Consider the following 42,661-nt stretch of genomic DNA (forward strand, 5'->3'; position numbering starts at 1 on the left):
TGTAAGTATGATATGTGCATTTATACGACTATTTATCGTTTAAATATAAAATCGAAATAAAATTCAGAAAATTGTCAAAAAAGTATTCCTTTTTTAAAAAACTTGTGTTAAACTAGCTAACATAACAATTTTTAGAAAATTTTGTCTGTTTTATAGTGAGATAGACGAATGATAGGAGTTATGAGTATGGCATTAGTTAAGCAAGCTACTTGGAAGCGTTTAGGATATGGAGCTATTGCTTTTGCCTCTGTTGCTGTTTTAGCAGCATGTGGTAATGGTGGTTCTTCAAAGTCAGCTGAAGGTGACAAGGATACGATTAATTGGTATGTTCCAACGGATATTTCAACTTTGGATATTTCTAAAAATACAGACCAATATTCAAATGTCGCTATTGGGAACTCTGGTGGAAACTTGTTGCGTTTTGATGGTAAAAATGGAACTCGTCCTGACCTAGCTAAAAAAGTGGATGTTTCTGAAGATGGCTTGACCTATACAGCAACCCTTCGTGATGGTCTTAAGTGGTCAGACGGTAGTGACTTGACTGCGGAAGATTTCGTTTATTCATGGCAACGTATTGTTGATCCTAAGACGGCATCAGAGTATGCTTATTTAGCAGTTGAGGCTCACTTGGAAAATGCTGATAAGATTAACAGTGGTGAGGAAAAAGATCTCAATAAACTTGGTGTCAAAGCTGAAGGTAACAAGGTTATCTTTACCTTGACCAATCCTGCACCGCAATTTATGAACTACCTTGCCTTCTCTAACTTCTTGCCACAGAAAAAGGAATTTGTGGAAAAAGCTGGTGAGGAGTATGCAACAACATCAGAGGACATGCTTTATTCTGGTCCTTATAAGGTTGAGGGCTGGAATGGATCTAACGGTGGTTTTAAACTCGTTAAGAATAAAGAATATTGGGATGCCAAAAATGTAGAAACTGAAACAGTCAACGTTGAGGTGATTAAAAAACCTGATACAGCTGTTCAAATGTATAAACAGGGTGATCTGGACTTTGCTGATATTTCAGGAACATCAGCTATCTACAATGCCAACAAGAAAAACAAAGATGTGGTTGATGTACCAGCAGCCCGTACGACTTACATGGTTTACAATCAAACAGGTGACGTTAAACCATTGATGAATGATAAGGTCCGTCAAGCTCTTAACCTAGCGACAGATCGTGAGGGAATTGTGGAAGCAGCAGTGGATACGGGATCAATTCCAGCGACGGCACTTGTACCAACTGGTCTGCAAACTTTAGAAAATGGTGATGATTTAACGGAATTTGTAGCACCTGGTTATCAATACGATGCTAAAGAAGCAACTAAACTCTTTGAAGAAGGCTTAAAAGAGTTGGGACAAGATTCCTTAACATTGACAGTTACAGCAGATTCAGATTCACCAGCAGCTAAAAATGCAGTTGATTATCTCAAGAGTACATGGGAAGAAGCTTTACCTGGATTGACTGTTGAAGAAAAATTTGTAACCTTTAAACAACGTTTAGAAGATACTAAGAATCAAAACTTTGAAGTTGCTCTTGTTTCATGGGGTGGTGACTATCCAGAAGGATCAACTTTCTACGGGCTCTTCACATCAGATGCTGCTTATAACTATGGTAAATCATCAAATGCTGATTATGACAAGGCTTATACATCAGCTATTACTGAAAATGCTATGGATCCACAAAAAGCAGCTGAGAACTACAAAGCAGCTGAAAAAGCTTTGTATGACAATGCACTTTATAACCCAATTTACTACCTCAATTCACAAGGACTTCAAAATCCAGACGTGAAAGAATTGGTACGTAATTCAACTGGTTTAACGGTAGATTTCGTTCACGCGCATAAATAAAGTTAGATTTCATCCCTTGAAGATTCAAGGGGTGATTTTTTGAGGGCATCAAGTGTGATGTGGCAATGCAAAGAAGGTGGATAGACATTTTAGAACATAGAAAAAGACATAGAATGATGTTATTAAAAACATTGAATCTATACCTTTTTAATTTAAAAGAAGTCAGTCAGGTCTTCTTGATTTTGATGAGTTGCTTGTAGCTACTTAGACTAAATTAACTGATTAAATCAATTGGTATCTGAACAGAAGACTGGTCTAAATCTAGGGTCAGTTGATAATCTGAATTATCTCGAATAGTGTGTTCAAAGTCTGTGGTGTATAAAATGACACGCAGTTTTGCCCCAGCTTTGATGTCATAGATGGTTGGTTGTAGCTCCAGTGAGAAGGTCATCCACTGATTGGGACTGATTTCTTCAATACTTAGTAAATCATAGCGATTTTGAAGGTTAAGATGCCCCTTGGTAATAACGCGCGAGCTAGCTTCTTTGAAAGGTAATTCTCTTAGAGCTTCCATTTGGAAGAAACGACCATTATCAACACTATTTCCTTTAGGTGTAGGGATCGCTTGCAGGTATTTCTGACTACCAAGTTCTAAGATTTGAGCGGAAAGAAGCCCTTTATCAGTGCTTGATTTGACTGTAAGGTTAAGCTTGATGCGGCCATTGATACGGAGGTGTTTAGGAATTTCTAAATCAAGTGTTAAGGCATTAGCTTTACCATCGAATAAATCAGCTTTAAAGGCATTGAAATCTTTGCCATAGCGAGTAAACTCTTCTTCATTATAGCAGTTTTCAATAATCTTTTGACCCGAACCAAGCGCTAAGCTTTCTTTTTGGTTACTGCCAAATGTATCAAGAGTTTGCCATGTTTGCTCTACCGTATTATCTTGCCAGATAACCTTTGGTAAATCGAATTGGCTATCTTGTTTCAAAATAAGTTGACTTAAAAGAGCATTCATCGATTCTCTAAAATCAATGGATTGCCAAGCATTCATATAAACATGGGCGCCATGATGTAGAAAGAGATGTTTAGAAATATGGTCTGGAAGAGCGTTAAACATATTGTAAACATTGATTGGTTTAACATTCCAATCTTGTGTTCCATGGGTAAAGACGACACGGGCTTTTACTTTGTCAGCGTGAATGACGTAGTTACGATTGTGCCAGAATTGGCTGTAGTCGCCAGTTTCACGAGAAATGGCTGCGCTTTGTTCTTTGAGAAACTCTTGATACTTATCATTTTGACGAAGGTAGTCTCCAGCAGCCAGGTTACGTGAGTAGGTAAACTCCGTTAGTGTATCTAGATCCTCTCCTGGATAGCCTCCTGGGCTTGTAACCAAACCATTTTCACGATAGTAGTTATACCATGAAGAAATACCTGCTTCGGCAATGACTACTTCGAGCCCTTGGACCCCTGTTGTTGCTAAAGCATTTGACATGGTTCCTAAGTAAGAAAGTCCTGTTGTTGCTACCTTACCAGTTGTCCAAGCGGCTTTGATGCTGCGTTTTCGGTCACGACTGGTAAAGGCACGTGCTCGTCCATTTAACCAGTCTATAACAGCTTTGTAGGCCTGCACTTGACAGTAATCGCCAGTCGTCATAAAGCCATCAGACTGGATGGTACCGATTCCTGATACATAAACATTGGCAAAACCACGTGCTAACATATAGTCATTGAGAGTGTAACTATTTGGATACAAGAAGGTTTCTTCGGTTTCTTTTACTTCTTGGGCATCGCTGTCTGATGTTAGAAGGGTGATGTCTTGTTTTTCGACAGAAATGTTCCCCTTCTCTTTTTTAAGAAGTTCCCCTTCCATTTTGTGTGTTAAACGATCGCTAGCTGGTTCATTCACACCTTGATGATAGGGACTAGCTGTCATCATAACAGGTAGTTTCCTACTCGTTTTCGGTCGGATAATAGAGACTTTAACGAGATCGATTTGACCATCGTTATCGGTATCAACCCCTGATTCTACGTAGACAATTTCCCGAATGACATCATGTGTATCGAAGGTTGCCAGACTTTTTCCGTTAAAATAGTGATAGTCATTGGTAATAGGGATCAAATTTTTAGCAACTAGGCTATCGATCAACGTATTACCAGACTGAGTGCGAGTGGCTAAGAGGTGGTATAGGGCTCGGTCGCCTTCGGCGAATGACACTGGAAAAGCAATTTCCTCAACAAACTTAGCTACATCTGTAAAGTCAACGTTTGGGACAAATCCAAGCAATTGAAGGGCGATGGTATTGAAATGCTTCTCAGTCAAGTCTTGCCGACTATGAAAAAATGATAGGAGGTCACAGTCAAAATCTGCAATCATAGTCGATAAGGCATAATCGGTATCTTGGAACTGTAAGGATAGGATTTGACGTGTGAAGGCTTCTAGATTGGATTTTAAAGACTTTTCTTGAGAGATAGAAAAGCCTAGCTCAGTCATTTCTTGGTAGACTTGATTTAATGGGGTTGGAATATAGCTATATTGGTTGTATTTCATAGACAATCTCCTTAAGTAAACGTTTTAATTTTGAGATTAGCTTTACTTTATCCATTATACTTGATAAAATGGTGAATGTCGAAAAATAAAAAATTCACTAATTCGAAAGGATATTTAAAATCATGGATGTTACATGGACTGTAAAATATATTACAGAATTTCTTGGAACAGCCTTCCTTATTATTTTAGGTAATGGTGCTGTTGCAAACGTTGAGCTTAAAGGAACAAAAGGTCATGCTAGTGGCTGGTTAACCATTGCAGTTGGTTACGGTATGGGGGTTATGATCCCTGCTCTTATGTTTGGTAATGTTTCGGGTAACCACATCAATCCAGCTTTCACGCTTGGTTTAGCTGTTTCTGGTTACTTCCCATGGGCACAAGTAGCGCCTTATATCATTGCTCAAATTCTTGGTGCTATGGCAGGTCAAGCAGTTGTTGTGGCAGCTTACCGTCCTTACTATCAAGCTACTGAAAATGCTGGTCATATCTTGGGATCTTTCTCAACAATTTCAGCTCTTGACACCGATGTTGTTGACACTCGTAAAGGTGCACAAATTAACGGTTTCATTAATGAATTTTTTGGTTCATTCGTCCTCTTTATGGGAGCTATGGCAATGACTAAAAATTATTTTGGTGCAGAAGTAGCTCAATTTGCAGCAACACAAGGTTTAAATGCTTCAGATATTACAGCTAAAGTACAACTTGGTGCACACCTTAACGCTGGACAAGCAGTGGCTCACATGGCTCTTGGTTTCCTTGTGATGGCTCTTGTTGCTAGTCTGGGTGGTCCTACTGGACCTGGACTTAACCCAGCGCGTGACTTTGGTCCACGCTTGTTGCACCACATTTTGCCAAAATCAGTTCTTGGCGAGCACAAAGGTGGTTCAAGATGGTGGTACGCATGGGTTCCCGTGGCAGCTCCAATCCTTGCAAGTATCGTAGCAGTAGCACTTTTCAAATTACTTTACGCATAATCTAAATAAAAAATCCTTGAAACTGTTGGCACTGCACCCATAAAATGAGACATAAGAAAAACACTCCTGTTGAAAACTAGTAAACTAGAAACAGGAGTGTTTTGTTATGATCAAAAAAGCGTATTCGGTAGAAACTAAGTTAGCCTGTATCGAAATGAAAAAGGCTGGAAAGTCTAACAAAGTTATCAAAGAGACTTTGTGAATACAGGTTCTAACAGATATTGTCAAAAAGTACATCACATTTTATCATGAAACTAGAATTCAACAGCGATTAGACGACTTATCTCCTGTTCAATACAGAAAATCGATCGTATAAAAGTGTTTTTCTTGTGTCCTATTATTGGGGTTCAGTGCCACTGTTTCAGGGATTTTTTTATTTATCGGATGAAAAGGACAACTACTTTTGAGGAAAATTTATCAAGGTTGGTCGTTCTTTATATCGTTTAATGGTGTCTTGTTTGTTTATCTTTGAGTTGAGGTTTTAAGGATGAACGGATTAGCATACTTCCTGTAAAGAGGACAATGACGATGACAAGCACTTTCAAACTATTAAGGTTGAGATTTGACAGGAAAGCAACAGCGATTAAAACACCAACAATCCCCCCAACAACCATACCTGCATAGCCATTCCAACTAACACGATTATTTTTTACAAACTGGGTTGTGGATGCGGTCATAATCATAGCAGCATCAAGCATCATAACTGGCATTGCGACAGCAGGGCTTAATCCCATAAGTGAGAAAAAAATCAACTCAGGAGCATAATTACCAAGCCCCATAGTCATTAAGATACCGATGATGAGATTAAAAACGATACCAACGACTAACCAAATGCCTTCTAGACCGTGGGCGCTGTCAACAATATCGGCACCAGGATTAGTCCACATACGGTAGATGCTGATAAATGCAGCAATGATAAGAAGAGTACCTAGTATAGCTTGGACGGTTGGTGTGTGCCAGTTTTTAGTGAGTTTTGTCCCAAAGAGAGCACCGACGAAGGAAGCGGCAGCCATACTAACAAGTGTTAGAGGCTCGACGTTAACGACTAGGATAAAACAGAGTGATTGAATGAGAACGGGGATAACATGAACGGCATTCATAGTTCCTGGTAGTTGACTATCATTGTCAATCATCTTAGTTGCTTTGAATAAAGTTGTTGTCGTGGCAAATGACCCAATTCCCAGTGTATCGAGAAGATCGGTGATTAAACCAATCCCAAAACCAGTCCAAAAGCGCTTGAAAGGGTTAATACGATGTTTTTTTATATGAAAAATAAGGTAACTTGCGATGGTAATAATGGCTACTACCAAGAAAACTTGTATGAGATATAAGATAATATTTTCAGCCATTCTATCAGTTTACTGAAAAAATATTGAAATGTAAATGACCCTTATTAAAATCTTTAACTTACATATAATTTCTTGTCAAAAAACATTTTTTTGACTACAATAGGTAAGAATGAGGAGGATAATATGTCATTATTTAAAGATGTTACCTTTATATCGCCGGTCATAAGGGTTGAAGAAAGAGATTTAAATTTAGAATTCTTGCAAAAAAATCTTGGCATGAAGCTAGTTAGTGAAGAAAATGCCTTGGCATTTTTATCTGGTCATGCATCTAAAGAAATCCGCTTCACTATAGAAGAATCTCCAACTTATCGGACAAGGGCAGTTGAAGGTACTAAGAAGTTAAATTGTTTAGTGATTAAAGCGCAAGCTTCTGAAATTGCACAATTGTTAGCGCGTGGTGCTGAAGCTCGTCACCTTTTTAAAGGTAAAGAAGGTTATGCTTTTGAGACTGTATCTCCGCAGGGAGATGCCATTTTAATTCATTCTGAAGAAGCTATTGAAGATTTGGAACAAGTGACTTCTGTGGAAGTTGACCTTGATCCGGAATTTAAAGGTTTATCGGATTTCCATGTGGAAGAAGTTGTTTTGAACGTTCCCGATTCAAGTGCTAGTCAAGCATTCTACCAAGACGTCTTTGAGGGAAACCTTCCTTTTAAATTGACTTTTGAGACAGCAGAAGGTCCAGATTTGACTATCGAACCTCAAATTACTTGGGATATTGAATTCTTTGAATTCCAAGTACCAGAAGAGTATGATTTGGTTGCCTTATATGATTATTTGGTTGACAAAGGTTTGTCTCCTTACATTGATAAGAAGGCTCGCGTAGTCGTTGTTTCAGATCCAAGTAATATTGAAATTTGGTTTACGAAATAAAAGTGTATGAAAAAAATCCTCGAAAAAATCAATCAACAAATGGCTCAAGACCTCTATCATGGTGCTAGTCTGGCTATTTTTGATAGTGGACAGTGGCAGGAGTTTTATATAGGAACGATTGATGGGGACCATCCTGTCGAACCTGATTTGGTTTATGATTTGGCGAGTGTCTCTAAAGTTGTAGGTGTTGCTACCATAATCGCTTTCTTAGTTGATCAAGACAAGCTAATGATTGATAAGGCTTTGTCTTATTACTATCCAGCTTTTCAACATGATGAACTCACTATCCGTCAACTCTTAACACATACATCAGGAATTGATCCTTTTATTCCAAATCGTGATCAGTTAAATGCTGTAGCATTAAAAGAGGCAATCAATCAGATTACAGTGACGGATAAGAAAGATTTTCTTTACACTGATATCAACTTTCTTTTATTAGGGTTTATGCTAGAAAAGATGACTGGTTTAACGCTAGCTCAGCTATTTGATCAGGAAATTTTTGCACCATGGGGATTGAAACAGACTAGTTTTGGTCCAAGATTAGGTGCTGTTCCTACTGTAAAAGGTGTGACTGATGGTCTGGTCCATGACCCTAAAGCTAAAGTTTTAAAGGAGAATGCTGGGTCTGCAGGTCTCTTTTCAACTGTTCAGGACTTAGAGCAGTTTTTGGAACATTATTTAAAAGATAATTTTGCTAAAAATTTATGGGAAAATGTCAGTCCATCTGATAGTAAAGCCCGTGCCTTGGGTTGGAATCTAGAAGGCGAGTGGATTGACCATACGGGTTATACAGGTCCCTTTATTATGGCTAATCGTCAAAAACAACAAGCGGTCATTTTCCTAACTAATCGAACTTATGAAAAGGATGATCGTCCAGAATGGATTGCCAAACGAAAAGAGTTAATGGCTGTCATGAAAGCGACATTAGCTCGCCTTGATTAAGGATTTTAAGACTATCATAAAAGTCAGTTCTGAGTGAACTGACTTTTTGGGTTCTATAAGACTGTAATGGGTAAATTCTTTGCGGCTATTATAGGGATTTTAAAGGCACAGAGAAACCTTACCCTAAGGCAAGGTTTTTTGTTATTAAGCTTGGATAGCATCATCCATTGAAAGAACTTCGTGGAAGACACGTTGTGTCAATTCTGTTTTTTGTTCTGGTGTGAGGTATTTAGTGTTTACACAGTATCCAGAGATACGAACGATAACATCTTCACCAGCCATGATTTTTTCGTAAACGTCGTTGAGATCCATAACGTTCAAGTTAACGTGTTGTCCACCGTTTTCGAAGTAACCATCAAGAACGGTTACTAAGTTTGTGACTTGTTCGTCGAATGATTTACCAAGAGCACGTGGTGATACTTGAGTTGTTAATGAGATACCATCAGCAGCATATGAGAAGTCAAGACTTGCTAGTGAGTTAAGGTTTTGCAACCAACCACCATTGGCTTTGTTAGATGGGTTAGCACCTGGTGAGAAGAATTCAACTTTAGATGTATTGACAGTACCATCCTCGTTGAGGTAGACACCGCGGTGAACAGGTGAGTTACCTGTTTGTTTAGAGTAGGCAACGTTTGAAGTGATGGTAAGAAGTGATACAGTTGCTTCAGCATCTTTGTAGAGTTTGTGGCTACGTAGACGAGTGGTGTATGCTTCAATCAACCATTCTGCCAATTCGTTTGAGCGAGGATCATCTTCACCCCAGCGTGGGAATTCTCCAATAGTTTCGTAGTCGTAGATGTAGCCATCTTCATTACGGATTGGTTTAACAGTAGCGTATTTGATAGCTGATAATGTGTCAACTGTGTTGGCAAATCCACAGATACCGAATCCCATGTTAGCACGTTGGTGACTTGGCAAGAAGGCCATTTGAACAGCTTCGTAGTTGTATTTATCAGTCATGTAGTGAATGATGTTAAGAGCATCTACATATGTATCTGTCAACCAGTCAAGTGATTTTTCAAAGTTAGCTTTAACAGTGTCAAAGTCAAGAACATCATCTGTTACTGGGTCAATTTCAAATACTTTATAGTCTTTGTGAACATCATCGTATCCACCGTTAAGACCTGTAAGAAGCGCTTTAAGAACATTAACGCGAGCACCGAAGTATTGGATGTTGTGGCGTTGTTCTTCGTTTTCAGGATCAAGTGGTGATACACAACATGAGATACATGACATTTCACCGTAACCATCTTTTTCCATGGTTGAGACCCCTTCGTATTGGATTGAAGAGTGTTTGTGGCTCATTGCCATACAGTATTTACGGAATGCGTATGGCAACTTGTCAGTCCAAAGAACAGTCAAGTTTGGTTCTGGTGAGTTACCGATGTTATCAAGTGTGTTCAAGAAACGGTAGTCCATTTTTGTCACACGGTGACGACCGTCGTTACCCATACCAGCCATTGATGTTGTGATGAATGTTGGGTCACCTGAGTAAAGGGCATCATAAGCTTTTGTACGACCGAATTTTACAGTACGTAGTTTAAGCACGAAGTCATCAACGAATTCTTGGATTTCTGATTCTGTAAACGTTCCACGAGCAAGGTCACGTTCTGCAAAGATGTCAAGAACGATTGGTACACGTCCAAGAGATGTCGCAGCACCGTTGATCACACGGCAGACAGCCATGAAGGCGATGTTAACCCATTGGATAGCTTCTTTAACGTTTTCAGCAGGACGACGAACATCAACTCCGTAAAGATCACCAAGTTTAACCACTTCACCAAGAGCTTGGTATTGAAGATTAATTTCTTCACGAAGACGGATTGATTCTTCATCGATTTCTGTGATAGCATTCCAGTCGTTAACTTTTTCTTGCATCAAGAAGTCAGCACCGTAAACAGCAAGACGCGCGTAAACCCCAATAATCCGTCCACGTGAGTATGCATCTGGAAGACCAGTAACTGTATGAGCATGACGAGCACGACGGATGTTTGATGTGTAAGCACGGAAGATACCATCGTTAACGGTTGTTACGTATTTTGTGAAGATTTCATGCACGGCTGGATCTGGTTCATAACCATTCTCTTTAAGAGTAGTTTCCGCCATACGGATACCACCTTTTGGCATGAAGTTAAGCTTGAAGAGTTCATCGTTTTGAATACCAAAAATGACTTCATTCTCTTTATCGATGAATCCAGCTGGGATATCAGCAATTGAAGTTGGACGTGTGTCCATTGGGAAACGAGTTGATTCGTATCCTGCTTTCGTATCTTCGATGATTTTTTTGATATGAAGTGAGCGTTCAGTAACTCCAGCTAAGAAACTTTCGTCTCCATCATAAGGAGTATAGTTTGCTTGTACGAAACGAGCAACGCTTGCTTTTTCTTTCCAATCAGTTCCTTTAAAGCCTTCCCAAGCTTTTTCGAAAACATCTGTATTCGTTTTGACAGTTGCCATTTGAATTTCTCCTTTAATTCTAGTAACAAAATAAGCTGTTACACCTTACACATACTATTATAGCGACTAGAAAACGATTTCACAAGCATATTTCTTGACAAGGTCATTTTTCTTTTCTAGTACAGATTGTGAAGTATCCCTTTAACTGTATTATAAATTTGTAAATTTAGCAGAAATTATCAGAAAAAGGTATAATTTAGGATAAGAATGTCTCAAGTTTATTATAGAAAGGTTGTCTGATGCTGATTTTTCCGCTTGTCAATGATACCAGTCGAAAAATTATCCATATTGATATGGATGCCTTTTTTGCTGCGGTGGAAGTGCGAGACAATCCTACTTTAAAAGGAAAACCTGTGGTCATTGCTAAAGATCCTAGGGAAACTGGGGGGCGTGGTGTAGTGTCGACTTGTTCATATGAGGCTAGGAAGTTTGGGATTCATTCGGCGATGAGTTCTAAAGAAGCCTATGAACGTTGTCCACAGGCTGTTTTTATATCGGGGAATTATGCCAAATACCGCGAGGTTGGTATGCAGGTTAGACAGATCTTTAAACGTTATACTGACTTAGTCGAGCCTATGTCTATTGATGAGGCTTACTTGGATGTCACTGTTAATAAGCTTGATCTTAAATCTGCTGTGAAGGTTGCCAAGCTTATCCAATATGATATCTGGAATGAATTGCACCTAACCTGTTCCGCAGGTGTGTCCTATAATAAATTTTTAGCTAAACTGGCATCTGATTTTCAGAAACCGGCTGGTTTAACCTTGATTTTACCAGAGGATGCGCAAAGTTTCTTAGAAGCATTACCTATCGAAAAATTTCACGGTGTCGGCAAAAAAACTGTGGAAAAGCTGCATGCTTTAGGCGTTGAAAAGGGTAAAGACTTACTTAAATTGTCGGAGATGACCTTGATTGATCATTTTGGACGTTTTGGTTATGATTTGTATCGAAAGGCGCGTGGCATATCGGATTCTCCAGTGAAGCCTAATCGTATCCGTAAGTCCATTGGGAGTGAGCGAACCTATGGTAAGCTTCTTTACAATGACGAAGATATCAAGGCAGAACTTTCAAAAAATGCTAGGCGAGTGGCGGACACTTTGGTTAAACATGAAAAGTTAGGGAAGACTGTTGTTATCAAGGTTCGTTATGCTGATTTTACCACCTTAACCAAGCGACATACTTTACCTGAAGCTAGTCAAGGTTTTGAGGTTATTGAACAAGAAGCGCATCGTATCTATGATGAATTGGCAAGTCAATCTTCTGGAATTAGGCTCCTGGGAGTTACTGTCACTGGTTTATTAGATGGGATGAGTATTGAAGAGAGTTTGTTTTAAATAAAAGGGCTAATCATCAGTAAATGGTTAGGCCTTGTTAGTATAGTCTTTTGAATAAATCTTGTTACTCTTGACTTTTTGATTTCTAGGCTTAGATAGCCAAAATCTTATCAGGAGTCTTTAGGTGTTCGACTTGCTCTACTCTATGTGATAAGTTTTGCTTGTGATAGCCAAGAGGCTAGACGAAAGTTCTTGCTTTTTTAGATTACTCAGACAACTAAGCGAGCTGCAGTGTTTAAGATGTCTGTATTTTAGTTCCGACAATTAGATTGGCAAACTAATGCTTTTGATAAGCTAATGTAGTGTGGACTCTAGTAAAATCTTATAGGATTTGACTTTGTATGAAAATTAATTCATTTGGCTATATTTGTCTTAAAAAATTGATTGAGATCTTCTTCTGTAATCCCAATCATGGGATCGATACTTAGGATATTATCGACTGTTAAGCGATAGTTTTCTGCCTTATCCATAGGGTTATGAACATTTTTATCCACAGCTTGTTGACAAGTTGTGGATTTTTCAACAAACTCAGTATTATCAAGGGATTTCTTAGTTTTTTTAAGGGGAATTGAGGGGAGGTTATCCCCAGTGGTGGTAGTTGTTTCTACCAGATCTGTGGATAAGTTGTGCACAGTTTGGTTTAGCTGTTCTTCTTGTTCAAAGCGTTGGATCAACCAGGTTTGGCGAACGGCTCCTGCCGTGTGGATAGCCTTATCAAAAGCGGCGACTTCTCCTAGCAAGATAAGCTTGCTCTTGGAGCGGGTGATGGCTGTGTAAACTAAGTTACGTTGGAGCATTCGTCCGCTCTGACGTGTGATTGGAAGGATGACGACCTGAAATTCACTCCCTTGAGACTTATGGATAGACATGGCATACGCGAGAGTGATCTTTCCCCATTCATTACGAGGATAAACGACTTCATTGCCATCAAATTGCATGGTGATTTCATCTTGTTTACTATCGGTGTATTTGGCGGGAAGTAGATCGGTAATGTAGCCGATGTCACCATTGAAGACGTTGTTTTCAGCGTCATTAACAAGATGCAAAACTTTATCATCTTGTCTAAATGTTTGGTCGTTGAAGCTAAATTCTAAACCATCATCAAGGGGATTGAGTAGATTTTGTAACAGGTTATTAAGGTTGTTGATCCCGGCGTCTCCCTTATACATGGGAGCTAGAATCTGGATTTCTTGTGGATCAATCCCACTTTTAACAGCTGAGGCAACAATTTTAGTCACCATTTGTGGAATGTGAAAAGCCTGTGCTTCGAAGTAGGAGCGGTCGGCTTTTTTTTCGGTAAAATCGCTTGGCAGTTGTCCTTGCCGTATCTGACTGGCTAAGGTAATAATAGTAGAATCATCCGATTGACGAAAAATCTTTTCCAAACGTACTTGGGGTAATGCCTTAACATTTAATAAATCAGCTAGAACTTGTCCTGGACCAACAGATGGTAATTGGTCACTATCTCCGACGATAATGAGCTGACTGCGTGCTGAGATGGCGCTTAAGAGCTGATTAGCTAACCAGGTATCCACCATAGAAAATTCATCCACGATGATTAAATCAGCATCCAAATAATCATCTAAAGCTTGATAATCATCGCCATCCCCAGTCAAACCAAGATGTCTGTGGATAGTGGCAGAAGGGAGTCCAGTTAATTCATTCATGCGACGAGCAGCTCGACCGGTAGGAGCCGCTAGTAGAATAGAGGGCTCGTTTTTATGGATATCAACCTTATGGAGCTTACTATAAGCCTCAATAATCCCATTGATAACGGTTGTTTTCCCTGTTCCAGGTCCACCTGTTAGGATGAAAATACGATTTGTCAGGGCTTTTTCGATAGCTTCTTTTTGAATATCATCATAAGTGAGATGTAAGTTTTCTTGGACACGTTCGATTTCTTCGGCGATGATTTCCTTTGGAAAGTCAAGTTTTTCCTCGTTGTTTAATAGGCGTGTTAGGTTTTTGTGGATACCTTCTTCAGCATAGTAAAGCGTATTATCGAAGATTTTGGTCCCAATGGTTTGAATCTTATCTTCTTCAATGAGATGGGTTAATTCAGCAGCAACTAAACTTGGATCTAACTCAATCTGACGGCTGGATTCTAGCAGATAAAGAGTCATTTCAAGAAGCTCCCGTGCTTCGGTGTAGGTATTTCCTGTTTGGATAGCTGTTTCGGTCAAGGTATGGACAAGTCCTGCGCGGTAACGCTCAGGTGCGTCAGCTGCAATTCCTAACTGCTCAGCCAGTTGATCGGCTATTTTGAAGCCGATACCTTGAATATGTTCCACTAGCTGATAAGGATTTTCTTTGACAGTAGAGATGCTTTGATCTTGATACTGGTTGAAAACTTGAAGGGCGAGTTTAGACGACAAGCCGTATTTGGCAAGCTTGGTTAGGATTTGTTCGGTGCCGTAATTGAGCTTGAGTTTAGCAAGGAAATTTTCTCGATTGACCTTGGATAAACCAGTAATGCTATTCAACTGACTGGGGTCTTCAAGGATTTTATCGATAGGTTCTTGACCGTATATCTCGACGATTTTTTCTGCAGTTTTACGACCAATTCCTTTGAAATGGTCGCTGGAAAAGTATTTTATCAGTCCTGAGGCTGTTGGCTTAGCTCTTTCATAACGCTCAGCTTTGAGCTGTTGACCATATTTAGGGTGTTGGACCAGTTCGCCCCAAAAGGTATAGGATTCTCCTTCGATAATATCACCAATGGTTCCCGTGATGATGATTTCAACATCATCGTAGTCACTATCGGTATCTTCAATGTCTAGTAGTAAAATCTTAAAAAAATTGCTGGCATTTTCGAAGATAATGCGGTCGATGGTTCCAGAAAAATAGCTTGTCATAGTGTTTCCTTTGTCAGTAGTAGGAAAAGAGGCTGGGATCAAAGTCCTGCCTCTCTAAGGTTTATTTCAATACGCCAATTTCGGTAAATGGCCAATAGCGGAATTTAACTTCACCAACCAATTGGTCTATCGAAAAAGTTCCTACGGCTCTACTATCTTTTGAAACCAGTCGATCATCCCCTAAAAGGTAATATTGTCCTTCTGGTACTGTTACGGTGAATCGTGTATTACCAGCGGCATCTTGGGTGAAAGCATTGCTGGCTTGTGCTAAGGATTGAAAGTAAGAATTATAAGCATATGTTTTTTGAAGTTTATCTTTTTGGTAACGTTGTTGGTAGTCTGCAAGATAAGTTTCTTTTGTTTCCTTACCGTTAACGAAGAGCTTATCGTTTTTATAGGTGATGGTATCCCCTGGTAATCCAATGACACGCTTAACAATTTGTTTTTTAGCTCCATTTTCAACTTCGTTAGCAACTACCATATCAAAACGATTGATGTCAGCTGTTTTAATAACAATTAATTTTTCCTTGTTTGCTAGAGTTGGATCCATAGAGTGACCATCAACGGTAACGGGAAACCATACTAACCAACGAGTGATGAGAAAGGCTGAGATAAATAGGGTAAACAGTCCCCATTCTTTAAGAAAACGTTTCATGATAAATCCTTTATTTGTTTAGTAATGCTTGTGCTTTTTGGGTATTAGCGAAGTGCAACTTAGCAGTGTAGGCTAGGCTTTCCATTCCGTAAGCAGCTAATAATTGACTAGCCACTTTATCAGATTTGGCAGCTGCCCCACTGGGCAATTGAAAGCCAACTTCTTCACCTAAGGTTTTGAGATTTTCCAAGAACATGGCTCTAGCAATGATGGATGAGACAGCGACAGCTAGGTATTTTCCTTCTGCTTTTTCTTCTAGAGTAATAGCTTGTCTGACTTGATTGGCTTCTTTGGCAACGTATTTTTGATAATTGTTAAGCGATGTAAAGGCATCGATAACGATTTTATCTGCTTGGACTCCTTTTTGAAGAAGTAGATAGATCGCCTGATTGTGTAAGGCTACCTTAACCGAAACGGCGTTGTGTTTTAAGCCTTTTCCAACAACCTGATTGTACTTTTGTGGGGTCAATAGTAAGGCTTGATGAGGGATTTTTTTTTCTAGAAGAGGAGCGATGGCTTGGATTTTTTGGTCGGTCATTTGTTTGGAATCATTAACACCAAGTGATTTTAAAAAAGCATGGTCATCAGGTGTTACCAAGCTTGCCACGACAGCGATACCACCAAAATAAGAGCCGTTTCCTACCTCGTCAGTTCCAATCATAGGGAAGTCTTGTCCGGATTTGAGGGAGGTGCTAGATGAGCTGTCTTTAGAAGAATCTGTATTTAATTCAAGATATTTTGCTAGAGAATTGGCACCTTTACCTTGTATCACTAGTTTGCCTGAAGTATAGGCAAGAAAAGTAGCATCCATATATTTTGCAGAAAAAGTGACATAAGGATTGTTATTGCTAGTTTGGTAGGGGCTTAAGCGTTGAGTGAGATCTTGGATAAGTGTTTTGGATAATTGGAAAACCAAAGTATTCATAGCAATCATTTTACCATATCCCCTATAAAAAAGGGCAAAAGAAAAGAAGATTTTTCAATCTTCTTAAGAGAAATGACTTTAGTCTATATGATTTGTTTGGCTTTTATTTAACCAACCATAAGCAATGCCGATGAACAGTCCTCCGCCTATCCAATTACCAAAAAAGACGGCAGTCCATTGACGCAAAATATTTAGGAGGGTAAATCCTTCGATGTGTTTAACTGGACTAAAGCCAGCTAACATAAAAGAGGCGAAATTTGCGATTAGGTGTTCGTTTATCAAGAAGACAAACATAAAGATAGCTGATATGGCTATAAAAAACTTAGCAGATTCTTCTTTTAATAGCATATAGCCCAGGATAGCGATATTAACAAACATATTAGCAGTAATACCTTCGATAAAGTTCATCCAGTCGGTTTTGGCTAGTTTAATTTGGACAGCGTTGATAACGAAAGATTTATCCGTTAGCAGGCTATAGGAGAAGGATTGATTGAAAAGCCAAGCCAGAAAGATAGCGCCAATCAGATTGAAAAAGGTGCAATAGAGTAAAATGATCGTCGTCTTTTTCCAGGAAATAGCTTTGTAGTAAGAGCCAGTTGTTAGATACATCATATTGGAAGTAGCTAGTTCGCCATTAAAAATTAAAACATAGACTAGACCAATAGCAAAGATAAAGGTAAAAACAAAACGAGCTAGAGCTGGGAATTGACTTGAAATAACGTCCGCTCCAATGATACCGACAGCTGTTGACATGGTTAAAAAGGCTCCTGCAAACAGTGATCGTAGGGCATAGCGTCCCAAACTTTCATCGAAAAGTGCTTGCTTTTTGGCGCAAGCTGCTAAAACTTTTTCTTGAAATAATGACATATAAAATCTCCCTTTGTGATAAAGTGATCATACTTTTAAAGCGAAAAAACAGGAGGGAAAACCTCCCGTTATTTAAATGACTTAATGTTCAGAAGCTCCAGAGACAGCATCCGCTTCAACAGCGCCACTATCATGGCTACCTGCATCAGAAGCGCCAGAAGTGGCGTCGGTAGCAGGGGCTGGATGACCAGCAGGAGCTTTTCCTCCAGCGAGGTGTTGTCCAGTTGCTTCAAGATACCAATCTAACCAAGGCTTAAAGTTAAAGATGATTTCATTAATACCAGCATAGGAACCATCTGGATAGTACATGGCTTGATAATTGTGGGTATTAATGATTTCTGGTGGTGTTCCAGGGACGATTGTACGAACATATTCTTCGTTACCATTACGAAGGCTTCCGACTACCCATTCCACGTTTTTCATACGTGCCGGAGGTAGTGTTCCGTGGACAGTGGCAAGGCGATTACCAACTTGTTCCTTAACTCGTTTACCAAGCATTGTAGAAGCCTCTTGGTGTTGGTTGTTATAGTATAAGAACTGATTGTTATCATCCGCATAGGTTAACTCAAAGGGCATTGCATTAAGGAACATGTTGAGCTGGTTGACGGTTAATAGACCATTATCTAGCTTGACGTAGGTATCTCCTTCAACTGCTTGAACTTTTTCAGCGGCCTTATCTAGCCAATCGGGATCATCAGGATCGATCCCTGTAATGGTTGTAGCAATTGTTTCTGTACAATATAAATCTTCTGGTTCGATGGGTTTTGGTTTTTGTAATTGTTTAACGACGCCGACATACTTAATGAAATTATCTAAACAAGAGCCTAAAAAATCGACGGTACTTGGGTTGATGATGTCTCCTTTGTCGTCAAAAGCTTCTTTAGCTTTACCTAGCAGAAATTCATTTCCAGGCATAGCATAAGCGTTGACTCCAGGTGCTTCAAGGATTTTTCGCAAATGCACTTGGGCGCGCGATGTTCCTTGATCGTAGTAAGAAGCACCGACAATCATGATAGGTTTGTTTTCAAAAGGATGTAAATCGCCAAAAGATAGCCATTCTAAGGTACTTTTCAGAGCTGGTGTAATAGTGTGGTTGTGCTCAGGTGTGGCGATAATAACCCCATCGGCACGTGTGATTTTATTGTAAAGATAACGCAAAGCAAAGTTATCTGATTGGTCCTCGTCTTGGTTGAACATTGGGACATCTTTGATCTCTAAAACTTCGATTTCGCATTTGATCTTGTAATGACGTTGCATGAACTGTAAGAGCATGCGGTTGTATGATTGATCGGCATTTGAACCGACGATTCCAACAAATTTCATAGTTCCTATTTCCTCTCTGATTAACTTAAGCTTTCCCAATCGAAGTTTTCAGCTTCCTGATGTAATAAAGCTTGTGCATTAGATAGCTTACCGGCTATTTTGACAAATAATCTAAAATCGTCAAAAATGGCATCAAGTTTTTGGATAGTTTCAAGATCGAATAGGTTTCCTTCGGCATCAAAAGCTTGTAACGAATGTGATAAGAGAAACTCATCAGGGAGCACATGAGCTTTGAGTTCTGGAGCGTTAAGAATTTGGCGTAGTTGTAATTGAGCACGTGATGATCCTAACGTACCATAGGATGCGCCAGTAATCATGACAGGCTTGTTTAGAAGTGGGAAAATACCGTAAGAAAGCCATGCTAAGGCATTCATAAGTACAGCTGGGATTGAGTGATCATATTCGGGTGTACCGATGATGACACCATCAGCTTCCTCAATCTTGTCTGCTATTGCTAAAACCTCTTCCGGTAGTTTCTTATCAGCAGGTTTGTTAAAGATTGGTAAATCTTTGATTTCAATGAGTTCAATCTGAGCTTTATCGGTAAAATGTTTTTCCATGTATTGCAAAAGCTTACGATTGGTTGATTGTGAGGAATTAGTTCCTACCAGTCCAATAAGTTTCATGGCTATCTCCTTGATCTATTTTCAAAAGCAAAAGTATTCACAAATCTATGGTATCGTTTTCTGAGAAAATTGTCAAATATAGATAGTATTTCTATGGATTAGTCAACAAAAATGCTTGTGTTTTTTATAACAAAAAAAGAAGTGGGTGGTTTCATGTCTAAGGATTTGCTACAATAAGAGGTAAGTGAGGTGCTTATGACAAAAATAGTTTATCTAATATTAGGATTTCTGAGCCTTTTAGTGGGGATTTTGGGAATAATACTTCCTATTGTTCCGACAACGCCTTTGCTGTTATTAGCTGGGTATTGTTTTGCTAGAAGTTCCAAAAGGTTCGAGGAGAAACTGCGTCGGAGTAAACTCTATCAATTCTATGTAGCTGATTATGCTGAAACAAAAACCATTGCCAAAGAGCGCAAGAAGAAAATCATCTGGCAAATCTATCTGCTTATGGGGATATCGATTTATTTAGCGCCATTACTACCAGTGAAGCTATTCCTTTTTGCTTTAACGATCTTTATCACTTACTATTTGTTTAAGGTTATTCCAGATAAGTAAGAGGTGTGAGTTGTAGTGATGCTGAACTATTTTGGTTATGATTATGATGTAAAAAAGTTACTTTTACCTTGTCATGATTTTTAAATCGTTAGGGAGGTTTTATGAATTGGTTGGAGCGTAAAGATGCGTATGATAATCGTTTAACGATTCAAGATAGGGAAATTGTAGCCTATCTCGATCAGAATTTGGATAAGATTCAACAAATGACTAGTCAAGAGTTGGCAGATGCTTGTTTTGTCTCTCGCTCATCAATTTCTCGCTTACTTAAAAAATTGGAAATTACCAATTTTGCAGCTTTGAAATTCTTGTTGCGAGAGGAAATCACGCAACCAAAATTGGCTAGGTCAGATTTTTCAGGCCTTGTGAACAATTACCACCACTACATTGACCAAATTTTTGAAAAGCAGGATTTGAGTTTGTATGTACGACTCTTACAAGAAACGGATGTTTTATATCTTTATGGAACAGGAAATGCCCAAAAAATGGAAGTGGAATCCTTGCGTCACTTGCTAACATCCGTTGGAAAAGAAGTAGTTGTCTTTTTTGATAAGGGAGAATTTGACTATTTAAAGACCTTGTTTAAACCTAATGATTTACTGCTTCTCTTGTCTTACAAGGGTGAGTCCAGCGAAGCTATCTCCATGCTCAAAGATAGCCGAAGTCATGTTCTAAAAACCATGGTGATGACCCAAACATCCAACAATAGTATGGCTAAGCTTTCTGATCACCAACTCTATGTTCCAACCGAATCCATCGTGACGCCGACGACAAGGACTTATGAAGTGAGTACCACTTTTTATTTTATTATCGACCAACTTTTCTATGATTATTGTCAAGCGACGGGGGTGATGTGATGACCTTGCAAGAACGTGTTCAGCAACATGCCAGTCAGTTTTCGACTAATGATTGGTTGATTTTTCAATACCTGGCAGATTATACTGATCCACAGGTGTTGACCATCCAAGGTTTATCCCAAGCCTGCCATGTGTCAACAACAACAATCTTTCGATTCTGCCAAAAACTTGGCTTCTCAGGTTTTGCCGAATTAAAAGCCAGCATGCTCTATGCCAAATCAGGCAAGAAATTTCTGACGAGGGAAGATTTTAAGAAGACTTATCATCAGGTGGTTGATTATATCGATCACTATGATACTACTCGTTTTTTTGCGGCTATCAGGTCATCAGAAAAACTCTTTATTCTAGCACGGTCGGAACTAGAATTGCGTCTAGCTAAAGACATGCAGCGTATTTTCTTTCCATTAGGGAAGTTGATTATCATATTGCCTAGCAATCAGTCGCTCTTGCAACATCTAGATCAGATGGAAGCTTCTGTGCTTATTGTGGTCAAAATTGATTCCTTGGAAGATTTTCCTGTGGTTTTCAAAAATCCGCAAGAGTTAAAGCGTATTTTTATTGCAGTCTTGAGTGATTTCAAGGAAGTTGGGATTTTAGAAGATGAACGCTTTTATATCCCCAACTTGTACGATGATAGTGTTATGCCTATACCGCATATCATCTCCTTTACCTTGGCAGTTGAAATGCTTTATTTGAAATTACAGTTGAATTGACACAGTTTTACAAATTCAGTAAAAGCGTTCCGTAAATGAACCGTTTTCCTAAACCTTCAGAAAGTCTTGTCTGAAGGTTTTTCTTGTATTATGATATTTTTGTAAGCGTAAACAGGAGGAAGATATGTCAGAAAAGAAATGGTGGCAATCGGAGATTGTCTATCAAATTTACCCAAAAAGTTTTCAGGATTCTAATAACGACGGTGTCGGCGATATCCGTGGCATTATCAATCGTCTAGACTATTTAGCAGATTTAGGTGTAACAACGCTCTGGATTTGTCCGATTTTTAAATCACCAATGGCAGATAATGGTTATGATATTTCAGATTACTTCGGTATTCAAGAAGACTTTGGTAACCTCGAAGATGTCAAAGAATTAATTTTACGAGTAAAAGAAAAAAATATCAAAATCCTCTTGGACCTTGTGGTCAACCATACGTCTGATGAACACGCTTGGTTCCAAGAAGCTTTGAGAAATCCAGCAAGTCCTTATCGTGACTACTATATTTTCAAAGAAGGCACTGAGCAACCAAATAACTGGCGTTCTGTCTTCGGTGGCTCAGTTTTGGAAAAACTGCCCAATGAGGACGTTTATTATTACCACAGTTTTCATAAGAAACAGCCCGATCTTAACTGGGAAAATCCTCGCTTAAGAGAAGATATCTATCAGATGATTAACCAGTGGCTTGGACTGGGGATTGCTGGTTTCCGTGTCGATGCCATCACCTTCATCAAAAAGGATTTGAGCTTTAAGAGTATTGAACCGGATGGAGTTGATGGTTTAGCAAAATGTACCAAAGTCAGTCGTAACCAACCTGGTATTGAAGTCTTTCTTCATGAATTAAACGAGCGCTGCTTTGCCAAGTATGATTGTGTAACTGTCGCAGAAGCACCAGGTGTTTCTTATGACCAGTTGGATGACTTTATCGGAGACAATGGTTTCTTCTCAATGATTTTTGATTTCAAACATGCTGATTTGGATGTCAAAAGTGGTAGTGAGTGGTTTGTACCAGTAGATTGGACCTTGTCGGACCTCTATCAGTATTTAGAGGATTCGCAACTAGCCATTCAACAGGTTGGTTGGGGCGCACCGTTTATTGAAAATCATGACCAAAACCGTGCTACTAGCAAATATCTGGGTAAAAATGCTCGCAATCCCGAGGCGGTTAAAGCTTTGGCTATGATGTATTTCTTTTTGCGAGGAACATCTTTTATCTTCCAAGGTCAAGAACTTGGTTTAGTCAATTTTGAACGCCAGAGTATTGCTGATTTTGATGATATTTCATCCATAGACCAGTATTACCGTGGCATGCAAGAAGGCTTGACTCAGAAAGAAGCTTTGTCGGTGATTAACTACCGCAGTCGTGATAATTCACGCGTGCCTATGCCTTGGTCAACAGACGGTTACATGGGATTTTCGTATCACAAGCCTTGGATGGATTTAGCCAACCGTGATGAGCAACTGACGGTCGCTTATCAAGAAGAGGATCCATCAAGTGTCTTACAGTTTTACAAAGACATGATTGCTTTCGCCAAAGGTGATGATCATGAAATCTTGGATTTTGGAGAGATTTCCTTCCCAGAACGCCAAGCTAAAGACGTCTTTCTTTACCGTCGGGAAAATTCGGAAAAGTCCATTTTGTTTGTGATTAATTTAAGTGAGGAGAGCCAGAAAGTCCCTGTTAAACATGGAGCAGGACGTCTGTTGTTCGGCAATCAAGCTGATATTCATATTGGAGAAGATTATATAGAAGTGAGCCCATTTGGGGCTGCCGCTTTGGAGGAATTAAAATGACAAATAAATACAATGCTATCGCAAGAGCGATTGTTGAAGAAGTAGGGGCAGATAACATTATCTCAGCAACCCACTGCGCTACCCGTCTACGTCTGGTTGTTAAAGACCATGAAAGTATTGATACGAAAGCTGTTGAAGCCATTGACGAAGTAAAAGGAACCTTCTACAACAGTGGGCAATATCAAATCATTCTGGGTCCTGGTACGGTTAATAAAGTATTTGAAGAAGTAGAAACTTTGAATGTCTCTACTAAATCAAAGGCTGAACAAGATGCCTATGTCAAATCACAGGAAAAAGGTATCAAAGCCTTGATGAGAACCTTGGGTGATATCTTTGTACCAATCGTTCCTGTTATCGCAGCAACGGGTCTTTTCTTAGGGGTTAAAGGAGTTGTCTTTAATGATAACATCCTTGGCTTAATGGGACTTTCAACTGAAATCTTCCCGCCATACCTTAACCAGTTGGTCAGCGTCTTGACGGACACTGCATTTGGCTTCTTGCCAGCCTTGATTACCATGTCAGCCTTCCGCGTTTTTGGCGGCACACCGATGATTGGCTTGGTCCTTGGTTTGATGTTGGTATCTCCTATTTTGCCTAATGCCTATGCCGTTGCTTCTGGAGATGCAAAAGCGATTATGGTTGGAGGTGTTCTACCTGTCATGGGAGCACAAGGGTCAGTTGTGACAGCTATTTTGACAGGTTTCCTTGGTGCTAAATTGGAACGTAAATTGCGCAAAGTCATGCCAAATTCACTGGATTTGATTTTGACACCTTTCATTACGATGTTGGTGATGATTGTCGTTGCCTTGATGGGATTCGCTCCAATTGTTCACTGGTTGGAAACAGGCTTAATTGCTCTTACTGAAGCTCTTATGAATCTTCCTTTTGGTATCGGTGGTTTCTTTGTTGGTGCAACCTATCCTTTAGCGGTTATCACAGGACTTCATCACATGTACGTGGTTATTGAAACCTCACTCCTTGCTAATACTGGGTTTAATCAATTGATCACCCTATGTGCTATGTATGGTTTTGCTAATCTGGGTGCTTGTTTGGCTTTCTACACCTCAGCTAAGAGTGCTAAAGTGAAACAAACGGTTATGGGAGCTTTCATGTCACAATTGTTTGGTGTCAGCGAACCTGTTCTCTTTGGACTTCACTTACGCTATAACTTGAAGCCACTTTACATGATGTTGATGTCATCTGGATTTGGAGCGGCTCTCCTATCTCTTTTCCATATTCAATCAAACTCATATGGTCTTGCGGTATTGCCATCATATCTCATGTACATCTACAGTGGCCATCAACTCTTGGTTTACTTTGTTGTATCATTGATTAGCATGGTGCTTTGCTTCTTCTTAACAAAGACATTTGCCATTCCAGAAGAAATTAAAGTGGAAGATTAAATTCGGTTATCCATTTGTAGCTCAGTTAGCTTATTAACTGGGCTTTTTTTTGCTTTTGTTTTTTGAATATTTTATAATGAAGAATGAATTTTTAAAGATAAGGAAGAGAAAATGACTAAAGTACGTGGATTTGAATTGATTACAGCCTTTGAGGGGCAAGAAGACCTACTCCCACAGCGTGAGACAGCTCATGCAGCAGGTTATGATTTGAAAGTTGCAGAAGCAATTGATATTGCACCAGGTGAGATTACGTTGGTACCAACAGGCGTTAAAGCCTATATGCAAGATGGTGAAGTGCTTTATTTGTATGATCGCTCGTCTAATCCTCGTAAAAAAGGGCTTATTTTAATTAATTCTGTTGGTGTGATTGATGGAGACTACTATAATAATCCCAACAATGAGGGACATATTTTTGCCCAAATGCAAAATATTTCAGATCAAATGGTGTATTTAGACAAGGGAGACCGCATTGTTCAAGGCGTTTTTGCACCATTCTTAGTAGCTGATGGTGACGATGCAGAAGGTGTGCGTACAGGTGGCTTCGGAAGTACAGGAAAATAGGCAAGGAGGCTTATTATCGCTAAGAAAAAATCGAGTTTTGTCTGTCAAGAGTGCGGTTATAACTCACCAAAATACTTAGGACGTTGTCCCAACTGTTCGGCTTGGTCTTCCTTTATCGAAGAAGTAGAGGTACAAGAAGTTAAAAATGCTAGGGTCAGCCTAACAGGTGAAAAAACACGTCCAACCAAGTTGAAAGATGTAGATTCTATTAACTATGCCCGTACTAAAACTGACATGGACGAATTTAACCGAGTGTTAGGTGGGGGTGTTGTTCCAGGCAGTCTTGTCTTGATCGGTGGTGATCCCGGCATTGGGAAGTCAACGCTACTCCTCCAAGTATCAACACAACTTGCCAATCGTGGAACAGTGCTCTATGTTTCTGGGGAAGAATCAGCAGAGCAGATAAAGCTACGCAGTGAGCGTCTAGGTGATATTGATAATGAGTTTTACCTTTATGCCGAGACCAACATGCAGAATATCCGAGCGGAGATTGAAAAAATCAAGCCAGATTTTTTCATTATTGACTCTATCCAAACCATCATGAGTCCTGAGGTTTCAAGTGTGCAAGGTTCGGTATCTCAAGTCCGTGAAGTGACTGCAGAGCTGATGAATTTAGCCAAAACCAACAATATTGCCACCTTTATCGTTGGTCATGTGACTAAGGAAGGGACTTTGGCTGGACCTCGTATGCTGGAGCACATGGTGGATACGGTGCTTTATTTTGAAGGGGAACGCCATCATACCTTTCGTATCCTTCGTGCCGTTAAAAACCGTTTTGGTTCAACCAATGAAATTGGGATTTTCGAGATGCAGTCGGGTGGTTTGGTTCAAGTTTTAAATCCTAGCCAAGTCTTTCTAGAAGAGCGTTTAGATGGAGCGACAGGATCAGCTATTGTCGTTACCATGGAAGGTTCTCGCCCTATTTTGGCGGAGGTTCAAGCTCTTGTGACGCCAACTGTTTTTGGAAATGCTAAACGTACGACTACAGGGCTAGACTTTAATCGGGTCAGCTTGATTATGGCGGTTCTTGAAAAACGATGTGGTTTGCTGCTACAGAATCAGGATGCCTACCTCAAGTCAGCGGGTGGCGTAAAACTGGATGAGCCAGCAATAGACCTTGCTGTCGCGGTAGCCATTGCTTCAAGTTACAAAGAAAAACCAACCAACCCACAAGAATCCTTTATCGGCGAAATTGGCTTAACAGGTGAAATTCGTCGCGTAACCCGCATCGAACAACGTATCAATGAAGCTGCCAAGTTGGGCTTCACCAAAATCTACGCCCCTAAAAATTCCCTCCAAGGCATTGATATTCCGAATAATATCCAAGTTATTGGCGTTTCAACCGTTGGAGAAGTCTTGAAAAAAGTGTTTGCTTAAGAGTATCTACTAAAATAGCACCTGCTTATATTTAGTAGGTGCTTTTTCAGATTATAAAATATTATTGACAGTAACATTCAATAGCTTTGTTTACAAACAGTGCAGTCCCCTCTCCTGCAAACGCATCGATGTTTTGCGTAAACTCACTGTCATTTATATACATTTTACCAAGGCTGAGCAGGATGTCATTTGAACAATGATAGAAATGAATTGTAATAAAATCTTGTAGTTTTTTGACTAAAGTTTGCGCTTCTTTTGAGTCGTAATTATTTGTTTTGATTTTTCCAAACTCTGCAAAAATCATCATTAACTGTTGATTGACAATATTGGTGTCGTTGATACTTCGATTCTCTTGCTTCTCGGTAAATTCATTGAATTCGTCTGTCTGACCCCAAAATGCCTTAGCTTTTTGGGTGTATTCATCTATTTGTTTTGTATTGAATGCTGTAAAGTCCATATTGTTTATCTCCATTTCTTTAATACTTTCTGCGAAGGTAATTAGTGTTTCTAGGTGCTCTTTCTTCAAGGTTAATAACTTAATTTGTTGTTCCAAGGCTTTCTGTTTATCAAAATGCTGTTTATTAATGATTTCCTTGATAATTTTTAAGGGAAATTCTAATTCTCTAAACAATAAAATGTGTTGTAACTTTTCTAAGTCCTTATCGCTATACAATCTATATCCAGCACTGGAGTAACTTGTTGGATTTAGGAGACTAATTTTATCATAATATTGCAACGTTCTAACACTAATACCTGCCATTTTACTAACTTCTTTTATGGTTTTCATATCTTTTCCTCCTCTCACTATTGCAATGATAAACTATGACGTAAGGTAGTAGTCAAGTGTTTTTTAAAAAAAATAACTAAAAAATCCTGCTCTTAAAAAAGCAGGATTTTTAGAAGTAGGAAGAGTTATGAATTATAACCAAACAGGATGAGAAAAAGCGATGTATAAATAAGTAAAACTAAAATAAGAATAAAAATGAGCAGTAATAAGAGTTTGAGTGGTCTAGAAATATCTAGTTTAGCGTGGTTTCTAATCAGTATTAATCCTGTGACGAGATAGATAAGAAATCCTACAATTACTAGTAATCGAAACATATAGCTTTCCCCCTGTTTTTGATCATTCTACCTTTAGTATTAGTATAACATTTATGGGCACGTCTAAAAACTTCAAGTAGTTATTAAGTAAGCCCTATTTGTAAGCATTATTTCCAGTAAGCTTCGCTTTCGAAGCTTACTTCTGGCTTATTTTCCTATGGGCGCACTAAGCCCATAATGGCATCCAAACGTTCTAAGGGATTACCTTTCTCTGATAGTTTTGACAAGATTTTTTCATCGTCTGTGAATAAATACATGACAGCTCTCCTCATTACTTTTGATTCTATTATCTCATTTTGGGGCAATTTAGGGGGTTTTTAGAGGTACCCTTATGAATAGATTAGATGGTTATATTAGTGTTACTTGACTGCTTATTTCTTTCTATCCATGCTATAATGGTTTTATGAAAGAAAAACATAGAGAACAAGAACATAATGATATGGTTTACGGTGTCCATGCGGTCACTGAAAGCCTAGAAGCTAATACTGGTAATAAACTTTATATCCAAGATGACCTCAAAGGGAAAAATGTCGATAAAATCAAGGCTCTTGCAGCGGAGAAAAAAGTCTCTATCTCTTGGACACCCAAGAGAAGCTTGTCTGAGATGACAGATGGCGCTGTGCACCAAGGATTTGTCCTTCGGGTATCAGAGTTTGCTTACGCTGAGCTGGATGATATTCTCAAAAAAGCAGAAAGCGAAGAGAATCCTTTGATTTTGATTTTGGATGGCTTGACGGATCCTCATAACTTTGGTTCTATCTTACGAACAGCTGACGCGACCAAAGTGGCAGGGGTTATTATTCCTAAACACAGGGCTGTCGGTGTCACGCCAGTCGTTGCTAAAACCTCTACTGGTGCGGTTCAACATGTACCGATTGCTCGTGTGACTAATCTCAGTCAAACCCTTGATAAGCTCAAGGAAGCTGGTTTCTGGACATTTGGAACGGATATGAATGGTACCCCATCCCACAAATGGAATACCAGTGGTAAACTTGCCTTGATTATCGGAAATGAAGGTAAAGGGATTTCCCAAAATATCAAAAAACAAGTGGACGAAATGATCACCATCCCTATGGATGGCCATGTGCAAAGTCTGAATGCCAGTGTGGCGGCAGCAGTGCTCATGTACGAGGTTTTCCGAAACAAGATTTAAGCGAGAAAAGGAGAAAGAGATGGTTAAAAAACGTATTCTCCTCGTTGATGGCTATAACATGATTGCCTTTTGGCAGGAGACACGACAGCTCTTTAAGAAAAATCAGTTAGACGATGCTCGCAATGTGCTTTTACGAAAGCTTAATAACTACGCTAACTTTGAACATCTGGATATTATTTGTGTCTTTGATGCGCAGTTTGTGCCGGGTAGTCGTCAGCGTTATGATCAGTATCGGGTTGAGGTCATTTTCACAGAAGAGGATGAGACGGCTGATAGCTATATTGAACGGTTGGCAGCTGAGCTTAACAACCCCATCAATCTGGTAGAAGTCGCAACTAGCGACCTTAATGAGCAATGGACTGTCTTTTCTCAAGGGGCACTTCGCATACCGGCACGTGAGTTAGAAGAGAGGGTTAATACGGTAAAATCCGATTTGGACAAGATGTCGCAAAACATTGATATGAAGACCCCAAAGTTGAGACCGTGGGATGAACAGCAACTGTCTCAATTGCAGCATCTCTTGGATGAATTATAAGTGGATATATCATAATTTGTTAAGAAAATTTTTGAAGAAATCACTCCTTGAGTGTTTTTTTTGTTATAATACTAAAAAACTTTGAAAATAATACTCAATGAAAATCTAAATCTGAAACCATTTAAGTACAAGGTGTAAATCTGGACGATTTACTAGGATAAGGAGACTCGAACCATAATTCTATATTCAGATTTTGAATTAAAATCAGTATAAAACTATTTGAAAAGAGACTGCAATGACTTTTAAACTTATAACTGATTCTACAGCGGATCTTGATGACATTTGGGCTAAAAACAAGGATGTAACAGTTTTAGGGTTGACCATTACCCTTGATGGAAAAACTTATGAAACGGTTGGAGAAAATCGCATAACCTCAGAAGTTTTGCTGAATGCTATGAAAGATGGCGGGAAGCCGACAACTAGTCAGGTCAACGTCGGTACTTTCGAAGCTTATTTTAAACAAGAAGTAAAAGCAGGCAATGACATCTTATATATGGCTTTTTCATCTGTTTTGTCGGGGACTTATCAATCTGCTGTCATGGCGCGTGACATGATTTTAGAAGAATATCCCGAAGCTCGTATCGAAATTGTCGATACCTTGGCAGCAGCAGGTGGTGAAGGGTTCTTAGTCATGTTAGCAGCTGAAAAACGTGATCAAGGATTATCTTTAGAACAAGTTGTTTCTGAAATGAAGTCTATTGCTCCACGTCTGTACAGTCACTTTCTAGTGGATGATCTCTATCATTTGATGCGAGGCGGTCGTCTTTCTAAAAGTTCCGCAATCGTCGGTAGCTTGGTTAATATCAAGCCCCTTTTGTGGATTGATGGACAAGGGAAACTAGCTCCTTTAATCAAGGTTAGGGGTCGTAAAAAAGGTATTCGAGAGATGATTGGCAGATCGGTCCAAGATTTAGATTTGGGGACAGTTGTGGTTGCCCATGCCAATGATCCAGAAGCCGCTCAAGAAATTGAGGAGAAGTTGTTGGAAAAAGACGGTGTGGAATGTGTTCTCCAACTTCCTTTGGGACCTGTTATAGCAGCCCATGTTGGACCTGGGACCCTGGCTCTATTTTCAGTAGGAAAGAGAGAGCGATGAACTTGAAATAAAAAGAAAAAACACTTGACTTAAGTCAGTGTTTTTTGATATGATATTAAACGGTATTGTTTACCCCATTTGAAAGGCCCCGGAACCTTCCAAATACCTTTGCGTGGGACGGAACACCCACCAACACTTGTAAACAAATATTACGAATTCGTATAGGAGAAATCATGAACAAAACAACTTTCATGGCTAAACCAGGCCAAGTTGAACGCAAATGGTACGTTGTTGACGCAACAGATGTGCCACTTGGACGTCTTTCTGCAGTAGTTGCTAGCGTACTTCGCGGAAAAAACAAACCAACTTTCACACCACACACTGATACAGGTGATTTTGTGATTGTTATCAATGCTGAAAAAGTTAAATTAACTGGTAAAAAAGCAACTGATAAAATCTACTACACTCACTCAATGTATCCAGGTGGTTTGAAACAAATCTCTGCTGGTGAACTTCGTTCTAAAAACGCTGTGCGTTTGATCGAAAAATCAGTTAAAGGTATGCTTCCACACAATACTCTTGGACGCGCACAAGGTATGAAATTGAAAGTCTTCACAGGCGCTGAGCACACACACGCTGCTCAACAACCAGAAGTACTTGATATCTCAGGACTTATCTAATTCTAAGAGGAAAGGAGCAACATAAACATGGCACAAGCACAATATGCAGGTACTGGTCGTCGTAAAAACGCGGTTGCACGCGTTCGTTTGGTACCAGGTACTGGTAAAATCACAGTTAATCAAAAAGATGTAGAAGAATACATCCCACACGCAGACCTACGTCTTGTTATCAACCAACCATTCGCAGTGACTTCAACTGAAGGTTCATACGACGTTTTCGTTAACGTTAATGGTGGTGGATACGGTGGTCAATCAGGTGCGATCCGTCACGGTATTGCACGTGCGCTTCTTCAAGTAGACCCAGACTTCCGCGATTCATTGAAACGCGCTGGACTTCTTACACGTGACGCACGTATGGTTGAACGTAAAAAACCAGGTCTTAAGAAAGCTCGTAAAGCAAGTCAGTTCTCAAAACGTTAAGAACCGCTTTACATCAGCGTTCACAAGCATTTTGCAAGTCTCTTGCAAAGTGCTTTTTTTGTGGAAAAGTGGGCTTGGTAATCTTTTTGGTAATCTCTTAAGACCTGGTTAAATTTTAGTGGAAAAAGAAAGCTAAGGTTATTTAGCTTTATCGAGGTATTCTGCGAATTTTGTAATGGATTGTTTTTCACCAGCTTTTGTGGCATGGCTATAAGTTTCTAAAGTCATCTGGCTGATTGCATGGCCTAAGCGTTTAGCAGTATTGACTGGGTCAATTCCCATTTCAATCATCAAGGTTGCGTGAGTGTGTCTAAACTCATGTAGGCTGATTTTCTTGAGATTTTGTTGACGAATGGTTCGCTTGAGAATGTTGTTGATGTAGTCAGCGTGTAAGGGTTCTATCTCACCATCTCGGTTGCAGTATGTCAACATAAATTCTTTGTCGAGAGAAAGAGGCTGTACTGATAATTGCCACTTTTCTCTGCTAGTTTCCTGTTTCCATTTGTTGAGGATAGAACAGGTTTCATCATCAAGGTATATAGAGCGTATGCTAGATAATTGTTCTAGAGAGACAGAAGATCAGTCAACAACTTATCTCAAACCAGAGTATTATTCCCCTTTGCAAGTGATTGCGGATAGATATAACGATTGTTAGCATTAATGGCTAATGAAAAAGAGTCAAACTTTTCCGCTTTTGCCAGAAAGAAATTATTTAACCAAGAGATTGAATCATGGACGATTAATTTTCCAGAGTATGAGCAACTGACAGAGCGATTCATTCAGATTGGCAGATCAATTAATGGGATTGCCAAGTTGTCAACTCAGGTTGGATATATTTCACAACAGAATTTTATAGAACTTGGTCAGTTGATAACTCAATTATTGGATGAATTGGAAAAGGGACTCTCAGTTAACCTGAAAAAGAAGTCTACTAAACATTAAATAAGTAAATGAAACCGCAGGAATTTATCTGCGGTTTTCTTATGTCCTTCTAAAAAATGATTGTCTGACAATGTCAGCCACCGTGTCTGGCACGGGGAATTTAGAATTGATACAAAAACATAATTTTAGGTCTTTGCGAGCTCAGATAGTGTATACACACTATCGCAATAAATAAAACATCAGGAACGGTCGAACTGACACTTTTCCTGATATTTTTAATATCTGGGGAGAATCCCCAGACCCTTTGAGAAATAGTTCGAGATAAAGTTAGAAAATGGTATAATAAGAAAAGAAGATAAACGGTTTCAAGGAGTAGGTTTTGGAAGAGAACTTAATCAAATCAAAACAACGTGTGCAAAAGCATGGTGAAGTCTTTACGCCATCTTGGATGGTTCAAAAAATGTTAGACACGCCAGGTGTTAAAGAGGCTTGCGAAAATATATCCGCAACACTTTTAGAACCTTCTGCGGGAGATGGGAATTTTTTACAAGCTATTTTAGAGAGAAAGTTAGCCACTGTGGTGGAACAGTATGACGAACGCAACTGGAAGACGAAATCTTTAATAGCTCTTTCTTCCATTTACGGTATTGAATTTCTAGAAGATAATTTAGAAGTCGCACGCTCACGAATGTTTCTGTATTATTTAGATTGGTATGAGCGAACTTTTGGTGTCAAACTGACTAGTAAGAGTGATATTTATAAATCTGCTCACTATCTTATCCATAAAAATATTGTTAGAGGAAATACCTTGACTCAGCAACATCCTGTTACAGGAGAACCTATTTGGTTTAATGAATGGCAGCTTGTCAAAGATCATCCTAGTTTGGTAAGGAAAATTCCTTTTGCATTATCAGAGCTTTTAGGTAAAGATGTTGAAGATGATCGGACTATTGTGGAAGGACAATTGAGTTTTTTTGATATAGATGATGAATTTAAATTAGAGGATGATATTGTTGGAAATGCAGTAGTTGTAGAAGAAATAAACATTCAAAAAGTGTATTTACTAGGAGATTAGGCTATGATTTCAAATTTTGAATTTTTGGCAATTGATATGGATACAGCTGAGCTTTTTAGAACCATAAATATGGCTGAAGAAAATTATACACACGGAGACTATGAAGGCACGCTAATTAAGGTAAGAAAAGTTGCTGAGAATACAGCGAGGTTGGTTGCCGATAGAGAATATTTAGATATTCGTGAACGTGCCACCTTTAATGACGCACTAAGAGAGATAAGAGACTTTATTCCCAATAAAACAATCGTCGATCACTTTTATGATATCAAGGGAAAAGGGAATAATTCTGCTCATATTTTAAATCCAGCAGATGCAACCAAAGAGAATGCTTTAAAATCATTAGAACAGGTGTTTGATATTCTTGCTTGGGTCATGTTGACTTATATCAATACAGATATTAAAGCAAGTGCTATTGGTCGATTCTTAGAACCAAGGGCACAAGAAATGTACCGAACTGCTGAAAGAAAATTTATTTATATTCAGACGGTTGATAATCAAAGTGGGTTGTTCAATGCTTTTGAAGGTACACAAAAAATTGGTGAAGGTAGCGTTTCTTCGGATGATATTGAGACGGACTGGTCTCCTAATAGTGACTTTTTACGTACTGTTGCCCCAAAACGTATTAATCAATACATGAAAACATCTGGCCTGCCTTACACGCTTGGTTGGGTAGAGCTTGCTTACAAAAAGGCGACCAAGTCCTGGTTTCATGATTATGATGTGCATAATGTCTTGAGGCGTTCAGGGATTAAACATGCTGAACAACTGGAAGGAACAGAGTGGTTCAAGACGGATTTAGAGACAGCTAAGGCTGCTATTAAAGCTGTTAAAGAAGGTAGAAATTATCTAAATATTACTGCCAAAGAATCATTTGTTGAAGAACCAGCTATCACCCTTCGTCCAGAACAAGAGGCAGCGGTCGAGCAGACGCAAAAAGTCTTTAAGAAAAAAGATAGGATGCTCTGGAATGCTAAAATGCGTTTTGGTAAAACCCTGACATCCTTGCAATTAGTCAAGAATGAAGCCTTTCAAAGAGTGCTCATCATGACTCATCGTCCTGTTGTGGCGGATTCTTGGTTTGATGATTTCAAGAAAATGAAGATGAGCGCCGATGGGTATGATTATGGTTCAGTCAATCAAGGAGAAACGCTTGAAAATCTGAAGCGAGGTGAGAAACCTTTTGTGTATTTCGCTTCAATCCAATTGCTTCGGTATAATGGTGGTCAAACCAATCTGAAAGATTTTGCGGATGTGGATTGGGATTTGATTATCATTGATGAGGCGCACGAGGGAACCCAGACAGAGCTTAGTGATTCGGTAATGAAAGAACTCGTCAAGGAACATACTAAGATACTTGAACTATCTGGGACACCTTTCAATCTTTTGGATCAATTTGACGAGGAGCAAGTTTATACTTGGGACTATGTCATGGAACAACAGGCTAAGAAGAAGTGGGAATTAGAACGTCCAAGTGATCCAAATCCTTATGAAACTTTGCCAAAAGTATCGATGTACACTTTTGAAATGAAGCATAAGGAACGTTTTTCTGATGAGAGTAAATCGTTCAACTTTAGGGAATTTTTCCGTGTGGCTGAGGATGGTCAACTTGTTTATAAGCAAGAGGTTCGCCAATTCTTAGATAATATCACACATCCAGATAGTCGTACGAACTACCCTTTTTCAACGAAGTCTTATCGTGAAGAGTTGCGTCATACGCTTTGGCTCATGCCAGGTGTTAAGGAAGCTAATGCTTTTGAGGGCTTGCTTAAAGAACACCCTATTTTCGGGAAAGAATATAAAATTGTTAATGTTGTTCGAGGAGCAAGTAGCGATGATGGAATTGCTAACGATGCGGACATAGAGAAAGTTCGTTCTGCTATTGGTAAAGCCCCTTCGCAGACAAAAACCATTACCCTGACGGTTCGTAAACTAACTACAGGTGTTAATATTCCAGAGTGGACAGCGGTCTTGTTTTTGTCAAATACCAATAGTGCCATGAATTACCTACAAGCTGCCTTTCGTGCTCAGACGCCTTTTTCTCATGAGAAATTGGGAATGAAGACAAATTGTTATGTCTTTGATTTTGCTCCTGATAGAGCCTTGACTGTCATGGCGGAGAGTGCTCAGATTAACTCAGGTGTAGGGAAGAAAAATACGCAAGCACAAAAGCAAGCTATGGCTCGTCTTCTAAACTTTATGCCAATCTTAGGGGCTTCAGACAATGGAATGAAGACCTACGATGTGGATAGAATGCTGACACAGCTCAAGAAAGTTTATGCTGAAAAGGCAGTGCGGTCAGGTTTCGAAGATGACAGTCTATATAATGACAATCTTTTAACTTTAACCGCTGATGATGCAAGCATGTTTACCAAACTAAATGCTATCGTTGGTAAGACACAGAGTCAAAAAACACCTAAAAAAGTCATTATCAATGATAATGGTCTAACGGATGAAGAACATGAGCAGGCTGAGCGAGCCAAGAAGAAACCAAAAGCCAAACGGACACCAGAAGAGCTAGAAGCCATCGAAAAGCAAAACGAAGCTAAGAAACAACGTAAGAATATGATTTCTATTTTGCGTGGGGTATCTATCCGTATTCCTATGATGATTTATGGCATGGCGGTTGACTTATCAAAAGATATCACTATTCAAGAATTTATCCAGCAGGTGGATGATGAATCGTGGAAAGAGTTCATGCCAAAAGGTTTCACTAAGGGAATGTTTAGTGAGATTACCAAGTATTATGATGCAGAAGTCTTTATTGAGGCTGGAAGAATTATTCGCCAGCGAGCAAAATCTTTTGATAGTTTGGACTTTATTGAACGGGCAGAAAACATCGCTGAGTTGTTTAGCACCTTTAAAAATCCTGACAAAGAAACTGTGCTGACACCGTGGCGTGTAGTCAATCTTCAAGTGATAAAATCAGTAGGTGGCTTGAATTTCTATGATGATAATTTTGAGTCGGTAACAGATGGAGCGACTTCAAACCTACACTGGGTAGAAAATGATGTCACATCATCCATCTATCAAAAAGAAACAAAGATCTTAGATATTAACTCGAAGACTGGTCTTTATCCTCTTCACAGTGCTATTAGCCTGTATTATCAAAGAGTGGCGGCAAATGATGACAATCATTTTGAAGCTGACCAGGTCTATCAAGAGATTTTAGCAAATAATATCTATGCTATTGCGAAAACACCAATGGCAAAAACCATCACCGAACGCACATTGACCGGTTATCGGAATTACAAAACCAATGTAACCTATATTGAAAACCTAACGGATACCCTAAAAACAGACCTAGACAAAGGGAAAACTCAAGTGGAGGAGGCATTTAGAAACGTGAAATTTGATGTAGTAATTGGAAATCCTCCGTATCAAAATGAAGGAGTTGGAGAGGTAGCCCGTGACGAGCCAATCTATCATAAATTTATGGATTTAGCTTATGAAGTCGCAGATAAGGCAGTTCTGATTACACCAGCTCGTTTTCTCTTTAATGCTGGTCAGACTCCAAAGGTATGGAATCAGAAAATGTTAGAAGACGAACATCTTAAAGTGGTTTACTTCGCTCAAAAATCAGAAGAAGTCTTTCCAAATACAGATATCAAGGGTGGGGTAGCCGTTACTTATCGGGATGTTAATCAAAACTTTGGTGCTATTGAGACCTTCACACCGATTGAATGGCTAAATGACTTGTTGCATTTAGTACGCAATAAAGTTAAGAAATCGTTTAATGAATATCTTTATGGTAAGAGTAGTTATAAATTTAGCAGTAGCCTTTACAATCGTTATCCAGAATTGAAGGGAAGAGTTTCTTTAGCAGAAGAAAAATCGATTGGATCAAATATTTTCGAGAAACTACCAGAGATATTCTCGGATAAAAAACAATCAGATAATCAAATTGGGATATACGGACGTATCAATAATGAGCGTGTTACAAATTGGCTTGATAGCGATTTAATTGAAGAACATCCTAATCTGAATAAATACAAAGTGTTTTTACCCGCTTCCAACGGAAGTGGGGCGATAGGCGAAGTTCTATCGACCCCACTCGTGGGTACCCCACTCGTGGGTCATACACAAACCTTTATTTCTTTTGGTGCATTTGATACTGAAGTGGAAGCTGAAAACTGTTGGAAGTACATCAAAACAGATATAGCTCGTGCGATGCTAGGAACACTCAAGGTAACTCAACACAATCAATCGAAAGAGGTTTGGAGCAATGTTCCTTGGTTTGATTTTAATGATTATTCTCAAATAGATTGGTCGAAGTCGGTTGAAGAGATTGAAAGACAGCTTTATGATTATTTTAATGTTCCAGACAATATTATTGCTGAACTGAAAGCGAATGTTAGAAGAATGGACTAGAAATAGAGGAAACGTCGAATTCGGACATTGATTGGTCACAATCAATCGCTGAGTTAGACGGGTAACTCTATCGAAAATAAGGACTTTCAGATGATGAAATTGCCTTTATTGAAAGTAAAGTGCAGGAGATGGGGTAGTTTTTAAACCACCACAAAAAACAGTTGACTTTTGTGGTGGTTTTTCTTGTTTTTGTCCCTTTTATCTGCTATAATGACTTTAAAATAACAAATGAATTGGGGTGAATAGATGAATCAGACTAATGATTTTGACAAGGAAGTTATTGCTAAGTGTTTAGATGTAATGAGCTTTACTACTAGAAATCTTGAGCAGGATTTTAAAGCTGCTATCTCAGAAACAAGTCAAAATGGAATTTTTCAGAATGTTTGGGGACGAAGATCAGATATGCTACGAGACTTATTTAAAAATAGTAGTATTTGGAAAGTTTTGCATATCAAGAGGGGGATTTGGCAATTTGATCCGATACTAAATATTGAGACGGGTGAATTAATAGCATTCTTCTCAAAAAATAATTTTAGGACAATTCGTAATCAATATTTTAAAAAAGGAATTTCTACCCATTATTCTTTAAGTTTGCTCTTGAAAAATGAGGGGCTTTACCCTGAACAGGAAGTGAAACAGTTATCTCTTTTTGATACTGATAATTCTGAATTGAAAAGAAAAGAAGCAGATTTGACGAGGATGCTTGGAGAGGACTGTGATATAGTGACTAAGATTAGATTTTTGGTTGTTGATTATGTAGGTCAGGAGGCTGTAAGTGCTTCACTAGCAGACTACACCCCACAATTTTTATTGGTTAGTTCTGCAGATGTTTCGCAATTACTTCCAAGTTCGGTTGGTACAATTACAACTGAAGTTATACATGATGAGCAGGTTAATAATTCAGTTGATGAGCCTCAGCTTGTCACATTGAAATCCAAATTAAAAGGAATTTTATAATGGTTCAAGAATTTAATGGGGATAGACTACGAGAATCAAGATATTTTAGACAGTATTCAATTAGCCAATTGGCAGATAATATTGGAGTTTCTAAGCAAATGATTTCTAAATACGAAAAAAATTTATCGAAGCCGAGCTCAGAAGTATTGCAAAAAATAATTTTTGAATTAGGATTTCCATTGTCATATTATCAAACAAAAGATAAATTTTTGACTAGTGACTTTGGGACTTTTTATAGGAGTAAATTAACCTCCTCACAAGCAGAGAAGAAGTCCAGTGAGATGTTAAAAAAAGCATTGGCACTCTTGGCAAATTTTTTTGAAGATTATGTTGATTTCCCCAAATTAGCAGAATTTGAAAGCCGAGAAAATGCCTCGCCTGAGGAGGTGGCTAGTCAGATAAGAGAGAATTGGGGATTAGGTGACAAACCAATTTTCAGTGTTCTAAGGTTACTAGAAACACACGGTTTTCATATTGCAATAATTAATTCAAGGTCTGAAAAAGTAGATGCTTTTGGAAGTTTTGTTGAATTGAAAACAGGAGCAAATTCTGAACGGTACTACTGTATTTTAATTGATCAAGATAATAATAATTTTTTTAGACAACAGTTTAGCTTAGCTCATGAGTTAGGGCATTGGGCTTTGCATGCTCAAATAGTACATCCACAAGAATTATCCAATACTGAATATAGAAAAATGGAGCAAGAAGCTAATAGATTTGCTTCCAGTTTTCTGTTACCTGCCTCTGCCTTTTCTAAAGATATAAAAGGTCATGAAGAAGATCTTGGACATTATTTAAAATTGAAGTCAAAATGGAATGTGTCTATAGCTAGTATGGTCTACCGTGCCAAGGATTTAAATTTACTGACATCGGAACAATATACTCGCTTACAAAAAAGAATGAGTGCCAGAGGCTGGCGAAGAGAAGAACCTGAGGATGCAAGCGTTCCGGTGCCACGACCAATCCTTGCTAAACAAGCATATAAATTATTAACGGATGCTGGCTTATTTGAGAAGCAATCGATCGTACAGCGATTTAATCTAAAATACGGTTATCCTCTTCCTATAGAAATCCTCTCAGAGCTCATGGATATTCCAAGGGAGAGATTATTTCAAGATAGAAATAATATTGTTCAGTTAAAAGGTGGGACTTTATAAGCCCTAGATTTTAATTAACTCTTTTATTTGTTTAAGGAGCAACACATGAATCAAACCCTCTTCCACTACCAATTCTCTCCAGAAAGCCAATATCTAGATAGAAAATCAGCACGCAAGAAGCCTCAGGAATTGCTTAAGCACTTGATTGCTTTTGCAAATGCGGATGGCGGTCAACTGGTTATTGGTATTGAGGACGAGAAACAAGAAAATATTATCACTGGTTTCAAGGACGGCAGGGCTTATCCCATAGACGATTTCAAAAAGATTGACCGTGAGATGCGTGAGACTCCTTTGAGGAAATCCCTGTAATCAATCATAAGGGTGAAGAAGATTTCGTTTTAGTTATCTCTGTGGAATTGTCATCAAATCGTGTGATTGCAGCACCAAATGATGATGTTTATCTTCGTCAGGGTAATGAAACAGTCAAGTTGAGCTACGAGCAACGCACTCAGCTCAGCTATGACAAGGGACAACGTTTCTTTGAAGATGAAGTGGTGCCAGACGCCAGTCTGGAAGATATTGATGAATCTATCGTACAGGATTTCAAAAGTCACTTTGATTTATCAGAGCGCTCCACAGAGGCAATTCTCAAAGCTAGACGTTTTTTGGTTAATGGAAAATTGACTAAAGCCGCTATTTTGCTTTTTGGAAAGTATCCGTCAGCATTCTTTCCGCAAGCTCGTGTTCGCTTCCAGAGGTTTGATGGCACGGATATGGGTACAGGCAGTAGCTTTAATGTCATCAAAGAAGTGACTTTTGATGATGCTTTGCCAGTACTGATTATAAAAGTTCGAGATTTTATCCGTACTCAGTTGCGGGAATTTCAGTACTTAGACGATAATGGTCAATTTCAAATATTGCCTGAATATCCTGAGTTTGCTTGGTTTGAAGGTGTTGTCAATGCAGTAACTCACCGTGATTACTCTGTCTATGGAGATCACATTCGTGTACTCATGTTCGATGATCGCTTAGAGATTCACAGCCCAGGGAAATTACCCAATATCGTCACCGTTGACAATATCAAGCATGAACGTTTTTCAAGAAATCCTCGGATTGCGAGAACCCTGACTGAATTTGGTTGGGTTCGTGAAATGAACGAGGGTGTTAAGCGTATCTATTCTGAAATGGAATCAGCTTTTCTTCATGAACCTAAATATTCAGAGCCAGGTAATAAGGTAGTTCTAATCCTTGAAAATAACATTGTTAGTCGACATCTACGAACACGAGATAGCTTGGAAAAACAGTTTTTTGATTTTGGAACTCTAAATGCTGATGAACAAGCTATCGTTCACTACATGTATAATTCTGGTGATAAAATGACAACAGCAAAGGCGATTGAATTAACAGGAAGAAGTCGAGTATTTGTTGTTAAAATGTTACATCATCTTCGTGATTTAGAAATCATTACTTGGTTTGGATCAAGTAAAAATGACCGCAATCAATATTATCTTTTAGTTGATAAATGATTGCAGTCAGGATACTATTAGTAATAAAGAATACAGTAGAATACAATAGAACATAAAAGTGTTCTTCAACGAAAGGCTGATAATCACTTTTTAATTATAATTTTGTTATGTTTCCATCTTGCTTGAGGAATTGAATAATTGTTTTCTTTAAATCTTCAAAATCTCCTTGAAAGGTAGCAATTTCAACTGTCTTTTCAAGTCCATCCTGTAAGGAAAGATTGGATTGGTAACCATTCATTGCTAGAAACATATGCAAGGCAAGAACAGCAGTTCGTTTATTGGCATTATAAAAAGGATGTTTTTTAATCAAATTTATCCAGATAATAGCAGCTTTACTGTAGATATCTGGATAGAGAACTTTGCCGAAAATCTCTTGTTTAGGCTGTTCAACAATCATTCGAAGACTGTTTGGATCAGCAATGCCAACAGGTTCATTAGGAGAATATTTGCCAATAACCATGACATTGATTTTGATAATATCTTCAGCAGTTAGATATCTCATCTATCCACCAATTCTTTCAAAAGCTCATCGTATTGGTTCATGGCTTTTTCTAGTTCCTTATCAAAATCAAATTTTGGCTCAGCTTTACGAATGATGACGTTATTTCCTGAAGTGACAAATTCAATTTCTTCTCCAATTTCTGCTCCAAGAGTTTCTTTAATTTTATTGGGAATTGTAATGACAGTACTATTTCCTGTTTTTCTCAAGATAACATTCATGGTTCTACCTCCGTTTGTATATACATTATAAAATGAACTTACAAAAAAGTAAAGTGAATACACATTGTTTCTTAACTACATAAGCTCCGAAAACTAAATTTTTGGTAATCTATTGGTAATCCATGATTTTCAGGATTGATTTAGAAGTCTGTTTATTTAATGAAAAAGAGTTTTGAAAGCTTGATTTAATAGTCTTTTACAGAGATTTGGTTTTTGTCACCCAAAACCAGGTCTTAAGAAAGCTCGTAAAGCTAGCCAGTTCTCAAAACGTTAAGAACCAGCTACAATACAGCATTTACAACACTTCATGGTTCACACCATGGGGTGTTTT

34 protein-coding genes and 3 pseudogenes are annotated in these 42,661 nt (G+C 38.8%); 24 read left to right on the forward strand and 13 right to left on the reverse strand.

The features are described from left to right. Positions 1 to 186: 186 nt before the first annotated feature. Positions 187 to 1,848: a peptide ABC transporter substrate-binding protein gene (locus ACMZ6U_RS02505; RefSeq protein WP_416106071.1), complete on the forward strand. Its 1,662-nt coding sequence runs from the start codon at positions 187 to 189 to the stop codon at positions 1,846 to 1,848. Between the two features lie 214 nt (positions 1,849 to 2,062). Here ACMZ6U_RS02505 and ACMZ6U_RS02510 read toward each other — a convergent pair whose 3' ends face one another. After that, positions 2,063 to 4,342, reverse strand: a complete 2,280-nt coding sequence (locus tag ACMZ6U_RS02510; protein WP_416106072.1) for a Xaa-Pro dipeptidyl-peptidase — start codon at positions 4,340 to 4,342, stop codon at positions 2,063 to 2,065. Between the two features lie 122 nt (positions 4,343 to 4,464). Here ACMZ6U_RS02510 and gla point away from each other — a divergent pair, with 122 nt between their 5' ends. Both gla and ACMZ6U_RS02520 read left to right on the forward strand, forming a co-directional pair. Continuing rightward, positions 4,465 to 5,316, forward strand: coding sequence for an aquaglyceroporin Gla (gla, locus tag ACMZ6U_RS02515; protein ID WP_416106073.1), 852 nt, complete (start codon positions 4,465 to 4,467; stop codon positions 5,314 to 5,316). Positions 5,317 to 5,518: 202 nt separating this feature from the next. Continuing rightward, positions 5,519 to 5,632 carry an IS3 family transposase gene (locus ACMZ6U_RS02520; protein ID WP_416106097.1) on the forward strand — a complete coding sequence of 38 codons (114 nt, stop codon included), beginning with the start codon at positions 5,519 to 5,521 and terminating at the stop codon, positions 5,630 to 5,632. 127 nt (positions 5,633 to 5,759) lie between these two features. Here the strand turns inward: ACMZ6U_RS02520 and ACMZ6U_RS02525 are convergent, their stop codons facing one another. Next, positions 5,760 to 6,665 carry a sodium:solute symporter gene (locus tag ACMZ6U_RS02525; protein ID WP_416106074.1) on the reverse strand — a complete coding sequence of 302 codons (906 nt, stop codon included), beginning with the start codon at positions 6,663 to 6,665 and terminating at the stop codon, positions 5,760 to 5,762. 123 nt (positions 6,666 to 6,788) lie between these two features. Between ACMZ6U_RS02525 and ACMZ6U_RS02530 the strand changes: the two genes are divergently transcribed. Beyond that, positions 6,789 to 7,538 carry a CppA N-terminal domain-containing protein gene (locus ACMZ6U_RS02530; RefSeq protein WP_416106075.1) on the forward strand — a complete coding sequence of 250 codons (750 nt, stop codon included), beginning with the start codon at positions 6,789 to 6,791 and terminating at the stop codon, positions 7,536 to 7,538. A 6-nt stretch (positions 7,539 to 7,544) separates the two neighbouring features. Further along, positions 7,545 to 8,480, forward strand: a complete 936-nt coding sequence (locus ACMZ6U_RS02535; RefSeq protein ID WP_416106076.1) for a serine hydrolase domain-containing protein — start codon at positions 7,545 to 7,547, stop codon at positions 8,478 to 8,480. A 144-nt stretch (positions 8,481 to 8,624) separates the two neighbouring features. Here ACMZ6U_RS02535 and pflB read toward each other — a convergent pair whose 3' ends face one another. Beyond that, positions 8,625 to 10,937, reverse strand: coding sequence for a formate C-acetyltransferase (pflB, locus tag ACMZ6U_RS02540; protein WP_416106077.1), 2,313 nt, complete (start codon positions 10,935 to 10,937; stop codon positions 8,625 to 8,627). Between the two features lie 239 nt (positions 10,938 to 11,176). On the opposite strand from pflB, the gene dinB reads away from it, so the two are divergent. Beyond that, positions 11,177 to 12,271, forward strand: a complete 1,095-nt coding sequence (gene dinB / locus ACMZ6U_RS02545) for a DNA polymerase IV (protein WP_416106078.1) — start codon at positions 11,177 to 11,179, stop codon at positions 12,269 to 12,271. A gap of 353 nt (positions 12,272 to 12,624) precedes the next feature. Here dinB and ACMZ6U_RS02550 read toward each other — a convergent pair whose 3' ends face one another. From ACMZ6U_RS02550 to ACMZ6U_RS02575, 6 genes are all read right to left on the reverse strand, one after another. Then, positions 12,625 to 15,126 carry an ATP-dependent RecD-like DNA helicase gene (locus tag ACMZ6U_RS02550; protein WP_416106079.1) on the reverse strand — a complete coding sequence of 834 codons (2,502 nt, stop codon included), beginning with the start codon at positions 15,124 to 15,126 and terminating at the stop codon, positions 12,625 to 12,627. Positions 15,127 to 15,187: 61 nt separating this feature from the next. Beyond that, the gene (gene lepB, locus ACMZ6U_RS02555) at positions 15,188 to 15,781 is read right to left on the reverse strand and encodes a signal peptidase I (protein WP_416106080.1); all 594 of its coding nucleotides are present in this window, start codon (positions 15,779 to 15,781) and stop codon (positions 15,188 to 15,190) included. A 10-nt stretch (positions 15,782 to 15,791) separates the two neighbouring features. Continuing rightward, the gene (gene rnhC, locus ACMZ6U_RS02560) at positions 15,792 to 16,706 is read right to left on the reverse strand and encodes a ribonuclease HIII (RefSeq protein ID WP_416106098.1); all 915 of its coding nucleotides are present in this window, start codon (positions 16,704 to 16,706) and stop codon (positions 15,792 to 15,794) included. Between the two features lie 78 nt (positions 16,707 to 16,784). Next, complete coding sequence (locus ACMZ6U_RS02565) at positions 16,785 to 17,573, reverse strand: formate/nitrite transporter family protein (RefSeq protein ID WP_416106081.1); 789 nt, start codon at positions 17,571 to 17,573, stop codon at positions 16,785 to 16,787. Positions 17,574 to 17,654: 81 nt separating this feature from the next. Continuing rightward, the gene (locus ACMZ6U_RS02570; RefSeq protein ID WP_416106082.1) at positions 17,655 to 18,896 is read right to left on the reverse strand and encodes an NAD(P)H-dependent oxidoreductase; all 1,242 of its coding nucleotides are present in this window, start codon (positions 18,894 to 18,896) and stop codon (positions 17,655 to 17,657) included. A gap of 20 nt (positions 18,897 to 18,916) precedes the next feature. Next, positions 18,917 to 19,522 (reverse strand): NADPH-dependent FMN reductase, encoded by a 606-nt coding sequence (locus tag ACMZ6U_RS02575; protein WP_416106083.1) that lies wholly within the window; start codon positions 19,520 to 19,522, stop codon positions 18,917 to 18,919. Between the two features lie 195 nt (positions 19,523 to 19,717). Between ACMZ6U_RS02575 and ACMZ6U_RS02580 the strand changes: the two genes are divergently transcribed. From ACMZ6U_RS02580 to radA, 7 genes are all read left to right on the forward strand, one after another. Further along, positions 19,718 to 20,077, forward strand: coding sequence for a YbaN family protein (locus tag ACMZ6U_RS02580; RefSeq protein ID WP_416106084.1), 360 nt, complete (start codon positions 19,718 to 19,720; stop codon positions 20,075 to 20,077). Positions 20,078 to 20,178: 101 nt separating this feature from the next. Then, positions 20,179 to 20,931 (forward strand): MurR/RpiR family transcriptional regulator, encoded by a 753-nt coding sequence (locus tag ACMZ6U_RS02585; protein WP_416106085.1) that lies wholly within the window; start codon positions 20,179 to 20,181, stop codon positions 20,929 to 20,931. After that, a complete protein-coding gene (locus ACMZ6U_RS02590) occupies positions 20,931 to 21,644 on the forward strand; it encodes a MurR/RpiR family transcriptional regulator (RefSeq protein WP_416106086.1) in 714 nt (237 codons plus the stop codon). The genes ACMZ6U_RS02585 and ACMZ6U_RS02590 overlap by 1 nt, the downstream gene beginning before the upstream one ends. Positions 21,645 to 21,768: 124 nt before the next feature. Next, complete coding sequence (locus ACMZ6U_RS02595) at positions 21,769 to 23,439, forward strand: alpha-glucosidase (protein WP_416106087.1); 1,671 nt, start codon at positions 21,769 to 21,771, stop codon at positions 23,437 to 23,439. Beyond that, positions 23,436 to 24,842 carry a PTS transporter subunit EIIC gene (locus ACMZ6U_RS02600; RefSeq protein WP_416106088.1) on the forward strand — a complete coding sequence of 469 codons (1,407 nt, stop codon included), beginning with the start codon at positions 23,436 to 23,438 and terminating at the stop codon, positions 24,840 to 24,842. Before ACMZ6U_RS02595 ends, ACMZ6U_RS02600 begins: the two co-directional genes overlap by 4 nt. Before the next feature lie 111 nt (positions 24,843 to 24,953). Beyond that, complete coding sequence (locus ACMZ6U_RS02605) at positions 24,954 to 25,403, forward strand: dUTP diphosphatase (RefSeq protein WP_416106089.1); 450 nt, start codon at positions 24,954 to 24,956, stop codon at positions 25,401 to 25,403. Positions 25,404 to 25,418: 15 nt separating this feature from the next. Beyond that, positions 25,419 to 26,780 carry a DNA repair protein RadA gene (gene radA / locus ACMZ6U_RS02610; protein WP_416106099.1) on the forward strand — a complete coding sequence of 454 codons (1,362 nt, stop codon included), beginning with the start codon at positions 25,419 to 25,421 and terminating at the stop codon, positions 26,778 to 26,780. A 61-nt stretch (positions 26,781 to 26,841) separates the two neighbouring features. Here the strand turns inward: radA and ACMZ6U_RS02615 are convergent, their stop codons facing one another. After that, positions 26,842 to 27,567 (reverse strand): MerR family transcriptional regulator, encoded by a 726-nt coding sequence (locus ACMZ6U_RS02615; protein ID WP_416106090.1) that lies wholly within the window; start codon positions 27,565 to 27,567, stop codon positions 26,842 to 26,844. 717 nt (positions 27,568 to 28,284) lie between these two features. On the opposite strand from ACMZ6U_RS02615, the gene rlmB reads away from it, so the two are divergent. The 5 genes from rlmB to rpsI all read left to right on the forward strand — a co-directional run bounded on the left by rlmB (position 28,285) and on the right by rpsI (position 31,705). Continuing rightward, positions 28,285 to 29,034: a 23S rRNA (guanosine(2251)-2'-O)-methyltransferase RlmB gene (gene rlmB, locus ACMZ6U_RS02620; RefSeq protein WP_416106091.1), complete on the forward strand. Its 750-nt coding sequence runs from the start codon at positions 28,285 to 28,287 to the stop codon at positions 29,032 to 29,034. A gap of 19 nt (positions 29,035 to 29,053) precedes the next feature. Then, positions 29,054 to 29,569, forward strand: coding sequence for an NYN domain-containing protein (locus tag ACMZ6U_RS02625; protein ID WP_416106092.1), 516 nt, complete (start codon positions 29,054 to 29,056; stop codon positions 29,567 to 29,569). A gap of 235 nt (positions 29,570 to 29,804) precedes the next feature. Next, positions 29,805 to 30,665, forward strand: a complete 861-nt coding sequence (locus ACMZ6U_RS02630) for a DegV family protein (protein ID WP_416106093.1) — start codon at positions 29,805 to 29,807, stop codon at positions 30,663 to 30,665. 173 nt (positions 30,666 to 30,838) lie between these two features. Beyond that, the gene (gene rplM / locus ACMZ6U_RS02635; RefSeq protein WP_018380541.1) at positions 30,839 to 31,285 is read left to right on the forward strand and encodes a 50S ribosomal protein L13; all 447 of its coding nucleotides are present in this window, start codon (positions 30,839 to 30,841) and stop codon (positions 31,283 to 31,285) included. A 27-nt stretch (positions 31,286 to 31,312) separates the two neighbouring features. Continuing rightward, a complete protein-coding gene (gene rpsI / locus ACMZ6U_RS02640; RefSeq protein WP_017769585.1) occupies positions 31,313 to 31,705 on the forward strand; it encodes a 30S ribosomal protein S9 in 393 nt (130 codons plus the stop codon). 138 nt (positions 31,706 to 31,843) lie between these two features. Here rpsI and ACMZ6U_RS02645 read toward each other — a convergent pair. Then, positions 31,844 to 32,257, reverse strand: a pseudogene (locus ACMZ6U_RS02645) (tyrosine-type recombinase/integrase); the annotation flags it as partial. 93 nt (positions 32,258 to 32,350) lie between these two features. On the opposite strand from ACMZ6U_RS02645, the pseudogene ACMZ6U_RS02650 reads away from it, so the two are divergent. From ACMZ6U_RS02650 to ACMZ6U_RS02675, 6 genes and pseudogenes are all read left to right on the forward strand, one after another. Beyond that, positions 32,351 to 32,647: pseudogene (locus tag ACMZ6U_RS02650) on the forward strand (transposase); the annotation flags it as partial. A gap of 319 nt (positions 32,648 to 32,966) precedes the next feature. After that, positions 32,967 to 33,662, forward strand: coding sequence for a methylase (locus ACMZ6U_RS02655; protein WP_416106094.1), 696 nt, complete (start codon positions 32,967 to 32,969; stop codon positions 33,660 to 33,662). A gap of 3 nt (positions 33,663 to 33,665) precedes the next feature. After that, on the forward strand, positions 33,666 to 38,030 hold the full coding sequence (locus tag ACMZ6U_RS02660) for an Eco57I restriction-modification methylase domain-containing protein (protein ID WP_416106095.1): 4,365 nt from the start codon (positions 33,666 to 33,668) through the stop codon (positions 38,028 to 38,030). A 246-nt stretch (positions 38,031 to 38,276) separates the two neighbouring features. Further along, positions 38,277 to 38,987 carry a DUF5986 family protein gene (locus tag ACMZ6U_RS02665; RefSeq protein WP_416106096.1) on the forward strand — a complete coding sequence of 237 codons (711 nt, stop codon included), beginning with the start codon at positions 38,277 to 38,279 and terminating at the stop codon, positions 38,985 to 38,987. Continuing rightward, positions 38,987 to 40,144, forward strand: a complete 1,158-nt coding sequence (locus tag ACMZ6U_RS02670; RefSeq protein WP_104968521.1) for a helix-turn-helix domain-containing protein — start codon at positions 38,987 to 38,989, stop codon at positions 40,142 to 40,144. The genes ACMZ6U_RS02665 and ACMZ6U_RS02670 overlap by 1 nt, the downstream gene beginning before the upstream one ends. A 45-nt stretch (positions 40,145 to 40,189) precedes the next feature. Continuing rightward, positions 40,190 to 41,610 (forward strand): annotated as a pseudogene (locus tag ACMZ6U_RS02675) (ATP-binding protein). 94 nt (positions 41,611 to 41,704) lie between these two features. Here the strand turns inward: ACMZ6U_RS02675 and ACMZ6U_RS02680 are convergent. Beyond that, positions 41,705 to 42,112 (reverse strand): type II toxin-antitoxin system death-on-curing family toxin, encoded by a 408-nt coding sequence (locus ACMZ6U_RS02680; RefSeq protein ID WP_043026593.1) that lies wholly within the window; start codon positions 42,110 to 42,112, stop codon positions 41,705 to 41,707. Continuing rightward, positions 42,109 to 42,330 (reverse strand): AbrB/MazE/SpoVT family DNA-binding domain-containing protein, encoded by a 222-nt coding sequence (locus tag ACMZ6U_RS02685; protein WP_001100856.1) that lies wholly within the window; start codon positions 42,328 to 42,330, stop codon positions 42,109 to 42,111. Before ACMZ6U_RS02685 ends, ACMZ6U_RS02680 begins: the two co-directional genes overlap by 4 nt. Positions 42,331 to 42,661: the final 331 nt, after the last annotated feature.

Origin of the sequence: Streptococcus pluranimalium (genome assembly GCF_047785745.1) — a bacterium.
GTDB lineage: Bacteria > Bacillota > Bacilli > Lactobacillales > Streptococcaceae > Streptococcus > Streptococcus pluranimalium_B.

What these genes read in the sequence shown, in the direction of transcription:
- ACMZ6U_RS02505 (WP_416106071.1), top strand. Translation starts at nt 187, where the DNA reads ATGGCATTAGTTAAGCAAGCTACTTGGAAGCGTTTAGGATATGGAGCT.
- ACMZ6U_RS02510 (WP_416106072.1), bottom strand. Translation starts at nt 4,342, where the DNA reads ATGAAATACAACCAATATAGCTATATTCCAACCCCATTAAATCAAGTC.
- gla (WP_416106073.1), top strand. Translation starts at nt 4,465, where the DNA reads ATGGATGTTACATGGACTGTAAAATATATTACAGAATTTCTTGGAACA.
- ACMZ6U_RS02525 (WP_416106074.1), bottom strand. Translation starts at nt 6,665, where the DNA reads ATGGCTGAAAATATTATCTTATATCTCATACAAGTTTTCTTGGTAGTA.
- ACMZ6U_RS02530 (WP_416106075.1), top strand. Translation starts at nt 6,789, where the DNA reads ATGTCATTATTTAAAGATGTTACCTTTATATCGCCGGTCATAAGGGTT.
- ACMZ6U_RS02535 (WP_416106076.1), top strand. Translation starts at nt 7,545, where the DNA reads ATGAAAAAAATCCTCGAAAAAATCAATCAACAAATGGCTCAAGACCTC.
- pflB (WP_416106077.1), bottom strand. Translation starts at nt 10,937, where the DNA reads ATGGCAACTGTCAAAACGAATACAGATGTTTTCGAAAAAGCTTGGGAA.
- dinB (WP_416106078.1), top strand. Translation starts at nt 11,177, where the DNA reads ATGCTGATTTTTCCGCTTGTCAATGATACCAGTCGAAAAATTATCCAT.
- ACMZ6U_RS02550 (WP_416106079.1), bottom strand. Translation starts at nt 15,126, where the DNA reads ATGACAAGCTATTTTTCTGGAACCATCGACCGCATTATCTTCGAAAAT.
- lepB (WP_416106080.1), bottom strand. Translation starts at nt 15,781, where the DNA reads ATGAAACGTTTTCTTAAAGAATGGGGACTGTTTACCCTATTTATCTCA.
- rnhC (WP_416106098.1), bottom strand. Translation starts at nt 16,706, where the DNA reads ATGAATACTTTGGTTTTCCAATTATCCAAAACACTTATCCAAGATCTC.
- ACMZ6U_RS02565 (WP_416106081.1), bottom strand. Translation starts at nt 17,573, where the DNA reads ATGTCATTATTTCAAGAAAAAGTTTTAGCAGCTTGCGCCAAAAAGCAA.
- ACMZ6U_RS02570 (WP_416106082.1), bottom strand. Translation starts at nt 18,896, where the DNA reads ATGAAATTTGTTGGAATCGTCGGTTCAAATGCCGATCAATCATACAAC.
- ACMZ6U_RS02575 (WP_416106083.1), bottom strand. Translation starts at nt 19,522, where the DNA reads ATGAAACTTATTGGACTGGTAGGAACTAATTCCTCACAATCAACCAAT.
- ACMZ6U_RS02580 (WP_416106084.1), top strand. Translation starts at nt 19,718, where the DNA reads ATGACAAAAATAGTTTATCTAATATTAGGATTTCTGAGCCTTTTAGTG.
- ACMZ6U_RS02585 (WP_416106085.1), top strand. Translation starts at nt 20,179, where the DNA reads ATGAATTGGTTGGAGCGTAAAGATGCGTATGATAATCGTTTAACGATT.
- ACMZ6U_RS02590 (WP_416106086.1), top strand. Translation starts at nt 20,931, where the DNA reads ATGACCTTGCAAGAACGTGTTCAGCAACATGCCAGTCAGTTTTCGACT.
- ACMZ6U_RS02595 (WP_416106087.1), top strand. Translation starts at nt 21,769, where the DNA reads ATGTCAGAAAAGAAATGGTGGCAATCGGAGATTGTCTATCAAATTTAC.
- ACMZ6U_RS02600 (WP_416106088.1), top strand. Translation starts at nt 23,436, where the DNA reads ATGACAAATAAATACAATGCTATCGCAAGAGCGATTGTTGAAGAAGTA.
- ACMZ6U_RS02605 (WP_416106089.1), top strand. Translation starts at nt 24,954, where the DNA reads ATGACTAAAGTACGTGGATTTGAATTGATTACAGCCTTTGAGGGGCAA.
- ACMZ6U_RS02615 (WP_416106090.1), bottom strand. Translation starts at nt 27,567, where the DNA reads ATGAAAACCATAAAAGAAGTTAGTAAAATGGCAGGTATTAGTGTTAGA.
- rlmB (WP_416106091.1), top strand. Translation starts at nt 28,285, where the DNA reads ATGAAAGAAAAACATAGAGAACAAGAACATAATGATATGGTTTACGGT.
- ACMZ6U_RS02625 (WP_416106092.1), top strand. Translation starts at nt 29,054, where the DNA reads ATGGTTAAAAAACGTATTCTCCTCGTTGATGGCTATAACATGATTGCC.
- ACMZ6U_RS02630 (WP_416106093.1), top strand. Translation starts at nt 29,805, where the DNA reads ATGACTTTTAAACTTATAACTGATTCTACAGCGGATCTTGATGACATT.
- rplM (WP_018380541.1), top strand. Translation starts at nt 30,839, where the DNA reads ATGAACAAAACAACTTTCATGGCTAAACCAGGCCAAGTTGAACGCAAA.
- rpsI (WP_017769585.1), top strand. Translation starts at nt 31,313, where the DNA reads ATGGCACAAGCACAATATGCAGGTACTGGTCGTCGTAAAAACGCGGTT.
- ACMZ6U_RS02660 (WP_416106095.1), top strand. Translation starts at nt 33,666, where the DNA reads ATGATTTCAAATTTTGAATTTTTGGCAATTGATATGGATACAGCTGAG.
- ACMZ6U_RS02665 (WP_416106096.1), top strand. Translation starts at nt 38,277, where the DNA reads ATGAATCAGACTAATGATTTTGACAAGGAAGTTATTGCTAAGTGTTTA.
- ACMZ6U_RS02670 (WP_104968521.1), top strand. Translation starts at nt 38,987, where the DNA reads ATGGTTCAAGAATTTAATGGGGATAGACTACGAGAATCAAGATATTTT.
- ACMZ6U_RS02680 (WP_043026593.1), bottom strand. Translation starts at nt 42,112, where the DNA reads ATGAGATATCTAACTGCTGAAGATATTATCAAAATCAATGTCATGGTT.
- ACMZ6U_RS02685 (WP_001100856.1), bottom strand. Translation starts at nt 42,330, where the DNA reads ATGAATGTTATCTTGAGAAAAACAGGAAATAGTACTGTCATTACAATT.